At 70.6% G+C, this 57040-nt stretch carries 54 protein-coding genes (1 of these 54 cut by a window edge); 17 read left to right on the top strand and 37 right to left on the bottom strand.

Features of this window, described 5'->3' with window-relative positions:
• The 4 genes from eccE to rarD all read left to right on the top strand — a co-directional run.
• Positions 1 to 128 carry the end of a type VII secretion protein EccE gene (eccE, locus tag AB0A95_RS20945; protein WP_357557433.1) on the top strand. It extends 1819 nt beyond the left edge of the window, so only the last 128 of its 1947 coding nucleotides appear in the window; its start codon lies off the left edge, out of view; it ends in the stop codon at positions 126 to 128.
• Positions 129 to 189: 61 nt separating this feature from the next.
• On the top strand, positions 190 to 576 hold the full coding sequence (locus tag AB0A95_RS20940; RefSeq protein ID WP_357557432.1) for a phage holin family protein: 387 nt from the start codon (positions 190 to 192) through the stop codon (positions 574 to 576).
• Between the two features lie 115 nt (positions 577 to 691).
• The gene (locus AB0A95_RS20935; RefSeq protein WP_357557431.1) at positions 692 to 1189 is read left to right on the top strand and encodes a GNAT family N-acetyltransferase; all 498 of its coding nucleotides are present in this window, start codon (positions 692 to 694) and stop codon (positions 1187 to 1189) included.
• Complete coding sequence (gene rarD / locus AB0A95_RS20930; protein WP_357557430.1) at positions 1186 to 2193, top strand: EamA family transporter RarD; 1008 nt, start codon at positions 1186 to 1188, stop codon at positions 2191 to 2193. The genes AB0A95_RS20935 and rarD overlap by 4 nt, the downstream gene beginning before the upstream one ends.
• Here rarD and AB0A95_RS20925 read toward each other — a convergent pair.
• Both AB0A95_RS20925 and AB0A95_RS20920 read right to left on the bottom strand, forming a co-directional pair.
• On the bottom strand, positions 2178 to 2897 hold the full coding sequence (locus AB0A95_RS20925) for a zf-HC2 domain-containing protein (RefSeq protein WP_357557429.1): 720 nt from the start codon (positions 2895 to 2897) through the stop codon (positions 2178 to 2180). The two genes, rarD and AB0A95_RS20925, sit on opposite strands and share 16 nt — an antisense overlap.
• Entirely contained in the window at positions 2894 to 3409 is a 516-nt protein-coding gene (locus AB0A95_RS20920; RefSeq protein WP_357557469.1) for a sigma-70 family RNA polymerase sigma factor, read from the bottom strand. The genes AB0A95_RS20925 and AB0A95_RS20920 overlap by 4 nt, the downstream gene beginning before the upstream one ends.
• A 215-nt stretch (positions 3410 to 3624) precedes the next feature.
• On the opposite strand from AB0A95_RS20920, the gene AB0A95_RS20915 reads away from it, so the two are divergent.
• Complete coding sequence (locus AB0A95_RS20915) at positions 3625 to 5751, top strand: PhoX family phosphatase (protein ID WP_357557428.1); 2127 nt, start codon at positions 3625 to 3627, stop codon at positions 5749 to 5751.
• 115 nt (positions 5752 to 5866) lie between these two features.
• On the opposite strand, the gene AB0A95_RS20910 is transcribed toward AB0A95_RS20915, so the two are convergent.
• A complete protein-coding gene (locus AB0A95_RS20910) occupies positions 5867 to 6649 on the bottom strand; it encodes an IclR family transcriptional regulator C-terminal domain-containing protein (protein WP_357557427.1) in 783 nt (260 codons plus the stop codon).
• A 154-nt stretch (positions 6650 to 6803) separates the two neighbouring features.
• Here AB0A95_RS20910 and AB0A95_RS20905 point away from each other — a divergent pair, with 154 nt between their 5' ends.
• On the top strand, positions 6804 to 8018 hold the full coding sequence (locus AB0A95_RS20905; RefSeq protein WP_357557426.1) for an MFS transporter: 1215 nt from the start codon (positions 6804 to 6806) through the stop codon (positions 8016 to 8018).
• Positions 8019 to 8098: 80 nt separating this feature from the next.
• Here the strand turns inward: AB0A95_RS20905 and AB0A95_RS20900 are convergent, their stop codons facing one another.
• The 22 genes from AB0A95_RS20900 to AB0A95_RS20795 all read right to left on the bottom strand — a co-directional run bounded on the left by AB0A95_RS20900 (position 8099) and on the right by AB0A95_RS20795 (position 32722).
• Positions 8099 to 9184 carry a polyprenyl synthetase family protein gene (locus AB0A95_RS20900; protein WP_357557425.1) on the bottom strand — a complete coding sequence of 362 codons (1086 nt, stop codon included), beginning with the start codon at positions 9182 to 9184 and terminating at the stop codon, positions 8099 to 8101.
• A gap of 90 nt (positions 9185 to 9274) precedes the next feature.
• Positions 9275 to 10828, bottom strand: coding sequence for an NADH-quinone oxidoreductase subunit NuoN (gene nuoN, locus AB0A95_RS20895; protein WP_357557424.1), 1554 nt, complete (start codon positions 10826 to 10828; stop codon positions 9275 to 9277).
• The gene (locus tag AB0A95_RS20890; protein ID WP_357557423.1) at positions 10825 to 12357 is read right to left on the bottom strand and encodes an NADH-quinone oxidoreductase subunit M; all 1533 of its coding nucleotides are present in this window, start codon (positions 12355 to 12357) and stop codon (positions 10825 to 10827) included. Before AB0A95_RS20890 ends, nuoN begins: the two co-directional genes overlap by 4 nt.
• Before the next feature lie 64 nt (positions 12358 to 12421).
• On the bottom strand, positions 12422 to 14347 hold the full coding sequence (gene nuoL / locus AB0A95_RS20885) for an NADH-quinone oxidoreductase subunit L (protein ID WP_357557422.1): 1926 nt from the start codon (positions 14345 to 14347) through the stop codon (positions 12422 to 12424).
• 12 nt (positions 14348 to 14359) lie between these two features.
• Positions 14360 to 14677 (bottom strand): NADH-quinone oxidoreductase subunit NuoK, encoded by a 318-nt coding sequence (nuoK, locus tag AB0A95_RS20880; protein WP_357068620.1) that lies wholly within the window; start codon positions 14675 to 14677, stop codon positions 14360 to 14362.
• A complete protein-coding gene (locus AB0A95_RS20875) occupies positions 14677 to 15447 on the bottom strand; it encodes an NADH-quinone oxidoreductase subunit J (protein ID WP_357557421.1) in 771 nt (256 codons plus the stop codon). Before AB0A95_RS20875 ends, nuoK begins: the two co-directional genes overlap by 1 nt.
• On the bottom strand, positions 15444 to 16085 hold the full coding sequence (nuoI, locus tag AB0A95_RS20870) for an NADH-quinone oxidoreductase subunit NuoI (RefSeq protein ID WP_357557420.1): 642 nt from the start codon (positions 16083 to 16085) through the stop codon (positions 15444 to 15446). Before nuoI ends, AB0A95_RS20875 begins: the two co-directional genes overlap by 4 nt.
• A 1-nt stretch (position 16086) precedes the next feature.
• Positions 16087 to 17439, bottom strand: coding sequence for an NADH-quinone oxidoreductase subunit NuoH (nuoH, locus tag AB0A95_RS20865; RefSeq protein WP_357557419.1), 1353 nt, complete (start codon positions 17437 to 17439; stop codon positions 16087 to 16089).
• Complete coding sequence (locus AB0A95_RS20860) at positions 17436 to 19943, bottom strand: NADH-quinone oxidoreductase subunit G (RefSeq protein ID WP_357557418.1); 2508 nt, start codon at positions 19941 to 19943, stop codon at positions 17436 to 17438. Before AB0A95_RS20860 ends, nuoH begins: the two co-directional genes overlap by 4 nt.
• Positions 19943 to 21259, bottom strand: coding sequence for an NADH-quinone oxidoreductase subunit NuoF (nuoF, locus tag AB0A95_RS20855; protein WP_357557417.1), 1317 nt, complete (start codon positions 21257 to 21259; stop codon positions 19943 to 19945). The genes AB0A95_RS20860 and nuoF overlap by 1 nt, the downstream gene beginning before the upstream one ends.
• Positions 21256 to 22425, bottom strand: a complete 1170-nt coding sequence (gene nuoE, locus AB0A95_RS20850) for an NADH-quinone oxidoreductase subunit NuoE (RefSeq protein WP_357557416.1) — start codon at positions 22423 to 22425, stop codon at positions 21256 to 21258. The genes nuoF and nuoE overlap by 4 nt, the downstream gene beginning before the upstream one ends.
• On the bottom strand, positions 22422 to 23747 hold the full coding sequence (locus AB0A95_RS20845; RefSeq protein ID WP_357557415.1) for an NADH-quinone oxidoreductase subunit D: 1326 nt from the start codon (positions 23745 to 23747) through the stop codon (positions 22422 to 22424). Before AB0A95_RS20845 ends, nuoE begins: the two co-directional genes overlap by 4 nt.
• 37 nt (positions 23748 to 23784) lie before the next feature.
• Positions 23785 to 24522: an NADH-quinone oxidoreductase subunit C gene (locus AB0A95_RS20840; RefSeq protein ID WP_357557414.1), complete on the bottom strand. Its 738-nt coding sequence runs from the start codon at positions 24520 to 24522 to the stop codon at positions 23785 to 23787.
• Positions 24519 to 25196 carry an NADH-quinone oxidoreductase subunit B gene (locus AB0A95_RS20835; RefSeq protein ID WP_030486262.1) on the bottom strand — a complete coding sequence of 226 codons (678 nt, stop codon included), beginning with the start codon at positions 25194 to 25196 and terminating at the stop codon, positions 24519 to 24521. Before AB0A95_RS20835 ends, AB0A95_RS20840 begins: the two co-directional genes overlap by 4 nt.
• Positions 25197 to 25208: 12 nt before the next feature.
• Positions 25209 to 25574: an NADH-quinone oxidoreductase subunit A gene (locus tag AB0A95_RS20830; protein WP_110565037.1), complete on the bottom strand. Its 366-nt coding sequence runs from the start codon at positions 25572 to 25574 to the stop codon at positions 25209 to 25211.
• Positions 25575 to 25709: 135 nt separating this feature from the next.
• Entirely contained in the window at positions 25710 to 26987 is a 1278-nt protein-coding gene (locus tag AB0A95_RS20825; RefSeq protein WP_357557413.1) for a geranylgeranyl reductase family protein, read from the bottom strand.
• Between the two features lie 139 nt (positions 26988 to 27126).
• On the bottom strand, positions 27127 to 27351 hold the full coding sequence (locus AB0A95_RS20820) for a hypothetical protein (protein ID WP_357557412.1): 225 nt from the start codon (positions 27349 to 27351) through the stop codon (positions 27127 to 27129).
• A 79-nt stretch (positions 27352 to 27430) separates the two neighbouring features.
• Complete coding sequence (locus AB0A95_RS20815; RefSeq protein ID WP_357557411.1) at positions 27431 to 28141, bottom strand: demethylmenaquinone methyltransferase; 711 nt, start codon at positions 28139 to 28141, stop codon at positions 27431 to 27433.
• A gap of 153 nt (positions 28142 to 28294) precedes the next feature.
• Positions 28295 to 29593: an LPXTG cell wall anchor domain-containing protein gene (locus AB0A95_RS20810; RefSeq protein ID WP_357557410.1), complete on the bottom strand. Its 1299-nt coding sequence runs from the start codon at positions 29591 to 29593 to the stop codon at positions 28295 to 28297.
• A gap of 425 nt (positions 29594 to 30018) precedes the next feature.
• On the bottom strand, positions 30019 to 31209 hold the full coding sequence (gene mqnC, locus AB0A95_RS20805; protein ID WP_357557409.1) for a cyclic dehypoxanthinyl futalosine synthase: 1191 nt from the start codon (positions 31207 to 31209) through the stop codon (positions 30019 to 30021).
• Between the two features lie 454 nt (positions 31210 to 31663).
• Positions 31664 to 31867 carry a DUF397 domain-containing protein gene (locus AB0A95_RS20800; RefSeq protein ID WP_357557408.1) on the bottom strand — a complete coding sequence of 68 codons (204 nt, stop codon included), beginning with the start codon at positions 31865 to 31867 and terminating at the stop codon, positions 31664 to 31666.
• Positions 31868 to 31873: 6 nt separating this feature from the next.
• Entirely contained in the window at positions 31874 to 32722 is an 849-nt protein-coding gene (locus AB0A95_RS20795) for a helix-turn-helix transcriptional regulator (protein WP_357557407.1), read from the bottom strand.
• Positions 32723 to 32863: 141 nt separating this feature from the next.
• On the opposite strand from AB0A95_RS20795, the gene AB0A95_RS20790 reads away from it, so the two are divergent.
• Complete coding sequence (locus AB0A95_RS20790; RefSeq protein WP_357557406.1) at positions 32864 to 33235, top strand: hypothetical protein; 372 nt, start codon at positions 32864 to 32866, stop codon at positions 33233 to 33235.
• A gap of 34 nt (positions 33236 to 33269) precedes the next feature.
• On the opposite strand, the gene AB0A95_RS20785 is transcribed toward AB0A95_RS20790, so the two are convergent.
• From AB0A95_RS20785 to paaA, 6 genes are all read right to left on the bottom strand, one after another.
• On the bottom strand, positions 33270 to 33671 hold the full coding sequence (locus AB0A95_RS20785) for a hypothetical protein (RefSeq protein ID WP_357557405.1): 402 nt from the start codon (positions 33669 to 33671) through the stop codon (positions 33270 to 33272).
• A complete protein-coding gene (paaE, locus tag AB0A95_RS20780; protein ID WP_357557404.1) occupies positions 33668 to 34804 on the bottom strand; it encodes a 1,2-phenylacetyl-CoA epoxidase subunit PaaE in 1137 nt (378 codons plus the stop codon). The genes AB0A95_RS20785 and paaE overlap by 4 nt, the downstream gene beginning before the upstream one ends.
• Positions 34801 to 35274 (bottom strand): 1,2-phenylacetyl-CoA epoxidase subunit PaaD, encoded by a 474-nt coding sequence (paaD, locus tag AB0A95_RS20775; RefSeq protein ID WP_357557468.1) that lies wholly within the window; start codon positions 35272 to 35274, stop codon positions 34801 to 34803. Before paaD ends, paaE begins: the two co-directional genes overlap by 4 nt.
• 86 nt (positions 35275 to 35360) lie before the next feature.
• On the bottom strand, positions 35361 to 36086 hold the full coding sequence (paaC, locus tag AB0A95_RS20770) for a 1,2-phenylacetyl-CoA epoxidase subunit PaaC (protein WP_357557403.1): 726 nt from the start codon (positions 36084 to 36086) through the stop codon (positions 35361 to 35363).
• Positions 36083 to 36370: a 1,2-phenylacetyl-CoA epoxidase subunit PaaB gene (paaB, locus tag AB0A95_RS20765; protein WP_355027413.1), complete on the bottom strand. Its 288-nt coding sequence runs from the start codon at positions 36368 to 36370 to the stop codon at positions 36083 to 36085. Before paaB ends, paaC begins: the two co-directional genes overlap by 4 nt.
• Positions 36367 to 37455, bottom strand: a complete 1089-nt coding sequence (paaA, locus tag AB0A95_RS20760; RefSeq protein WP_357557402.1) for a 1,2-phenylacetyl-CoA epoxidase subunit PaaA — start codon at positions 37453 to 37455, stop codon at positions 36367 to 36369. The genes paaB and paaA overlap by 4 nt, the downstream gene beginning before the upstream one ends.
• Before the next feature lie 371 nt (positions 37456 to 37826).
• On the opposite strand from paaA, the gene AB0A95_RS20755 reads away from it, so the two are divergent.
• Together AB0A95_RS20755 and AB0A95_RS20750 are read left to right on the top strand one after the other, a co-directional pair.
• Positions 37827 to 38807: a hypothetical protein gene (locus AB0A95_RS20755; protein ID WP_357557401.1), complete on the top strand. Its 981-nt coding sequence runs from the start codon at positions 37827 to 37829 to the stop codon at positions 38805 to 38807.
• Entirely contained in the window at positions 38807 to 39766 is a 960-nt protein-coding gene (locus AB0A95_RS20750) for a hypothetical protein (protein WP_357557400.1), read from the top strand. Before AB0A95_RS20755 ends, AB0A95_RS20750 begins: the two co-directional genes overlap by 1 nt.
• A 202-nt stretch (positions 39767 to 39968) precedes the next feature.
• Here the strand turns inward: AB0A95_RS20750 and AB0A95_RS20745 are convergent, their stop codons facing one another.
• Positions 39969 to 40820 carry a menaquinone biosynthesis protein gene (locus AB0A95_RS20745; RefSeq protein WP_357557399.1) on the bottom strand — a complete coding sequence of 284 codons (852 nt, stop codon included), beginning with the start codon at positions 40818 to 40820 and terminating at the stop codon, positions 39969 to 39971.
• Positions 40821 to 41020: 200 nt separating this feature from the next.
• Here AB0A95_RS20745 and AB0A95_RS20740 point away from each other — a divergent pair, with 200 nt between their 5' ends.
• On the top strand, positions 41021 to 42271 hold the full coding sequence (locus AB0A95_RS20740; protein ID WP_357557398.1) for a DUF222 domain-containing protein: 1251 nt from the start codon (positions 41021 to 41023) through the stop codon (positions 42269 to 42271).
• A gap of 549 nt (positions 42272 to 42820) precedes the next feature.
• Entirely contained in the window at positions 42821 to 45109 is a 2289-nt protein-coding gene (locus AB0A95_RS20735; RefSeq protein ID WP_357557397.1) for an AAA family ATPase, read from the top strand.
• A gap of 123 nt (positions 45110 to 45232) precedes the next feature.
• Here AB0A95_RS20735 and AB0A95_RS20730 read toward each other — a convergent pair whose 3' ends face one another.
• Positions 45233 to 45844, bottom strand: a complete 612-nt coding sequence (locus AB0A95_RS20730; protein ID WP_357557396.1) for a hypothetical protein — start codon at positions 45842 to 45844, stop codon at positions 45233 to 45235.
• A gap of 281 nt (positions 45845 to 46125) precedes the next feature.
• Here AB0A95_RS20730 and AB0A95_RS20725 point away from each other — a divergent pair, with 281 nt between their 5' ends.
• From AB0A95_RS20725 to AB0A95_RS20705, 5 genes are all read left to right on the top strand, one after another.
• Complete coding sequence (locus AB0A95_RS20725; protein WP_357557395.1) at positions 46126 to 46764, top strand: transporter; 639 nt, start codon at positions 46126 to 46128, stop codon at positions 46762 to 46764.
• Positions 46761 to 47072, top strand: coding sequence for a transcriptional regulator (locus tag AB0A95_RS20720; RefSeq protein WP_357557394.1), 312 nt, complete (start codon positions 46761 to 46763; stop codon positions 47070 to 47072). The genes AB0A95_RS20725 and AB0A95_RS20720 overlap by 4 nt, the downstream gene beginning before the upstream one ends.
• The gene (locus tag AB0A95_RS20715) at positions 47069 to 48100 is read left to right on the top strand and encodes an ABC transporter ATP-binding protein (protein WP_357557393.1); all 1032 of its coding nucleotides are present in this window, start codon (positions 47069 to 47071) and stop codon (positions 48098 to 48100) included. Before AB0A95_RS20720 ends, AB0A95_RS20715 begins: the two co-directional genes overlap by 4 nt.
• A gap of 10 nt (positions 48101 to 48110) precedes the next feature.
• Positions 48111 to 48848 (top strand): ABC transporter permease, encoded by a 738-nt coding sequence (locus AB0A95_RS20710; protein WP_357557392.1) that lies wholly within the window; start codon positions 48111 to 48113, stop codon positions 48846 to 48848.
• A gap of 96 nt (positions 48849 to 48944) precedes the next feature.
• Positions 48945 to 49709, top strand: a complete 765-nt coding sequence (locus AB0A95_RS20705) for a VOC family protein (protein ID WP_357557391.1) — start codon at positions 48945 to 48947, stop codon at positions 49707 to 49709.
• A 490-nt stretch (positions 49710 to 50199) separates the two neighbouring features.
• On the opposite strand, the gene AB0A95_RS20700 is transcribed toward AB0A95_RS20705, so the two are convergent.
• From AB0A95_RS20700 to AB0A95_RS20685, 4 genes are all read right to left on the bottom strand, one after another.
• Positions 50200 to 51075, bottom strand: a complete 876-nt coding sequence (locus AB0A95_RS20700; RefSeq protein WP_357557390.1) for an ABC transporter ATP-binding protein — start codon at positions 51073 to 51075, stop codon at positions 50200 to 50202.
• Positions 51072 to 52100 carry an iron ABC transporter permease gene (locus AB0A95_RS20695; RefSeq protein WP_357557389.1) on the bottom strand — a complete coding sequence of 343 codons (1029 nt, stop codon included), beginning with the start codon at positions 52098 to 52100 and terminating at the stop codon, positions 51072 to 51074. Before AB0A95_RS20695 ends, AB0A95_RS20700 begins: the two co-directional genes overlap by 4 nt.
• Positions 52101 to 52182: 82 nt before the next feature.
• On the bottom strand, positions 52183 to 53112 hold the full coding sequence (locus AB0A95_RS20690; protein ID WP_357557388.1) for an ABC transporter substrate-binding protein: 930 nt from the start codon (positions 53110 to 53112) through the stop codon (positions 52183 to 52185).
• Between the two features lie 376 nt (positions 53113 to 53488).
• Positions 53489 to 55366: a M14 family zinc carboxypeptidase gene (locus tag AB0A95_RS20685; protein WP_357557387.1), complete on the bottom strand. Its 1878-nt coding sequence runs from the start codon at positions 55364 to 55366 to the stop codon at positions 53489 to 53491.
• Between the two features lie 211 nt (positions 55367 to 55577).
• Here AB0A95_RS20685 and AB0A95_RS20680 point away from each other — a divergent pair, with 211 nt between their 5' ends.
• Entirely contained in the window at positions 55578 to 56915 is a 1338-nt protein-coding gene (locus AB0A95_RS20680; RefSeq protein ID WP_357557386.1) for a C39 family peptidase, read from the top strand.
• Positions 56916 to 57040 lie beyond the last annotated feature (125 nt).

Below are 57040 nucleotides of genomic sequence, written 5' to 3'. Positions count from 1 at the left end.
CGGCCGAGTGGTTGACCCGGATCCGGGACGACATGGTCGCCGTGGTCAACCGGAGGGCGCTGCGCTGGGCGCTGCTCTCCCCCACACCGATCGAGGCGCAACTGATCGGGCCTCCGGCGCGCGGCTGATCCACAGCGATGGTCAACCGCCGGGTTACACCGGTACGAGGTCCGTGGCACGATCCCCGCCATGGATTTCCTGAAAGGTCTGCTGATTCGGCTGGCCAGCACAGCGCTGGCTTTCTGGCTGGCCACACTCCTCATCCCGGGCATCTCACTGGAGTCGGACTCCGCCGTCGAGACGGTCACCACGCTGCTCCTGGTGGCGGTGATCTTCGGCGTGGTCAACGCCGTCCTCCAGCCGGTCATCAAGACCGTCGGCTGCGGCTTCTACCTGCTGACCCTGGGTCTCATCGCGCTGGTGGTGAACGGGCTGCTGTTCCTGCTCACCAGTTGGATCGCCGACCAGGCCGGGCTGCCGTTCACGGTGGACGGTTTCTGGCCGGCCGCCGTGCTCGGTGCACTGTTCGTGAGCATCGTGACCTGGATCCTGGGCGCCGTCCTCGACCGGGACTGACGATCCACGGGCCAACACCGACCGGGCTGGCCGATGCGGCGACCACGGCCGGCCGATGACCAGAGTTTGAGAATTGGCCGGCCGGGTCGCCCACCGCTGCGGCTAGCGTCGCAGCGTGTTCTCGCTGACCCGCACCGACGGCCATCTGCTCAGCACCGACCCCGCCCGGCTCGACCTGGCCCTGGTTCATCTCTGGTTGTCCACCGACGCGTACTGGGCGCTCGGCCGGGACCGGGAGACCACAGCCCGGGCGTTCGCCGGCTCGCTGTCGTTCGGCGTCTACCGACCGGAGGACGACCGGCAGGTGGCGGTGGCCCGGGTGGTCACCGACGGCGCTACCTTCGCCTGGCTCTGCGACGTGTACGTCGACCGTGCCGCCCGGGGCCACGGGTTGGGCGGCTGGATGGTGGGCGCGATCCGCGACCACCTGGACCAGCTCGGCGTACGCCGGATCCTGCTGACCACGCTGGACGCCCACCAGGTGTACGCGCGAGTGGGCTTCACGCCGCTGGACGTGCCGGAGCGGTGGATGCAGCTCGACCGACGCGTACCGGTGACCCCGATCACGGGAAAGGAGCAAAGCGCCGTTACACCCCTTACACTGGAGGGGTGACGCCACTCCGCCTGGGATACCTCTACGGCTTCGGCGCGTACCTGATCTGGGGTTTCTTTCCGCTCTATCTCAGGCTCCTGCGACCCGCTGGTCCACTGGAGATCCTGGCCCACCGGATCGTCTGGTCGGTGGTCTTCGTGGCCCTGCTGCTGGCGGCGCTGCGCAACGTCGGCTTCCTGCGGGCGTTGCTGCGACGCCCCTGGGCGGTGGCGGGTGTCGTCGCCGCCGCCGCGCTGATCGCCGTCAACTGGGGCGCGTACATCTACGGGGTCAACTCCGACCGGGTGGTGGAGACCGCGCTCGGCTACTTCATCAATCCGCTGGTAGTGGTGCTGCTCGGGGTGACCGTGCTACGGGAGCGGCTACGCCCGGCACAGTGGGTGGCACTGGGGATCGGCGCGTCGGCGGTCGCGGTGCTCACCGTGGACTACGGTCGACTGCCCTGGCTGGCGTTGACCCTGGCGTTCAGTTTCGCCGGCTACGGCCTGGTCAAGAAGCGCCTCGGGCTGCCACCGGCGGAGGGCCTGTTCGTCGAGTCGGCGGTGCTGGCGCTGCCGGCGCTGGGTTACCTGGCGTGGCTCACGCGTCGTGCCGAGTCGACGTTCGGGCACGTCTCGGCCGGGCACACCGTGCTGCTGGTGCTGGCCGGTGCGGCCACGGCGATCCCGCTGCTCCTCTTCGCCGGGGCGACCAACCGACTGCCCCTGAGCGGCCTCGGCATGATCCAGTATCTGGCGCCCATCCTCCAGCTCGGCTGCGGGGTGTTGATCTTCCATGAGCCGATGCCACCGGCCCGCCTCGCCGGCTTCGCGCTGGTCTGGCTCGCCCTCATCGTCTTCACCGCCGACGCCGTCGGCAAGGCCCGCCAAAACCGCCGAACCCACCCCCACCCCCGCGATCTTGAAGTTCCTGTCGCCGAAATGTCTGCCATGCCCCCTCTTGGAAGAACAGAAAGTGCAGCATCGCCGAGGAGCAGCGGGGGCGTGGGTCAGGGGACCGCGTAGGTGAGGATTGGTGTGCCGTCGACGCGTTGGAGTTCCACGCTTACCAGCTCGGCGGCGGTGAACCTGGTGGCACCGTTGAGCTGGAGGGCGTCGCCCGGTGCCGCCAACCAGGACCCGATCTGTTCGCTGGCACCGTTCGGGCCGCGCGCCACCAGCCGAAACGGGTACGCCTTGCCGTAGCTCGACCGCGTGTCGTAGCCGCAGCGCATTGTCACCTCGGTGCCCCACCTGGTGCCGGTGAGCCCGATGTCGGCGTGCACCGGCCCGCTGCTGGCCACCGGCCGCATCGGGACCATCGACACCTGCGGGGCGGGCGTGCTGCCCTGCGCCACCGGCGGACCGGACGGGCCGGCGGGCCGGGGCAGCACCACGGCGGTGCCCACACCCACCAGCAGGGCCAGCCCGGCGGCGGCGAGCGTGGTCAACGCGTACCGTCGGCGGTCCGAGGCGCGTTCCCGACGCCGGCGGCGCCGGGCCTCCTCGAGCAGCGCGGGCGCCCGGGGCGGGGCCGGCGGCGGCAGGATCTGCTCCAACCCCGCCGGGTCGAGGCGCCCGAGCAACCCGGGCAGGACGGCGATCTCGGCGACCGCCTCCCGGCAGGAGGCGCAGCCGCCCAGGTGCCGCTCGTAGGCCGCCCGCTCAGCGGGGGCGAGAGCGCCGAGCACGTACGCGCCGTCGTCGTACGCGAACTCGCACTGCGTCATCCCGTCACCCCCATCTCGGCCAGCACCAACCGTAGAGACCGCAGCGCGTAATGGGTACGGGACTTCACTGTCCCCGGCGGCACGCCCAGGCGCGACGCCGCCTCGGCCACCGATCGTCCCTGGTAGAAGCACTCGACAAGCACCTCGCGGTGGGTCGGGCTGAGCCGGTTGAGTGCCTCGGCGACGGTCCACGCCTCCACTGCCCGTTCGGCCTCGTCGACAGCCTCGGGCGGTTCGGGAAGATCGTCGGTGAAGACCTCGCCGACCCGGGTGGAGCGCCGCCGCCAGGCGTCGATCGCCAGGTTGCGGGCGGTGGTGAACAGCCAGGACCGCACCGAACCGCGCTGCGGGTCGAGGGATTCCGGGTGCCGCCAGGCCCGCAGCAGCGTCTCCTGCACCAGGTCCTCGGCGCGCTGCCGGTCACCGTTGACCAGACGCAGGGCATGGGCGTACAGCGCCTCCGCGTGCTCGTCGTGCAGCGCGCGCAGCAGTTGGGCGTCGTGGTCGCTGATGGCGGTCTCCTCGCTTCCGGCGCGCGTCCGGCGGTGCGTTCGCTCGGGAATACGTGCGGTCACGCCGATCGGTTCAGACCGAGGTCAGACCGGTTGCGTCCACGAAGGTGTTCACGCCTGGTTCACATCGTGGCCGACGAGCGCTCACCACGCCCTCCTAGCGTCCGGCTGGTACGCCGCCTGTCGTGCCATCGACCTGTCTGGAGGCTTCCCCCATGAGCGACCGTCCCCGGCTGCTCCCCCTGCTGACCGGCTCCCGCCACGGCACCCGTGACGCGATGACCTGCCTGTACCGCTGCGGAAACGCCTGTGCCCACCCGGTGCCGAACACCTCCGACAACGCGTACTTCGGAGACGTGGTGAACGCGGAGGTCTCGCGGCGCGGCGTGGTCCGGGCCGGCGCGGTCGGCGCGCTGGTCCTCGGCTTCGGCGGCGCGGCTGCCGGTGCGCTCACCGGTGCGGCCCCGGCGATGGCGGCCCCGGCCACCCCGGACGTCCCGGAGTCCTTCGGTTTCGGCCGTCCCGGCACCGGCGTCGGCAACGGCGCGCTGGCCTTCAAGCCGATCCCACCGAACAAGCTGGACAGCCTCGTCGTCCCGAACGGCTACGACCACGCCGTGGTCATCAAGTGGGGTGACCCGGTGCTGCCTGGCGCGCCGGAGTTCGACCTGCACCACCAGAGCGCCGCGGCACAGTCCAGGCAGTTCGGTTACAACAACGACTTCGTGGGCGTGCTGCCGCTGGACAAGCAGGGCAGGCGGGCGCTGCTCGTGGTCAACCACGAGTACACGAACGAGGACCTGATGTTCCCGGGCTTCCCCGGCCTGGACGGGCTCTCCGTCGAGCAGCTGCGCACCGCCATGGCGGCCCACGGCATGTCGGTGGTGGAGTTGGAGCGGGTCGCGGGCACCGGGCAGTGGAAGCCCGTCACCAACGGTCGCCGGCCGTACAACCGGCGGGTCACCGCGCTCAGCACCAGGTTCGACCTGACCGGCCCGGCCGCCGGCTCGGCCTGGCTGAGGACCGCCGCCGATCCCAAGGGTCGTACGGTCGTCGGCACGCTGAACAACTGCGCCGGTGGCGTGACCCCGTGGGGCACTGTGCTCTCCGGTGAGGAGAACTTCAACCAGTACTTCGTGGGCGCCGACGCCGCCCCGGCCGAGCTGAAGCCGAAGCTGGACCGCTACGGCATCGGCACCGCGAGCCGCTACCCCAGCGGCAGCCGCAAGTGGGAGCGCGCCGACGAGCGTTTCGACCTGGCCAAGCACCCCAACGAGGCGCACCGGTTCGGTTGGGTCGTCGAGATCGACCCGTTCGACCCGGAGAGCCGCCCGCGCAAGCACACCGCGATGGGCCGGTTCAAGCACGAGGGCGCGAACGTGATCGTCGCGAAGGACGGTCACGTGGTCGCGTACATGGGCGACGACGAGCGCTTCGACTACCTCTACAAGTTCGTCTCGGACAAGAAGTTCCTGAAGGGCAACTCCTGGGCGGCCCGCAAGCACAACCTGACCCTGCTGGAGTCCGGCACGCTCTACGTGGCGAAGCTCGACGAGACGAGCGCCGCCGAGATCGACGGCTCGGGGCAACTCCCCACCGACGGCGCGTTCAACGGCCGGGGCCGCTGGATCAAGCTGGTCAGCGGCAACCGGTCGTTCGTCGACGGGATGACCGCCGCGGACGTGCTCACCTTCACCCGGATCGCCGGCGACAAGGTCGGCGCGACCAAGATGGACCGCCCCGAGGACGTCGAGCCGAGCCAGCTCACCGGCAAGGTGTACGTGGCGCTGACCAACAACACCGACCGCGGCAAGGCCGGCAAGGCCCCGGCCGACGAGGCCAACCCGCGCAACGCCAACAAGCACGGGCAGATCCTGGAGCTGGTCGAGGACCGCGACGACAACACGGCCGAGAGCTTCACCTGGTCGCTGCCGATCGTCTGCGGCGACCCGACCGACCCGTCGACCTACTTCGCCGGGTACGACAGGACCCGGGTCTCCCCCATCTCCTGCCCGGACAACGTCGCCTTCGACGCCAACGGCAACCTGTGGATCTCCACCGACGGCAACGCGCTGGGCAGCAACGACGGCCTCTTCGCCACCGCCGTGGAGGGCCCGGAGCGGGGTCACCTCAAGCAGTTCCTGACCGTGCCGCTCGGCGCGGAGACCTGCGGGCCGTTCATCACCGGCGACAACCGCTCGGTCTTCGTCGCCGTGCAGCACCCGGGTGAGATCACCGGCGCCTCGGTGGAGAACCCGGCCTCGAACTGGCCCGACGGCGACTACGCCAAGCCGGGCGTGGTGGTCACCTGGCGCCTCGACGGCGGCCCGGTGGGCAGCTGACGGTGCCACCACGGCCGGCAGGCTGCTGAACGTCACCTCACGGCGGGTCCGGCGCTGGACCGCCACGAGAGGCCCTCTCCCAGCCCGGGAGAGGGCCTCTCGGCGTCGGTGGGGGTCAGGAGTCGGCGGCGATGCCGTCAGCGACACTGCGGGCCACGGTGAGCAGCTTGGCGCGGACCACCCGGGCGGAGGTCATCATCTCGCTGGCCGGCAACGCGCAGGCCAGCACGACACGGCGTTCCATGTCCTTGTCGGGGGCGACGAGCACCGCCGCACAGGCCACTCCCTGACGGAACTGCCCCATCTCCAACTGCATGCCGCGCCGGTCGCCGGCGGCCAGGTCGGCCTCGAACGCCTCGGTGGTGGTCAGCGTGGCGCTGGTGAACGGGCGCATGCCGTACTCCCGCAGATAGCGGTAGCGCTGGTCGGCGGTGAGGGTGGCGAGCAGCGACTTGCCGAGAGCCGTCGCGTGCGCCCCCTCGTCGAAGCCGGGGACCAGATCCTCCAGGTAGGGCGAGCGGTGCCCCTCCGCGACCGCCGTGATGGCCACCTGACCGCCGACGAAGCGGCCCAGGTAGTGGCTGTAGCCGGTGTCCAGAGCGGCCCGCCGCAACGTCTCACCCACCACCGGCGGGCCCCGGAAGGCGGTCACCAACTCCCGGTAGCGGTCGGCCACCTCCAACCCCACGATGTACGTGCCGTCCTCGCGACGGATCACGTAACCCTCGTAGGCGAGCGTGCGGACCAGATGGTAGGTGGTGGCCACTGTCAGCTCACACCGCCGGGCGATCTGCTTGACGGTCAGGCCTTTCGGGGCACGACCGACCGACTCCAACACCCGCAGCGCTCGTGACACGCTGCGGATCAGATCCGAAGGTTCTGCCAAGGGGTCGCGCACAACCACCTCCGCCGCCGGGGACTTACACCATATGAAAAACAGGCCCACTGCGAAATGCCTGTTCGGGTGGAGGATGCCAGATCATCACCCACAGCGTGTACCCCCCCGGTCACCATGAGTGGTTCGAGCAGGGTTCACGTAGCTTTGCCGGACGATGACCAACACCGTCTCCTCCGCCGCCCCGATCAGCGCCCGACCCCGCCCGGTCCGGGCCAGTGCCGGCGCGGTCGTCACCACAGTGGCCTGCGTACTGCCCGTCTTCCTGCTCGGCGGTCTCGCCGTGCAGATGGGCACGGACCTCGGCTTCGACCCGGCCGGCCTCGGTCTGGCCGTGGCCGTCTACTTCGGGGTCAGCGCGCTCGCCTCGGTGCCCTCCGGCCGACTTGTCGAGCGGTACGGGCCAGCCCTGGCGGCCCGCTGCGGCATCGTGCTGGCCGCCGGGTCGACGCTGGCCGTGGCCGCCTTCGCCCGGTCGTACCCGATGCTCGTCGGCCTGCTGGCGCTCAGCGCCGCCGCGAACGCGCTCGGCCAGTTGGCCAGCAACGCGGCGCTGGCCCAGCACGTGCCGGCCCGCCGGCAGGGCCTCTCGTTCGGCGTCAAGCAGGCCGCCATCCCCGCCTCCACCCTGCTGGCCGGCCTGGCGGTGCCCACCTTCGCGCTCACCGTCGGCTGGCGCTGGGCGTTCGTGGCCGCCGCCGTGGCCGCGTTGACGGCGCTGCCCGCCGTACCCCGGCAGTTGCCCGGCCCGGCGCGGCGAGCCGGCGCTTCGCGCACCGGCCGGGCGACGGCGGCGCTCGTGGTGATCGGCGCGGCGGCGACGTTGGCCGCTGCGGCGGCGAACGCACTCGGCACCTTCCTGGTGGACTCCGCAGCGGCTCGGGGCCTCTCGCCCGGCCTCGCCGGCCTCACCCTGACCCTGGGCGGCGCGGTCTGCGTGACGGCCCGGGTGGGTGCGGGCTGGTTGGCCGACCGTCGCGACACCGGTCACATCGCCGTCATCGCCGCGATGCTCGTCGTCGGCGCGGCCGGGCTGGTCCTGCTCGCGCTGACCGGCTCGGTGCCGCTGGTGGCCGGCGTGGTGCTCGGCTTCGGCCTGGGTTGGGCCTGGCCGGGTCTGGTGAACTTCGCGGTGGTCCGACTCCACCCGCAGTCACCGGCCACCGCCACCTCGATCACCCAGACCGGGGTGTACGCGGGCGGCTGCCTCGGCCCGCTGAGCCTCGGCCCGCTCGCCGCCCACTTCGGCTACCCCGCCATGTGGACCACCGCTGCGGTGGCGATGCTGCTCGCCGCCGCCCTCATGCTCGCCGGCGGTCGCCTGCTGACCGCAACCCGCGCCACCCGCGTTGACCGCCCCGACTCCCGTTGATCATGAGGTTATTGCCGGATCCCACGGAGTGTCGTGGCAATAACCTCATGATCACCGCCCGAGGGGCGGGGGAGGGGGGGTTAGCTGGTTCGGTCGGCTATGTAGTCGCAGAGGGATTCGAGGGCCTGGCGGGACGGGCCCTGCGGGAGCGGGGCCAACCGCGCGCGGGCGTCCTCGGCGTAACTGCGGACGGTCTCCCGGGCCCGCTTGAGGGCCGGGCTCTCCCGCAGCAACCCCAACGCCTCCGTGTGCAGCGCGTCGTCGGTCAGTGGGCCGGTCGCCAGGATCTCCCGCAGACGCACCGAGGACGCGTCGGCGTCGTCCGCCGCGCGCGCGTAGAGCACCGGCAACGTCGGGACGCCCTCGCGCAGATCCGTACCGGGGGTCTTGCCCGACTGCCCCGACTCGGAGGCGATGTCCAACAGGTCGTCGGAGAGCTGGAAGGCGACGCCGATCGTCTCGCCGTACCCGGCGAGGGCGTCGACGTGCTCCGCCGGTGCGCCACCGAACATCCCGCCGAACCGGGCCGACGTCGCGATGAGCGAGCCGGTCTTCTCGGCGATCACGTGCAGGTAGTGGGCCACCGGGTCGTCGTCGGCGCGCGGACCGACGGTCTCCGCGATCTGACCGTGCACCAGCCGGGCGAAGGTGCGTGCCTGCAACCGGACCGCCTCGGGGCCCAGATCGGCGGCGATGTCCGCCGCCCGGGCGAAGAGGTAGTCGCCGACCAGGATGGCGACCGAGTTGGTCCAGCGGGAGTTGGCACTCGGCGCACCCCGGCGCACGGCGGCCTCGTCCATCACGTCGTCGTGGTAGAGCGTGGCGAGGTGAGTGAGCTCCATCACCACGGCGGCCGGGACCACCTGCGGGGCGTCGGGGTCACCGAACTGTGCGCCGAGCGCCACCAGCAGCGGCCGGAAACGCTTTCCGCCGGCTTCCAGGAGGTGCCGGGCAGCCTCGCTGACGAACGGGTCGGCACTTGACACACTGGCCCGCAGCTCGACCTCGACCGTGTCCAGCACGCCGAGCACGGAGGCCTCGACGCGGGGATCGGCGAGGTGCAGGCCGAGCGCACCGAACTGACTCGTGCTCGCCCGACCCCGCCGACCGCCGGAGCCGGAGGAACCTGAACGCTCGCCCGCCGGATTCACCACGCTATCAACCATGCCACACCCGTTCTACCTGCTCCGGGCCGGGGATACGCACCGGGGGCCGGCACGTGAACACGCGCCAACCCCCGGTAGTCGATCCCTCGGTCATCGAACGAATTCGGCAGCTCCGGTGGCCAGTTCGAGCAGCGGCGCCGGGGCGATGCCCAGCACCAGGGTCGCCAGCACACCGATCATCAGCGCCGCGGAGGTGAGCCCGCCGGGCACCGTGACCGTCGGGGTGGACTCGCCCGGCTCGGAGAGCCACATCATCACCACGACCCGCAGGTACGGGAACGCCAGCACCATGCTGGTCAGCACACCGGCGATCACCAGCCAGGTCTGCCCACCCTCCAGCGCCGGCCCGAAGACCGCGAACTTGCTCATGAAGCCGCTGGTCAGCGGGATACCGGCGAAGGCCAGCAGGATGAAGGTGAACAGGGCGGCGAAGAACGGCGAGCGGCGACCCAGCCCGGCCCAGCGGGACAGGTGGGTGGCCTCCCCGTCGGCGTCGCGCACCAGGGTCACCACCGCGAACGCGGCAAGCACCGAGAAGCCGTACGCGACCAGGTAGAACATCGTGCCGGCGAGCCCGTCGCGGCTCGGCGCCAGCACTCCGACGAGCAGGTAGCCGGCGTTGGCGATCGAGGAGTACGCGAGCAGCCGCTTGATGTCGGTCTGGGTGACCGCGAGCACCGCGCCGATCAGCATGGTCAGCACCGCCACCACGCCGAGGACCGGGGTGAAGTCCCAGGTGGCGTCGGCGAACGCGACGTGGAAGACACGCAGCAGGGCACCGAACGCGGCGACCTTGGTGCAGGCCGCCATGAAGCCGGTGACCGGGGTCGGCGCACCCTGGTAGACGTCCGGGGTCCACACGTGGAACGGTGCCGCCGCGGCCTTGAAGAGCAGGCCGATGGCGAGCAGCGCCATGCCGGCGAAGAGCAGCACCTGGCTGGCCGGAGACTCGCTCACCGCCGCGTTGATGGTGGCGAAGTCGACGCCGGCCACCCGGCCCGGCATCCCGGCGGTGAAGCCGTAGATCAGGGCCACGCCGAACAGGAAGAAGGCGGAGGCGTACGCGCCGAGCAGGAAGTACTTCATCGCCGCCTCCTGGCTCAGCAGGCGACGGCGACGGGCCAGCGCGCAGAGCAGGTAGAGCGGCAGGGAGAAGACTTCCAGCGCGATGAACATGGTCAGCAGGTCGTTCGCCGCCACGAAGATCAGCATGCCGCCGATGGCGAACGTGGTGAGCGGGTAGATCTCGGTGAGACCGTTGCGCCCCTCGGCCTGCCGCCGGTCGTCGGCCGACTCGGCGGTCACCGCGGCCTGGGCGACGAACGCCCCGCCCAGTTCGACAGAGCGGTCACCGATCAGCAGCAGCGCCATCGCGGCCAGCACCAGGATCGCGCCCTGGAGGAACAGCGTCGGACCGTCCACCGCGATGGCCTGCCCCGCGGTGATCATCCGCTCGTCGGCGTTGAGCACCACCATGGTCAACGCCGCGAGCACCGCCACCAGCGCGAGCGTCAACTGCACAACGTGCCGCGAGCGCCGGGGCACGAAGGCCTCGACCAGCACGCCGAGCAGAGCGGTGCCCAGCATGATCAGGATCGGGGAGAGTGCCGCGTAGTCGAGCGACGGCAGTTCGAAATCGGTCACTTTGCCGCCTCCTGGACGGTGCCCACCGACGGGGCCGGGTCGGTTCTGCCGATGTCGTCCATTGTCGCCTGGACGGCCGGGTTGATCACGTCAGTGACCGGCTTGGGGAAGAAGCCGAGCAGCACGATCAGTGCGATCAGTGGAGCGACGACGACCTTCTCGCGCAGGTTGAGGTCCCGGCGCATGCCGTCGACCTCGGTGAGCGTCGGGTTGAGGGTGCCCTGGGTGGTGCGCTGCACCATCCACAGCACGTACGCGGCGGCCAGGATGATGCCGAGCGTGGCGATGATCGCGACCGGCTTGTTCACCGTGAAGGTGCCGATCAGCACCAGGAACTCGGAGATGAACGGTGCCGTACCGGGCAGCGCGAGCGAGGCGAGACCGGCGAAGAAGAGCACCCCGGCGAGCACCGGGACCAGCTTGCCCGCACCGCCGAAGTCGCTGATCAGCGCCGAACCACGCCGGGAGATGAGCATGCCCACGACCAGGAACAGCAGTCCGGTCGCCAGACCGTGGTTGAGCATGTAGAGCACCGCGCCGGTGCCGGCCTGGGTGGTGAAGGCGAAGATGCCCACCCCGATGAAACCGAAGTGCGCGATCGAGGTGTACGACACCAGCCGCTTGAGGTCGTTCTGGCCGACCGCCAGCAGCGCGGCGTAGACGATGCCGATCACGCCCAGCGCCAGCGCCCACGGCGCGAACCACTTCGACGCCTCGGGGAACAGCGGCAGGCAGTAGCGCAGGATGCCGAACGTGCCGACCTTGTCCAGCACACCGACCAGCAGCGCCGCGGCACCCGCCGGGGCCGCGCCACCGGCGTCCGGCAACCAGGTGTGGAACGGGAAGAACGGCGCCTTGATGGCGAACGCGAGGAAGAAGCCGAGGAACAGCCACCGCTCGGTGCCGGTGCTGATGTCGACCTCCGACAGCGCCTGCCAGTCGAACGTCTTGCCACCGACCACCCACAGCCCGATCACGGCGGCCAGCATGAACAGACCACCGACGAGCGAGTAGAGGAAGAACTTCACCGCCGCGTACTGCCGCTGGTGGCCGCCGTAGCTGCCGATCAGGAAGTACATCGGAACCAGCATGACCTCGAAGAACACGTAGAACAGGAAGACGTCGGCGGCCGCGAAGACACCGATCATCGTGCACTCGAGGACCAGCAGCAGCGCGAAGTAGACGGGCACCGACCGCTTTGAGGACTCGGCGTCGTGCCAGGACGCCAGGATCACCAGCGGCACCAGCACCGCGATCAGCATCAGCATCACCAGCGCGATGCCGTCGGCGGCGAAGGTGAAGCTGACACCCCAGTCCGGGATCCACGAGTACGACTCGCGGAACTGGAACCGGTCACCGCCGGCCTTGAAGCTGACCCACATCACCACCGAGAGCACCAGCACCAGCAGCGACCAGACGAACGCCACCTGCTTGGCCAGCTCCGGCCGATGGCGCGGCAGGAAGGCCACCACCAGGGCGCCCACCAGTGGCGCCACGGTGAGCACCGAGAGGAACGGGAAGTTGGACATTATGCGGCCTTACCTCCGTCGTGGATGCGTGGTCCGCCGGCGGGGGCGGGCGTATTGCGGTCGATCACGCCAACCACCCCGCCTGCACCGCCAGGAACGCCGCCATCACCAGCAGCGCACCGGCGAGGATCGAGGTGGCGTACGAGCGGACGAAGCCGGTCTGCATCCGCCGGAGCCGACCCGAGCCACCGCCGACCGCGGCGGCGAGCCCGTTGACCAGCCCGTCGATGCCCCGGTTGTCGAGGTAGACGAGCGCCCGGGTGAGGAAGATGCCCGGCTTCTCGAAGATCGCCTCGTTGACCGCGTCCGCGTACAGGTTGCGCCGGGCGGCGGTGACCAGGACCCCGGCCGGCTGCGGCGCGGTGGCCGTGCCGGCCCGGAACAGGAACCAGGCCAGGCCCGCGCCGAGCACTGTCACCAGCAGCGAGAGCGTGGTGATCACGGCGTGCGAGAGGACCGCCTCGTGCTCCGCGTGCTCGCCACCGAGCCCGGCGGTCGCCGTCAACCAGTCGGGCACCGACGTGGAGAGCAGGAAACCGGCGCCGACGGAACCGGCCCCCAGCAGGATCAGCGGGATGGTCATCAGCCTCGGCGACTCGTGCGGGTGCTCGATGTCCTCGGTCCACCGCTTCGGCCCGTGGAAGGTGAGCACGAACAGCCGGGTCATGTAGAAGGCGGTGAGCCCCGCGCCGAGCAGCGCCGCCCCGCCGAAGAGCCAGGCGGTCCAGTCCTCCCGCTCGAAGGCGGCCACGATGATCGGCTCCTTGGAGAAGAAGCCGGAGAACGGAAACATGCCGATGATGGCCAGCCAGCCCATCATGAAGGTCAACCAGGTGACCTTCATGTACGTCGACAGCCCGCCGAAGCGGCGGATGTCGACCTGGTCCTTCATCCCGTGCATCACCGAACCGGCGCCCAGGAACATGTTGGCCTTGAAGAACCCGTGCGCGAGCAGGTGCACGATGGCCAGCGCGTACGCCCCGCCGCCGAGGCCGACGCCGAGGAACATGTAGCCGATCTGGCTCACCGTCGACCAGGCGAGCACCCGCTTGATGTCGTCCTTGGCCGCGCCGATGACGCAGCCCATCAGCAGGGTGAGCGCGCCGACGCTGACCACCACGAGCTGGAGCGTCGAGTTGGCGGAGAAGACCGGGTTGGAACGGGCGATCAGGTAGACGCCCGCGGTGACCATGGTCGCCGCGTGGATGAGCGCCGACACCGGGGTGGGGCCCTCCATCGCGTCCGGCAGCCACGCCTGGAGGGGGAACTGACCGGACTTGCCGGCCGCGCCGAGCAGCAGCAACAGACCGAGGACCAGCACTGTGGTGCCGGTCAGCGAACCGACACCGTTGAACACCTCGTCGTACTGGGTGGTGCCCAGGGTGGCGAACATGATGAAGATGCCGATGGCCAGGCCGGCGTCGCCGACCCGGTTCATCAGGAACGCCTTCTTGCCGGCGGTGGCCGCGCTCGGCCGCTCGGTCCAGAAGGAGATCAGCAGGTACGACGCCAGACCGACGCCCTCCCAGCCGAAGTACAGCATCACGTAGTTGTTGCCGAGCACCAGCAGCAGCATCGCCGCGACGAACAGGTTGAAGTACGCGAAGAACCGGCGACGACCCCCGTCGTGCGCCATGTACTCCACCGCGTACAGGTGGATCAGGAAGCCCACCCCGGTGATCAGCAGTACGAAGACCGCGGCCAGCGGGTCGAACAGCAGGCCGAAGTCGACGCGCAGGTCACCGACCGCGATGAAGTCCCAGAGGCTCAGCTCGACCGACTTGTTCTCCAGGCCACGCAGCTGGAAGAAGAAGCTCAGGCCGAGCACGAACGCGGCGCCGATGGCGGCGACGCCCAACCAGTGCCCCCAGCGGTCGGCCCGGCGGCCGAGCAGCAGCAGGATGGCCGCGCTGAGCAGCGGGATCGCCACCAGCAGCCAGACGCCCCCGAGCAGCCCCGTGGCCTGGGCGTATTCCACAGTCTCTTCCACCGGTGGACCCCTCTAGTACTTGAGCAGGTTGGCGTCGTCGACGCTCGCCGAGCGTCGCGTCCGGAAGATGGACATGATGATCGCGAGCCCGACCACGACCTCGGCCGCCGCCACCACCATCACGAAGAACGCCATGATCTGGCCGTTGAGGTCACCGTTGATCCGGCTGAAGGTGACCAGCGTCAGGTTGGCCGCGTTGAGCATCAGCTCCACGCACATGAACAGCACTATCGCGTTGCGCCGGATCAGCACCCCGGCGGCGCCGATGGTGAACAGCACCACGGCGAGCACGAGGTAGTAGGTCGGCTCGACCGAGAAGAACGATCCCATTACTTGTCCGTACCCTTCAGCGAGGTCTCCTCGGCGGTCAGCTCACGCTGCGGAAGGATCGCCGGGGTGCTGCGGTCGGTCAGGCGGCCGTCGGGCAACCGTGCCGGAGTGGCCACCGACGAGGAGGTCGCGAAGACGCCCGGCCCCGGCTTCGGACCGGGGTAGTTGCCCGGGGCGAAGCGTGCCTTCATTGTCGACACCTGGTCGACCTTGTCCTGCTTACGCCGCTCGACGTGGGCCAGCACCATGGCACCGACCGCCGCGGTGATCAGCAGGGCCGAGGTCAGCTCGAACGCGAAGACGTACTTGGTGAACAGCAGCCGGGCGATGCCCTGCACGTTGCCCTCGGTGTTGGCCTGCTCCAGGCCGACCGCGTTGGTCCGGTCCAGTGCCTGGTAGAGACCGGTGCCGACCAGGCCGGCGAAGCCCAGGCCGAGCACGATCGCGGCGACCCGCTGGCCGCGCAGCGTCTCGATCAGCGAGTCGGTGGAGTCGCGACCGACGAGCATCAGCACGAACAGGAAGAGCATCATGATCGCGCCGGTGTAGACGATGATCTGCACCATGCCGATGAACGGCCCGGCCTGGAGCACGTAGAACACGCCCAGACAGAGCATTGTCAGCACCAGCCACAGCGCCGAGTGCACGGCGTTGCGCGCGGCCACCATCCCGATCCCGCCGATCAGCGCGAGCGGGGCGAGGATCCAGAAGGTGACCGCCTCGCCGCCGGAGACCGAACCGGCGGCGGCGAGCACCGTAGACGTGGTCATTCTCCCTCTCCCTTGCCGGCCGCGACGCGCTGGGCGGCCTGCTCGGCGCCCGGGAACGTCACGCCGGGGTGCTCCTCGACCCGGTAGCGGCCGGGGCCCATCGGGGACGTCTCCGCACCGGCGGAGGTGCCCGGGTTGTCCAACGCGCCGACGTAGTAGTCCTTCTCGCTGTCACCCAGCCGCATCGGGTGCGGCGGCTGCTCCATGCCCTCAAGCAGTGGCGCGAGCAGCTGCTCCTTGGTGAAGATCAGGTCCTGCCGGTTGTCCCGGGCCAGCTCGTACTCGTTGCTCATGGTGAGCGACCGGGTCGGGCAGGCCTCGATGCACAGCCCGCAGAAGATGCACCGGGCGTAGTTGATCTGGTAGATGCTGGCGTACCGCTCACCCGGCGAGAAGCGCTGCTCGTCGGTGTTGTCGCCACCCTCGACGTAGATCGCGTCCGCCGGGCAGGCCCACGCGCACAGCTCGCAGCCGATGCACTTCTCCAGGCCGTCCGGGTGCCGGTTGAGGATGTGCCGCCCGTGGTAGCGCGGCGCCGACACCGGCGGCTTGAACGGGTAGTCGGTGGTGACGACCTTCCTGAACATGTGCGAGAAGGTGACACCGAATCCCTTGAACGTTCCGGTGATCGCGCCCACGTCACACCTCCCTGGAGTCCGAGCCGGCAACGATGTTGGCCGGCTCCCGCTCGGCGACCACGCGCGTGATGCGCGGGCTCGGTGGTACCTGAAGATCCATCGGCGGCAGCGGGAAGCTCCCGTACGGCCGGTTGTCGACCTGCTCCTGCGTCGTCGGCTTCACCTTCGGACGCCGGCTGGGCCAGAAGATCGTGACGAGCAGCAGGATGCCGGCCGGAACGCCGACGGCGATGACCTTGCCGCGCGAGTCCCAGTCCTCGATGGACCGCAGGCCCGACAGGACCAGGATCCAGACCAGGTTGATCGGCAGCAGCACCTTCCAACCGAGGCGCATGAACTGGTCGTAGCGCAGCCGGGGCAGCGTGCCGCGCAGCCACACGAAGACGAAGACCAGCGCGATCACCTTGCCGAAGAACCAGAGCATCGGCCACCAACCGGAGTTGGCGCCCTCCCACAACGTGATCGGCCACGGTGCGCGCCAACCGCCGAGGAACAGCGTGGTGGTGACCGCGGACATGGTCACCATGGCGACGTACTCGCTGAGCATGAAGAGCGCGAACTTCAGCGAGCTGTACTCCGTCATGAAGCCCGCGACCAGCTCGGACTCGGCCTCGGGCAGGTCGAACGGCGCCCGGTTGGTCTCACCGACCGTGGCGATGAAGAAGATGACGAAGCTGGGCAGCAGCAGGATCGCGTACCAGCCCGGTGCCGGGATCTCGGTGCCGAAGATGGTCAGCCGGGTGGCGTCGCCCTGAGCGGCGACGATCCCGCTGGTGCTCATCGTGCCGGCGGTCATGAAGACCGCCACGATGCTCAGGCCCATGGCGACCTCGTAGGAGATCATCTGGGCGCTCGACCGCAGACCGCCGAGGAGCGGGTACGTCGAGCCGGAGGCCCAACCACCCAGCACGATGCCGTAGACGCCCATCGACGAACAGGCCAGCAGCAGCAGCACCGCCACCGGCACGTCGGTGACCTGCAACGGCGTGTGGTGGCCGAAGATGCTCACCATCGGGCCGAACGGCACCACCGACAGGGCGGTGACCGCGCAGATCACCGAGATGGTCGGGGCGAAGAAGTAGACGACCTTGTCGGCCGCCTTCGGGAGGATGTCCTCCTTGAAGGCCATCTTCAGGCCGTCGGCGAGGGTCTGGAGCAGCCCGAACGGGCCGACCTGGTTGGGGCCGGGCCGCACCTGCATGTAGCCGACCACACGCCGCTCGAACCAGACGCCGAGCAGGGTGGCCAACAGACCGAAGGCGAACGCGAAGACGATCTTGCCGAGAACCAGCCACCACGGATCCCGACCGAAGTCGGCAAGCGTCGGATCCTGGGCCAGGATTGACGAAGTCACTGGTTACCCCCGGAGTTGAGGAGCGGACCCGGGAAACCGGTCTCGTCGGCCGCCGCGCGCCCGGCCGGGATGGCCGGACTCGCCGCGGGGACGGAGATCCGGACGACCGCGCCGGACGTCGCCCCGAGGCTGCGTCGCACTGTCGATCCCGGTGAGTTGGTCGGCAGCCAGACGACGCCGTCCGGCATTTCGGTGAGCTCGGCCGGCAGGGTCAGCGCCCCCCGGTCCGTGCCGACCGTGACCGCGTCGCCGTCGGCGACACCGAGTGCGTCGGCGGTGCCCTTGCCCAGCCGGACCACCGGCGGGCGAGCGGTGCCGGCGAGGTTCTCGTCACCCTCGGTCAGACTGCCGAGGTCCACAAGTTGGTGCCAGGTCGCCAACACGGCCTCCCCGGCGCCCGGGTGCGGCACCCGGCCCGGCTCAACAGACGGCGCGGACGGCCGAGTCGTCCGCGTCGCCGGCAGCCCGCCCAGCTCGCGACGCACGCTCGGCACGTCCGCGGTGCCGAGCCGCACGTCGAGCAGCGCGGCCAGCGCGTCGAGCACCCGACCATCGGTCATCGCGGCGGTGGTCAGCACCGCCTCGAACGGGCGCAGCCGACCCTCCCAGTCCAGGAAGCTACCGGCCTTCTCGGCCACCGGGGCGATCGGCAGCACCACGTTCGCCCGCCGGGTCACCGCGGTGGGGCGCAGCTCCAGGCTGACCAGGAACGGCACCGCGTCCAGGGCGGACTCGGCAAGTCGCGGGTCGGCCAGGTCGGCCGGGTCGACACCGCCGACGACCAGGGCGCCGAGCTGCCCGTTGGCAGCGGCGGTCAGGATGCCGTCGGTGTCGCGACCGGCCTGGCTCGGGATCACCCCGGCCGGGATGTCCCACGCCTCACCCAGCTCGGCCCGCGCGGCCGGCTCGGTGACCAGCCGGCCACCGGGGAGCAGGTTGGGCAGGCAGCCCGCGTCGACAGCGCCGCGGTCACCCGCGCGCCGCGGCACCCAGGCCAGCTTCGCGCCGGTACGCCGGGCCACGTCCGCCGCCGCGGAGAGCCCGCCCGGCACACTCGCCAACCGCTCGCCGACGATCAGGATCGCGCCGGGTGCGCTCAGCGCCTCGGCGACAGTGGCGTGCTCGGCGAGCACGCTGGCCTCCTCGCCCGGCACGACCCGGGCCAGCTTGGCGCCGAGCTTCTCCAGGCCGCGGGTGGCGAACGGCGCCAGCGCGTACACCGTCAGGGTCTTCTTCAGGTACGCCTTGCGCAGCCGCAGGAAGAGGATCGGGCACTCCTCCTCCGGCTCCAGGCCGACGAGCACCACCGCCGGCGCGTTCTCCACGTCGGTGTAGGTGACGTCGGTGACCCCGGCGACCGAGCTGGCCAGGAAGTCGGCCTCCTCGCGGGAGACCGGCCGGGCCCGGAAGTCGATGTCGTTGGTGTTCAACGCGACCCGGGCGAACTTCGCGTACGCGTACGCGTCCTCGACGGTCAGCCGACCACCGGTGAGCACCGCGGTGCCCTGCCCGCCCTCCCGAGCGGCGTGCAGCCCCTCGGCGGCCACGGTGAGCGCCTCGCTCCAGGACGCCTCGCGCAGCTCACCGGTGCGCTCGTCGCGCACCAGCGGAGTGGTCAGCCGGTCGGTGGCCCGGGTGTACTGGAAACCCCACCGGCCCTTGTCGCAGTTCCACTCCTCGTTGACCTGCGGCTCGTCGCCGGCCAGCCGGCGCAGCACCTTGCCGCGTCGCCAGTCGGTGCGCTGCCCGCAGCCGGCCGAGCAGTGCTCGCAGACGCTCGGGCTGGAGACCAGGTCGAACGGGCGGGCCCGGAACCGGTACTGCGCACCGGTCAGCGCACCCACCGGGCAGATCTGCACGGTGTTGCCGGAGAAGTAGGAGTTGAACGGCACGTCGCCGGCGTTGCCCTCCTCGCCGTACGCGTCGTCCCGGTAGATGTTGATCTCCTCGGCGGACGACCGGCCCATCAGGTCGATGAACTTGTCGCCGGCGATCTCCTCGGAGAACCGGGTGCACCGCTGACAGAGGACACAGCGCTCGCGGTCCAGCAGCACCTGGCTGCTGATCGCCATCGGCTTCTCGTACTCCCGCTTGTGCTCGTGGAAGCGCGAGTCGGTGCGGCCGGTGGACATCGCCTGGTTCTGGAGGGGGCACTCGCCGCCCTTGTCACACATCGGGCAGTCCAGTGGGTGGTTGAGCAGCAGCAGCTCCATCACCCCCTCCTGCGCCTTCTTGGCGACCGGCGAGGTGAGCTGGGTGCGGACCACCATGCCGTCGGCGACGGTCTGGGTGCAGGAGGCCACCGGCTTGCGCTGGCCCTCCACCTCGACCAGGCACTGCCGGCACGCGCCGGCCGGGGCCAGCAGCGGGTGGTCGCAGAACCGGGGGATCTCGGTGCCGATCTGCTCGGCGGCCCGGATCAGCAGCGTCCCCTTGGGGGCGGTGACCTCGACGCCGTCGATGGTGAGCGTGACGGTCTCGGTCTGCTTGGCTACGTCGGTCATTAGTGGGCTCCCACCAGCTGCTTGTCCGACAGCTTCGGCGCGGTACGTCCCTCGATGTAGTCGAGGTAGTCCTGCTTGAAATACTTCAGAGACGAGGTCACCGAGCTGGTCGCGCCGTCACCCAGACCGCAGAACGAGCGGCCCAGGATGTTGTCGCAGGTGTCCAGCAGGGTGTCCAGGTCCTCGTGGGTGCCCTGGCCGGCGAGGATCCGCCGGTAGACCCGGACCATCCAGTAGTTGCCCTCGCGGCACGGGGTGCACTTGCCGCACGACTCGTGGTGGTAGAACTCCAACCACCGGTACGTCGCGTAGACCGGGCAGTCCTGGTCGGAGAAGATCTGGGTGGCCGTGGTGCCGAGGATCGAGCCGGCCGCCGCCACCCCCTCGAAGTCCAGTGGCACGTCCAGGTGCTCGGCGGCGAGCAGCGGGGTCGACGAGCCGCCCGGGGTCCAGAACCGCAGGTTGTGGCCGGGCTGCATCCCGCCGGCCAGCTCCAGCAGCTCGCGCAGCGTGATGCCCATCGAGCACTCGTACTGGCCCGGGTTGACGATCCGACCGGACAGCGAGTAGATCATCGGCCCGGAGGACTTCTCGGTGCCCATGCTCTTCCACCAGTCGGCGCCACCGAGCACGATCGGCGGCACGCTGGCGATGGTGCCGACGTTGTTGACCACCGTCGGGCTGGCGTACAGGCCGTGGGTGGCCGGGAACGGCGGGCGCAGCCGAGGCTGGCCCCGGAACCCCTCCAGTGAGTCCAGTAGTGCCGTCTCCTCGCCGCAGATGTACGCCCCGGCGCCGGAGTGCACCACCAGCTCCAGGTCGTAGCCGCTGCGCAGGATGTTGCGGCCCAGGTAGCCCTTGTCGTACGCCTCCTGGACGGCGTTGCGCAGCCGACGTGCGGCGTGCACCGCCTCGCCCCGGATGTAGATGTAGGCGCGGCTGGCCCGGATCGCGTACGACGCGATGATCACGCCCTCGACCAGCGCGTGCGGGTCATGGGTCATCAGCGGCAGATCCTTGCAGGTGCCCGGCTCGCCCTCGTCGGCGTTGACCACCAGGTAGTGCGGCTTGCCGTCGCCCTGCGGGATGAAGCCCCACTTGAGACCGGTCGGGAAGCCCGCGCCACCCCGGCCCCGCAGCCCGGAGTCCTTGATCAACTGGATCAGGTCGTCCGGGTGGGCCTTCAGTGCCTTGCGCAGGGCGGCGTAACCGTCGAGCTGCTCGTACGTGCCGATGCGCCAGGCGTCCGGCGACAGCCAGCGCTTGGTCAGCACCGGCGTCAGCTTGGCCACGGTCTCCGGGCGGGGAGTTGTCACTTCTGGGCCCCCGTTTCGTTCGCGTCCGCCGGACCGACGCCGTCGGCGTCCGTACCAGCCTTCGCTTCGGTGAGGTTGCGCTCCTGCGCCCCGGCCTCGTCGCCGGCGGGCTTGCCGTCGCCGGCCGGCGCGTTGGCCGCCACGCCGACAGCCTCGGCCGACCGCGCGTCGCGCGGCTCGGCTGCGGTGCCGTCCGTCGGGACCCTGGTGCCCGGGGCGTCCGGCACCGCCGTGCCCGCGTCCGGCTGCCGGGTCTCGGCGGTACGCACCTGCGGCGACTTGTCGTCCGGTGCCTTGACGTCCGGTGCGGTGCTGCCGCTCGCGGCGGCGGCGGGAGCCGGCTCGCCGGCACCGGCGTTGCCCGGCGTCGGGGCGGACGCACCGTCGCCACCCTTGACCGGGGCCGCGCTGGCCTCGACGGGTGCCGGCTTGGCGGCCTCCGCCTTCGCCTTCGCCTCGGCGGCGGCCTTGTCCGCCTCCGCCTTGCTCCGGATCGGGGTGTTCGGGTCGAAGCCCGGCACCGAGACGCCGTGCTCCTGGGCCAGCCGCAGCCCGCGCAGGGTCGGCTCGCCCGGGTCGCCGTCGGCGACAGCGCCGTCGCGCTCGTCGGCGAAACCGGCGAGCTGCACCGCCATCTCCTTGAGCGTGCAGAGCCGGGCGCCCCGGGTCGGCATCGGCCGCCCACCCGCGCGCAGCTCGTCGACCACACCGACCGCCGTCGACGGATCCACGCCGTCGAAGAAGTCGTAGTTGACAGTCATCACCGGGCCGTAGTCGCACGCCGCCAGACACTCGGCGTGCTCCAGCGTGATCGTGCCGTCGCCGGTCGTCTCGTCGTGCCCGACGCCCAGGTGCTCGGACAGGGTGTCGTAGACCTCCTGGCCACCGAGCACGTTGCACATGGTGTTGGTGCAGACGCTGACCAGGAAGTCACCAGTCGGCTTGCGCTTGTACATCGTGTAGAAGGTGGCCACCGCACCGACCTGGGCCTTGTTCAGCCCCAACACCTCGGCACAGAACGCGACACCGGCCGGGGACACGTACCCCTCCTCGGCCTGCACCAGGTGCAGCAGCGGCAGCAACGCCGAGCGGGACCGGTCCGCCGGGTAACGGGCGATGATCTCGCGCGCCCGATCCCGGGTCTCGTCAGTGAAAGTCGTCGTCATCTGTCACACCCACCCATCACCGGGTCCAGAGAGGCACCGCCAGCGATCACGTCGGCGATCAGGCCGCCCTCGGCCATCGCCGGGAGGGCCTGGAGGTTGACGAAGCTCGGCTCCCGGTAGTGCACCCGGTACGGCCGGGTGCCACCGTCGGAGACCGCGTGCACGCCCAACTCGCCGCGGGGCGCCTCGATGGCGACGTACACCTGGCCGGGCGGAACCCGGAAGCCCTCGGTCACCAGCTTGAAGTGGTGGATCAGCGACTCCATCGACTGACCCATGATCTTCGCGACGTGCTCCAGCGAGTTGCCCATGCCGTCCACGCCGATGGCGAGCTGCGCCGGCCACGCGATCTTGCGGTCGGCGACCATGACCGGGCCCGGGCGGAGCCGGTCCAGGGCCTGCTCGACAAGCTTCATCGACTCGCGGATCTCGGCGAGCCGGACCTGGTAGCGGCCCCACACGTCACCGTCGGGGTGGGTCGGCACGTCGAACTCGTACGTCTCGTAACCGCAGTACGGCATGGTCTTGCGCAGGTCCCAGGCGAGGCCGGCGGAACGCAGCACCGGGCCGGTGATGCCGAGAGCCACGCAGCCGGTGACGTCCAGCACCGCGACGTTCTTCGTCCGCTCGGTCCAGATCGGCTGGCCGGAGAGCAGGTCCTCGTACTCCTTGAGCTTCTTCGGCATCATCTTGAGGAACTCGCGGATCTTGACGATCGCGTCGTCCGGCACGTCCTGCGCCACACCGCCCGGCCGCACGTACGCGTGGTTCATCCGCAGGCCGGTGATGGTCTCGAAGATGTCGAGGATGTACTCCCGCTCGCGGAAGCCGTACAGCATGATCGAGATCGCGCCCAGCTCCATCCCGGTGGTGGCCAGCCAGACCAGGTGCGACGAGATCCGGTTGAGCTCCATCATCAGCACGCGGATGGTGGTGGCCCGCTCGGTGATGTCGTCGGTGATGCCGAGCAGCTTCTCGACCGCGAGGGCGTACGCCGTCTCGTTGAAGATCGGGGCCAGGTAGTCCATCCGGGTCACGAACGTCGAGCCCTGGACCCAGTTGCGGTATTCGAGGTTCTTCTCGATGCCGGTGTGCAGGTAGCCGATGACGGACCGGGCCTCGCGGACCGTCTCGCCCTCCAGCTCCAGGATCAGCCGCAGCACCCCGTGCGTGGACGGGTGCTGCGGACCCATGTTGACGACGATCCGCTCGTCGTTGATCGGGTCGGTGCCCGAGACGATGGTGTCCCAGTCCCCGCCGGTGACGGTGAAGACCCGGCCCTCTTCGGTCTCGCGCTCGCTGGCGTAGTTCGACGTCGTCACAGTGCCGGCCCTCCGATCGCGACTGCACTCCTCGCGCTCACTGGTACGACCTCCGCTCGTTCGGCGGCTGGATCTCCGCGCCCTTGTACTCGACGGGGACACCGCCGAGCGGGTAGTCCTTGCGCTGCGGGTGGCCCTCCCAGTCGTCCGGCATGAGGATCCGGGTCAGGTTGGGGTGACCGTCGAAGACGATGCCGAACATGTCGTACGCCTCCCGCTCCTGCCAGTCCGCGGTCGGGTAGACGGCCGTCACGCTGGGCAGGTGCGGGGCCGCCACGGAGACCGCGGCCTCCAGCCGGACCCGCCGCCGGTACGTCATCGAGGTGAGCAGGTAGACCACGTGCAGCCGGCGCTCGTCGGCGCCCAGGTAGTCCACGCCGGACACCGAGGAACACAGCTCGAACCGCAGCGCCAGGTCGTCCCGCAGCACCTGGCAGACCTCGGCGATCCGCTCCGGCCGGACGTGCAGGGTCAGCTCGCCCCGGTCGACAACGACCTTCTCGATCGCGTCACCGAAGGCCGGGTACGCCTCCTCCAGCGCGTCGCGGACCTCGTCGAAGTAGCCCCCGTACGGCCGGGAAGCATCCTCGATGGGCTGGCGCTGGCGGACCAGGCCGCCGTAGCCGGACACGTCGCCGGTGCCGTGGTTGCCGAACATCCCGCGCCCGGCCGGGCTGGACGGCGGCAACTCGGCGGGGGCACCGCTCGTGGCGCCGGCCGGCACCACCGGCAGCGGTACGCCGCCGTCGTTGGGCTTGTCCGTGGGTGACGTCATTTGGGGCCTGCCTGCGGGTGGAGGTGGTTCTGAGCGTTCATCCAGTTCTCGATGCGCAGCTGCTCCTCGCGGCCCTCGCGGACCGCCCGGGTCCACTCGGCACGCCGGGCCTTGTCGCTGCGGTACGACGAGGGCATGGAGCCGTAGGGCACGACCGGAACGTCGCCGCGCTCCTGACGAGCCGCCAGCATCTTGCGGCCGTTCGGGCCCAGCGGCTCATACATGATCTTCTCGCGGAGCTTGAGGATCGCGTCGATGAGCATCTCCGGCCGGGGCGGGCAGCCGGGCAGGTACATGTCGACAGGCACCACGTGGTCGACGCCCTGCACGATCGCGTAGTTGTTGAACATGCCGCCGCTGCTGGCGCAGACGCCCATGGAGAGCACCCAGCGGGGCTCGGCCATCTGGTCGTAGATCTGGCGCAGCACCGGAGCCATCTTCTGGCTCACCCGGCCGGCCACGATCATCAGGTCGGCCTGCCGGGGGGACGCCCGGAAGACCTCCATGCCCCAACGGCCCATGTCGTAGTGCGGACCACCGGCGGCCATCATCTCGATGGCGCAGCAGGCCAGGCCGAAGGTCGCGCCCCACACGGACGACTTCCGGGACCAGTTGACCAGCTTCTCCACCGAGGTGAGCAGGACGCCGGCGGGGAGCTTCTCCTCGATGCCCATGACGTTCCTTCCTCAGTCCCAGTCCAGGCCGCCGCGCCGCCACACGTAGGCGTACGCAACGAAGACCGCGACGATGAACAGGACCATCTCCACGAAGCCGAAGATCGGCAGAGCGTCGAACGTGACCGCCCAGGGGTAGAGGAAGATGATCTCGATGTCGAAGACGATGAAGAGCATCGCCGTCAGGTAGAACTTGATCGGGAACCGGCCGCCGCCGACCGGCTGCGGGCTGGGCTCGATGCCGCACTCGTAAGCCTCGAGTTTGGCCTTGTTGTAGCGACGGGGCCCGGCGAAGCGGGCGGCGCCGACGGAAAACAGCGAGAACGCCGCGGCGAGGGCGAACAGCCCGATGATCGGTGCGTAAGGCGAGAGCGACATCGTTTTCTCCTGCTCGTCCTTCCCTGCCCTCGGTGCTTGACAAAAATCACACTATTCACGTCCCTCGCAGAGGCAGTCGGCGGGGGTCGATCTTTGTCAGCATCGGGGCTGTGACCAGCACCGATGCCGTCCTACTCAGACAGCTGGCGCGGCCTTCGTCATCGCGTTGATGACCCGGTCCATCGCATCCCCACCACGTGGGTCGGTCAGGTTGGCCAACAGCTTGAGCACGAAACGCATCAGCGTCGGGTGCGGCATGCCGTGTTTGGTGGCGATCCGCATGATCTCGGGGCGGCCGATCAGTTTCACGAAGATGCCGCCCAACCGGTAGTAGCCGCCGAGCCGGGCCTTCAACTCGTTCGGGTACGCCAGCAGCGCGCGCTCCCGCTCCGGGCCGGCGGGCCGGGCGAGCGCCTGGACCGCGACCTCTGCGGCCAGCTCACCGGACTCCATCGCGTACGCGATGCCCTCGCCGTTGAACGGGTTGACCATGCCGCCCGAGTCGCCGACCAGCAGCACACCACGGGTGTAGTGGGGCACCCGGTTGAAGCCCATCGGCAGCGCGGCCCCGAGGATCGGACCGTCGGCGTTGGCCTCGTCGGTCATCCCCCAGTCTTCCGGGGTGTTGGCGAGCCAGTCGGTGAGCAGCCGGCGGTAGTTGGTCTTGCCGAACGCCGAGGACGAGTTGAGCACGCCGAGGCCGACGTTGACCCGCCCGTCGCCGAGGCCGAAGATCCAGCCGTACCCGGGCAGCAGGTTGTCGCCGCTGTCCTTGCTGCGCAACTCCAGCCAGGACTCCAGGTAGTTGTCCTCGTGCTTGGCCGGCGAGCGGTAGTAGCGGCGGACGGCCACGCCGATCGGCCGGTCCTCCCGCTTGGCCAGCCCGAGCGCGAGCGGGAACCGGCCGGAGACGCCGTCGGCCGCGACGACGAGCGGGGCGTGGAAGGTGGTCGGCTCCTTACCCGGGCCGACCTCCGCCTCGACGCCGGTGACCCGGCCGTCACCGTCGAGCACCGGGCCCAACACGTTGACGTTGGTGCGCAGCTTGGCGCCGGCGGCCACCGCCCGCTGCGCCAGCAGGTCGTCGAAGTCCAGCCGCGTGCGGACCAGACCGTAGTTGGGGAAGCTGGCCAGCTCGGGCCAGTCCAACTCCAGGCGGACGCCGCCGCCGATGACCCGCAGGCCCCGGTTGTGCAGCCAGCCGGCCTCGGGCGAGGTGTCCACACCCATCCGGATGAGCTGGCGCACCGCACGTGGGGTCAACCCGTCGCCGCAGACCTTCTCCCGGGGGAACTCGGTCTTCTCCAACAACAGCACTCGTACGCCGTGCCGGGCCAGGTGGTACGCGGTCGCTGACCCACCGGGACCGGCGCCCACGACAATGACGTCGGCGTCGTGTTCCACCGCGGTCATTCGCGCCTCCTCCCGCACGCTCGTGAAATGCTTCACAAGCCAGACGGGACGAGTGTATGACCGGCGTCATACCTGCGCAGGATCAGGGGTACCTAACTCGCCGATGTGACAGCCGCTGACCGTCCACAGCGGTCGAGTGTCAGGCCGGGCTGGGTGCGTCCAGGCCCGCATCGACCCGGATGGTCTCCGGCAGATGTTCCCGGAGCGCCCCACCCGCCGCCCGGTCCAGCGCCGCCAACACCTCGGCGACCACCTGCCGGACCTCCACCGGATCGGCTCCCGCCAACGCGCGCAACTGCGCGATGAGTTCGGCCGCGTCGTCGTCGGTGGCGGCCACCGGGTCCGCCGGGTCTACTCCGGTCATGCGAACGAGCGTACGGCGCAAAGTGGACTAAAAACCCATATTCACGAAACCTGAGCAATGTCCGCGTCGGTTGCTCCGACTACTCGCGGATCCCCCGGTGCAGAGCCACCACACCACCTGTCAGGTTGCGCCACGCGACCCGGCCCCACCCGGCCGCCGCGACCCGTCCGGCCAGCGCCTCCTGCGCCGGCCAGGCCCGAACCGACTCGGCCAGGTACACATAGGCGTCGGGGTTGCTCGACACCGTGCGGGCGACCACCGGCAGCGACCGCATCAGGTACGACAGGTAGACCGTCCGGAAGACCGGGTTGACCGGGGTGCTGAACTCGCACACCACGAGCCGTCCGCCCGGCCGGGTCACCCGCGCCAACTCCCGCAGTGCCGCGTCGGTGTCGCTGACGTTGCGCAGCGCGAAGGAGATGGTCACCGCGTCGAAGCTGGCGTCGGCGAACGGCAGCCGCAACGCGTCGCCGGCCAGCAGCGGCACCTCGGGACGGACCCGCTTGCCCGCGTACAGCATGCCCAGCGACAGGTCAGCACCCACCGCGTACGCCCCGGACTGCGCCAACTCCCGGGTCGAGACGCCGGTGCCCGCGCCCACGTCCAGCACCCGCTCGCCCGGCCGCAGCCCGAGCGCCGACCGGGTGGCCCGACGCCAGGACCGGTCCTGGCCGAAGGAGATCACGGTGTTGGTCAGGTCGTAGCGCTCCGCCACGCCATCGAACATCGCGGCGACCTCGTGCGGCTGCTTGTCCAGACTGGCGCGCTGGCCCTGCGGGGAACGGCTCACCCCTCCACTCTGCCAGCCGCCCGCCAACCGGCCCTCATGGGGTACGCGAACGGGCGGGGTGGTCACCCACCCCGCCCGTCCGTCGTACCTGCGTCCGCACACCGGCCGTCGGCGCGCGCCAGTTGTCGCGACGCCTCGTCAGCGTGTCACCTGTCAGTCGGTCGGCTTCTCGTCGCTCGGGGCGACCAGGACGACCTTGCGCCGCCGGGACAGCACCAGCAGCGCACCGCCGACCAGCAGGATGAGACCACCGATGCCGCCGATCAGGCCGACCTGCACACCGGTGACCGGCAGACCGCCACCACCGGAGCCGCCAGCACCGGCAGTCGGCGACGTGGTCGTACCCGGCGTCGCCGTGCCGCCCGGGGTGGGCGTGCCGCCCGGCGTCGGGGTGGCCGTCCCGCCCGGGGTCGGCGTGGCCGTGGCCGTGGGCGTCGGGGTGACGGTGGGGCTCGGGGTCGGCTGGGCAGTCAGGTCGACGAAGACGTCGAAGATCGCCTGGTTGTCACCCTCGTCGACCTCGGTGAAGGCCTTCCGCTGGGCGCTGCTCGCCACCTCGGGCCGCTCCTCGGGCTGACCCGTCGCGGCGTCGAGACCCTGCGCGACGAGTTCGCCGACCCGCAGCACCGGCTCGGTGACGTTCGTGCCGACCGTCACCTTGACGTCCGCCGTGTAGTACTCACCGGGCTTGATCACCGCGCCGTCGTCCTGGCAGAGCGCCTGGGCGACGTCGGCGAAGGTCTGCGCCACGCAGGTGTCCGGCAGCGTGGCGAAGGTGACCCCGACCGGGAGCGTGAGCACGTAGGACAGGCCGGTGGCCTTGCGGCTGCCGTCGTTGTAGACCGCCCAGTCCAGCGGCACCGTCTCGCCGCGCTTGACCGGCCGCAGGTCGGGGTCGTCGCCCTGGACGCCGTTCACCACGACGTTCGCGTAGACGTCCTGCACCCAGCTGGTCAGGTCGTAGCCGGGCTTGCCGACGGTGATGTCGTGCTCGACCCTGTTGTCCTTCTTCTTGGGGTCGGCGGTGGCCGAGGTGATGGTGACCACGAGCGTGCCGGCCTCGCCGCGCGCGCCCGTGGAGAACAGCGGAATGCCGAAGTCCTCGCTGGTGCCGGCCGGCACGTCGCCGAGCGGGCAGCTGAACGTCTTGCCCTTCACCTGGCAGCCGTCGGGCACGACGACCCCGACCACGCTGTTCAGCAACCTGCTGCTGTCCACGGTGTAGCTGACGCCCTTGGCGGCGACAGTGCTCCGGGTGTTGTCGACGAGGAACTTGAACGGCTTGGCCTTGGCCGCCTTGACGCCCTTGGCCAGCTCCGAGCTGAGCGGCACCAGGGCCAGGTCGGCCTTGTCGGCGGCCTGCGCCGGGGCGGCCACGGTGGCCAGGCCACCGGCCGCGAGCACTGCCACAACGCCGGCGCGGGCCAGGGCCGAGCGGTGGAACGCTGTCATCGGTCCCCCGGGGGGTAGGGAAAGAAAGAGTGGTTGCGGAACGAGCGGACGCTATCGAAGGTCGATCACGCACGCCAGCACGCGGGACCCTTTTCATCCGTCCGGCCCGGGGTCCGCAGACGGTACGGGCGGGATGGTCACCCATCCCGCCCGTACCGCCGTGCGTTATATGAACGACCCGCAACGGGCCGATGGAGGACAGCCCACGAACGACCATCAGACCACCCGCCACCAGCACGATCGCGCTGAATCACCGGTCGCCGGCGATGACGGATATGAGCCGGGACGCTAGCCGCCGACGATCATCTCCACCACCCCTGCGGCGGACAGCCTGACGCTGCGGCGGACGGGACCACCCGTACCGCCGGGGTCAGCCGGCAGGAGCATGAGCCTCGATCAGCCGAACGGCCGGGCGTCGAGCCGCGTCAGTTGAGCTCGACAAGTGGCAGGGACCGGCCCGCGCCACCGCCGGGGAGCGCGATCGAGGAGAAGTGTGAGACCACCCGCTCGTCGGTCGGGTCGTCGGCCGGCGTGTGGTGCACGGCGAGCCGGTTGTAGAGGGTGTCACGCTGCGCGGGAATCCGGTCCGCCGAGCGGATCATGCCGATCAGCTCGTGCAGGTTGGAGCGGTGCCGCGCACCGGCCGAGGAGATCACGTTCTCCTCCAGCATGATCGAGCCGAGGTCGTCCACGCCCATGTGCAGCGCGAGCTGACCGACGTCCTTGCCGGTCGTCAGCCAGGACGCCTGGAGGTGCGGCACGGTCTCGAAGAAGAGCCGGGCCACCGCGACGAGACGCAGGTATTCCAGCGTGGTCGCCTGGGTGCGGCCCTTGAGGTGGTTGTTCTCCGGCTGGTACGTCCACGGGATGAAGGACCGGAACCCGCGGGTGCGGTCCTGCACGTCCCGGATCATGCGCAGGTGCTCGATCCGCTCGGCGTGCGTCTCGCCGGTGCCCATCATCATGGTGGCGGTCGACTCGATGCCCTGCCGGTGCGCCAGCTCCATGACCTCCAGCCAGCGCTCGCCCGACTCCTTGAGAGGCGCGATGGCCTTCCGCGGCCGCTCCGGCAGCATCTCCGCGCCGGCGCCCGCGATCGAGTCCAGACCAGCGATCTTGATCCGGGCGATGGCCTCGTCCAGGCTCACGCCGGAGACCTTCGCCATGTGCAGGATCTCGCTGGGGCCGATCGAGTGGATGACCAACTGCGGGTACGCCTGCTTGACCGAGGAGAACAGCTCCTCGTAGTACTCGACGCCGTAGTCCGGGTGGTGGCCACCCTGGAGCATCACCTGGGTGGCGCCCAGCTCGACCGCCTCACCGCACCGGCGCAGGATCTCCTCGGTCGGGTGGGTCCACCCTTCCTGGTGCTTGGGCGCCCGGTAGAACGCACAGAACTTGCACGCCGTCACACAGACGTTCGTGTAGTTGATGTTGCGATCGATCAGGTACGTGACGACGTTGTCCGGGTAGCGCCGCCGACGCACCGCGTCCGCCGCCTCACCCAACGCGTGGAAGGGCGCCTCGGTGTAGAGCAGCAACGCCTCCTCGGGCGTGATCCGCCCGCCGTCCGCGCCCCGCTGTAGGATGTCGTCGATCTCCCGGCTCACCGTCACGCCCCGAGCGTACGTCGGCGTCAACTCGTCGCGCGGACCTGGGGACGCTGATGTGACCCCCAACGGCGTTCCCCATATATTTTCAAGATCAAAATAATAGGCGTCTGCTCTTCGAGCAGGTGAGAAAGTCGGGGACGTCTGGCAACCTGCGTTACGACCAACTGAGAGCCCACGAGGAGTGCCTGCCGGCCATTCCCGACGCAGTGGCCTGGTGCTGGGCCAGGGGCGGACGCTGGAAGACGTCCGTGCAGCGCGTCGTCAGCGAGACGCGGCAGGTCCGCGCAGGTCCGGGAAACGCGAGACCCGGCTCACCCACCGTCCGGAAGGCTGCCGGGTCCACTTCCAAGGAGCTACTGCCCCTGGCACTTGCCAGGCGACCTCCGCCCGTCGCTTACGGACAAGGAATTCGGGCGCTCCGACTCCCGCGCCCCATCCGGCCCTCCGACGCGTCCGTTCATCCGGAGGAGCGCTCCGACGGCATCCGACCGACAAACCGGGACCAAGCGGCCCGGTCGAAGGCCAGCACCGGCCCGGCCGGGTCCTTCGAGTCGCGTACGGCGATCACGTGGGTCAGCTCGGCGACCTCGACACAGTTGGCGTTCGAGCCGCTGCGGCTGGACTTGCGCCAGGTCGCGCCGGACAGCTCCGCAGTGATCATCGGGGCTCACTCTCGCTCGTGCTCCGTTGCGACCCGCGCAACGAACTCCACCGAATCGACGGGGCTCAGCGCCACCTCGGCCAGCCTATCGGCCTCCCGTCGGAAGTGCGCCACCTGCGGCGCCTCCTCCAGGAACAGCCCGGCCAGCTTGTGGTCCAGATAGACCACGGACCGGTTGCGGGGAAAGTCGAAGAGCGCGAACGACCCGTCCAGCCCGGTGTGCCCACCCACTGCCAGCGGCACCACCTGCAACGTCACGTTCGGCCGCTCCGCGGCCTCGATCAGGTGCCGGAGCTGACGGGCCATGACCCGGTGGCCACCGAGCACCCGGCGCAACACCATCTCGTCGAGCAGCGCGTGCAGCGTCGGCGGCGTGGCCCGGCTCAGGATCGCCTGCCGGCCCAGCCGGGCGGCGACACGCCCCTCCGCCTCGTCCGCCGGCACTCCGCAGCCGACCATCACCGCCTGGGTGTAATCCGGGATCTGCAACAGGCCCGGCACCAGCAGCGGCTCCCAGTTCACGATGCTCGTCGCCTCGGCCTCCAGCCGGATCAGCGTCCGGGACTCGTCGGACAGCCCACCGATCGCCTCCCACCAACCGGTCTCGGCCGACCGCTCGGCCATCCCGAGCAGCCGCTTACGTTCGTCCCCCGTGACGCCGTAGATCACCAGCAGCGAGGCGACATCCGCGGCCAGGATGCCCTGGATGCCGGTCTCCATCCGGGATAATTTGGACGGCTGCCAGCCCAGCCGGATAGCCACCCGGCGCAGCGGCAGTTTGCGCGACTCCCGCAGGTCGCGCAGCTCGCCGCCGAGCCCACGACCGACGACTGTGGGTTGACTGGCCTTCGGCATCCTGATCCTCCGCGTCGATTCCCGGCACGCCGTCACGCTGACGGCATGGACTCGTCGCGTTGAGTATTGACTTGATCTCAGCAACCCGCAACCATGTCAAGCAACGTTGCTGAATCTTGTTTCCCGTACCCGGAGGTTGCGATGCCCGTCCGGACCCACCAGCCCGCCTGGCTGCGACCGTACGATCCCGCCGATTCACCCGGACCGATCCCGTCGGTGATCGCCCGCTTCCGGCGGCATGGACGGCAGGACGAGCCCACCCCAACGGAGGCGGAGCGAGAGGCGAGCCGATACACAGTGGTGCTGGTGCCGCCCGAAGCCGCAGTGGCGCTCGGCGACGACCGGGGCGAGGTCGGCCTGCAACTCTTCCGCGACACCGACTGGGATCACTACCCGGCCCACCTCGACGAGGCGGTCAAGCTGATCGAAGAGGCGTGCGGCGAACGGGTAGCCCTGGTCGAGCACCGCTCCGACCTCACCTACTGGACCGCCCACGTCCGCCCCAACGACTGACGTCGGGCTTACTCAGCTCTCGCGTACCTCGACCTCAGCTCTCGCGTACCTCGACACTGATGCCGTAGCTGTCCCGCAGCTCCGCCGCGAGTACCGGCCCCACGAACGCCGGCACGTGCGCCTCCCACCACTGCCGCTCGGCCGGCCCCGGCATCGGCTGCTCGGACAGCAGCGCGCGGAACCGCTCGTCCGCCGCCCCGATCCGCTCCCGGACCCAGCCCATCTGCGGAAAGTCGCGCAACCGCTCATCGGTCAGCACGGTCTCGATCGCGTGCCGGACGCTCAGGTCGAACCAGTACTCGTCGAGGACGTCGTCGTAGCCGTCCTCGCAGAAGCCGACGAACTGCTCCCACCCCTCCACATAGCCGGTCGGCCGTCGCCCGCCGGTGACCTCGGCGAACCGCTCGACGAACTCCCTGTCGTTCGGCGCGCTCATGCGTCGTAGTCGACAGTGAGCCGGTCGGTGGTCGGGCTGGACTGACAGGTCAGGACGTAACCGGCGGCCAGCTCGTCGGGCTCCAGGGCGTAGTTGCGGGCCATCGTGACCGCCCCGTCGACGACCTTCGCCTTGCAGGTCGAGCAGACACCGCCCTTGCAGGCGTACGGCAACTCGCCGCGCACCTTGAGCGCGGCGTCCAGCACCCGCTCCTCGCGACCCATCGTGAAGCTCGACGACCGGCCGTCAAGCACGATGGTGACCTCGGCCCCGGCACCCGCCTGGTCCACGGCGCGGCGCACCGGCTCGGGCGGCGCGTCGACGTGGAACAACTCGGTGTGCACCGCCGACTCGGGCAGGCCGCGTGCGGTGAGCACGTCCCGCACATCGGTCACCATCCCGTACGGGCCGCAGAGGAACCATTCCTCGATCACGTCGCCCGGCACGATGGTGCCCAGCAGCCGGCCCAGCCGCTCGGCGTCGATCCGCCCGGAGAGCAGCGCCGACTCGCCCTGCTCGCGGGAGAGCACGTGCACCAGGTGCAGCCGGGTGGGATAGCGGTCCTTCAGATCGGCCAACTCCTCGGCGAACATCACAGTGTTGGCCGTGCGGTTGCCGTACACCAGGGTGAAGGTGCTGGCCGGCTCGACGGCCAGGGCGGTCGCGACAAGCGCGAGCACCGGGGTGATCCCGGAGCCGGCGACGACCGCGCCGTAGTGCCGCACCCGGTCCGGCACGAACGCCGTCGTGAAGGTGCCCAACGGCGGCAGCACCTCGACAGTGTCGCCACCACGCAGCGCCCCGCACGCGAACGCCGAGAACGCGCCGCCCGGGATCTCCCGCACCCCGATCCGCAACCGGCCGTGCCGGGCCAGGTCGTCGGGGGTGGAGCAGATGGAGTACGACCGGCGCACGTCCGTGCCATCCGCACCAGCGGAGCTGGTGGCCCCGGCTCCGCCGGGAAGACGCACGGTGAGGTGCTGGCCCGCGCGGAACGCGAAGGTCTCCCGCAGATCCTCGGGTACGGCGAAGGTCACCGCGACAGCATCGTCGGTGAGCCGGTCGACCGCGGCGACCGACAACGGGTGGAAGACCGGCCGGCGGCGGACCGGGCGGGTGATGGTGACAGTCACAGCGCCTTCAGGTGGTCGAAGGGTTCGGAGCAGGACCGGCACCGCCACAGCGCCTTACACGCGGTGGAGCCGAACCGGCTGACCTGCTCAGTCTCCGGTGAGCCGCACTGCGGGCAACGGACCGCGAGGGTCAACGGGACGACACCGGCGGCGGGCACCGGGGACGGCGGGGCGATCCCGGCGGCGGCGAGCTTGGCCCGCCCAGCCGCGGAGATCCAGTCGGTGCTCCACGGTGGGCTGTAGACGGTGCGGACCTCGGCGTCGGCGTGACCGGCGACCGCCAGCGCGCGGCGGATGTCGGTGCGGATCACGTCCATCGCCGGGCAACCGGTGTAGGTCGGCGTGATGGTGACGGTGACCCGACCGCTGGCCGGGTCCTCCTCGACCGCCCGCAGGATGCCCAGCTCGTCGATGGTGATCACCCGGATCTCCGGGTCCACGACGCCGGCCGCGGCCTCCCGCGCGCTCACCGTGCCGCCGGTCACGACAGGCGGGCTCGCGGTCCGCGCGCTCACCGTGCCGCCGGTCACGACAGGCGGGCTCGCGGTCCGCGCGCTCACCACTGCGCTCCGGGATGGGCGCGGTGCAGCACCTGCATCTCGGCGAGCAGGTAGGCCAGGTGCTCGGTGTGCACGCCGTCCCGCCCGCCGGCCGGAGCCCAACCGCTCTCCGGCAGGGTGAGCGTCGCCTCGGCCACCACCGCGCGGACGGTCTCGTCGAACGCCGGCCGCAGGACCGCCGGGTCGACCGGCGCCGCCGGGTCCGCGGCGAACAACTCGTGGGTGTACGGCCACACCTCGTCGACAGCCGCCTGCATGCGACGGTGCGACTCCTCGGTGCCGTCGCCGAGCCGCTTCACCCACAGCGCGCCGTGGTCCAGGTGGTACGCCGACTCCTTGCGCGCCTTCGCGCCGATCGCGGCCAACCGCTCGTCCGCACAACCGGCCAGCGCGGTGTACAGCGGTAGCTGGTACGCCGCCAGAAAGAACAGCTTCGCCATGGTCACCGCGAAGTCGCCGTTGGGCAGCTCGACCAGGAGCGCGTTGCGGAACTCACGGTCGTCGCGCAGGTACGCCAACGCGTCCTCGTCGCGGCCGGCGCCCTCCAGCTCACCCGCGTACGACAGCAGCAGGCGCGCCGCGCCGAGCTGGTCGAGGGCGATGTTGGCAAGTGCGATGTCCTCTTCCATCTCGGGCGCGCGGGTCGTCCACTCGGCCAGTCGTTGCGCCGCGATCAGCGCGTCGTCGCCGAGGGCGAGAGTGAAGTCATAGGGCCCGTTCACAGGTGGGCCACCCCGTCCGGCACCTCGTAGAAGGTGGGGTGGCGGTAGACCTTGTCGGCCGCCGGGTCGAAGAAGGCGTCCTTCTCGTCCGGGCTGGACGCGGTGATCGCGCCGGCCGGCACCACCCAGATCGACACGCCCTCCTGGCGGCGGGTGTACAGGTCGCGGGCGTTGCGCAGGGCCAGCTCGGCATCGGGGGCGTGCAGGCTGCCGACGTGGGTGTGCGACAGCCCACGTCGCGCCCGCACGAAGACCTCCCAGAGCGGCGAGTGTTCGGTCGTCACGCGGCCACCTTCTCCTTCTGTTGCGCCCGCTTCGCGGCGTACGCCGCGGCGGCCTCGCGTACCCATGCGCCGTCGGCGTGCGCGGCCCGCCGGTGGGCCATCCGCTCCCGGTTGCACGGCCCGTTGCCCTTGATGACCTGCATCAGCTCGTCGTAGTCCGGCTGGGTGTAGTCGTACGACTGCCGCTCCTCGTTCCAGCGCAGGTCGGCGTCGGGGATGCGCAGCCCGAGGATCTCGGCCTGCTGGACGCACATGTCGACGAACCGCTGCCGCAGATCGTCGTTCGAGAAACGCTTGATCTTCCAGGACATCGACTGGGCGGAGTGCGTGGAGTCGCCGTCCGGCGGGCCGAACATCGCCAGCGACGGGTACCACCAGCGGTCCACCGCGTCCTGGGCCATCGCCTGCTGCGCCGGGGTGCCGTGCGCGAGGGTGTGCAGGATCTCGTAGCCCTGCCGCTGGTGGAACGACTCCTCCTTGCAGACCCGGATCATCGCTCGGGCGTACGGGCCGTACGAGCAGCGGCACAGCGGCACCTGGTTGACGATCGCCGCGCCGTCCACCAGCCAGCCGATCGCGCCCACGTCGGCCCAGCTCAGAGTGGGGTAGTTGAAGATCGAGCTGTACTTCTGCCGCCCGTCGAGCAGCAGCCGGACCAACTCGTCGCGGCTGATGCCGAGGGTCTCGGCGGCGGCATAGAGATAGAGGCCGTGGCCCGCCTCGTCCTGCACCTTGGCCAGCAGGATCGCCTTGCGCTTGAGCGAGGGCGCCCGGCTGATCCAGTTGCCCTCCGGCTGCATGCCGATGATCTCGGAGTGGGCGTGCTGGGCGATCTGCCGGATCAGCGTCCGGCGGTACGCGTCGGGCATCCAGTCGCGCGGCTCGATCTTCTGCTCGGCGTCGACCACCTCGGCGAAGTACACCGCAAGGTCCTCGTCGGGCGCGGGACCGCCACGCCGCCCGCGCGCCGCCGCCGCGCGCAGCTCCGCCTCGGCGGCCTCGACCTCGCCCAGCAGGCCGCCGGGCGCCTCGTCCGGGGCGCCGTCCAGAGCGCCGTCAGGGGCGGAGAAGTCGTTGCCATACATGATGCCAAGTGTTACAGCTTGCGACGCGTTGCACCAGAGGGGTGTAACAGGAATCCGCGCATCCGATCTGTAGTTGAATGAGCGCTTTGCGCTACCTGATCGGTGCCACCTCGCCGTGACTTAGGCCACGAAACAAAGGTGAAACACAGCAAAAACCTCATAGCGGCCCCATATCCCGCCGTCATCGCCGGTTGCCTGGTGTCGAAACCTGCCAGGTCAGCCAACCGGACGTAGACTTTCGCCGGCACACCGATCGGCTTCAGATGATTGCCACAGTGACAGCGGCCAACTCCCCCGGCCCTGGCGATCCGTCGATCCGTCCGGACAACAAGCCGGCCCCCCGGCCCTGACACCTGGGAGCTCACCCACTCATGCGATCCCGCGTGACCCTGGTGCTCGTCGTCACGACGGTCCTGCTGAGCGGCGTCCTGCTGGGCTCCGCCGCGTACGCACGGATCGCCAGTGACGACAGCGGCGTAGGCGGTGCCTCCAGCGTCGCCACGCCCGCACCCACCCCACCACCGCCGCCCACACTCGCGGCCGGTCCGGTGTCGGTGAACTTCCAGGGTGACTTCTTTTCCTGGGCGCTGCTGGATCGACAGACCGGCAAGATCTCGGGATCGCCGAACATGGCCGCGACCAGCTCCACCGAATCGATGATCAAGGCCTGGATCGTCGCCGACTACCTGCGGCAGTTCGGTAAGAAGGAGCCGCCGGCTGAGATGAAGGAGTTGGCTCGGATCGCCATCGTCGACAGCAGCGACGGGGCAACCGACAAGCTCTTCTTCGCTGCGGGTGGCTCGTACCGGTCGCCGCCGAAGGGGTCGGTCGGGCCGGTCATCCAGCGGGCCATCAAGATCTGCGGGCTGACCGACACCAAGCGCGGCACCGTGCCGAAGCGCGAGGGTTGGTGGAGCTACACCCAGATGTCCCCCCGTGACGCGGTCCGGATCGGCGACTGCATCGCCGACGGGAAGGCCGCCGGCCCGAAATGGACCGGGTGGGTGTTGGACCAGATGAGCAACGTCACGGGCACCACCGCGGCCACGGACCAGCGGCCCACCTCCGGCGGTGGCCGGTGGGGCATCATCGACGGCCTACCGAAGTCGATCATCGAACAAGGCCCGGTCAGCATCAAGAACGGGTGGACCAGGATCAGTTACGACGGCAGCTGGCACGTCAACTGCCTCGCCGTCAACGGCAAATGGAGTCTCGCGGTGATGCTGCGCTATCCAGTCAAGAGCGGTTTGGACTACGGCGCGAAGGTCTGCGCCAGTGTGGCCACCCAGTTGGTCACCCCGCAGCCCGGCGCCGTACTCAAGGTGCCGCAGCAGCCGGTGGGGAAGCTCTGATGGCCGGCAACCGCCGGGCCGACCGACGTGGCGGCGGTGAGGCGTCCCCGCTGCGGCTGGTCGCCATCGCCGTCATCCTGATCGGGTTGGTGCTGGTCTCGCTGCGACTGATGCCCGGGTCACCGTTCGAGTCGGCTGCCGCCGCCAAGTGGGGTGACGCCACGGGAGGCGGCGACCGGTCCACGGGTGCGGCCACCAACCGCAGCGCCCGCCAGCCGGCCTCGCCGTCGCCGAGCCCCACCCCGACGCTGGAGCCGCTGCCGTTCGTCGCCAAGGACCTCAACCTGAACATCGAGGGCTGGTACTCCTGGAGCGTGTTGGATCGTCGCACCGGGGAGATCATCGGTTCCAAGAACATGGGCGAGACCAGCACGACCGCTTCGATGATCAAGGCCTGGGTCGTCGCCGACTACCTGCGTCGCGCGGCCGACGCCGGCCAGACCCCGAGCAACGCGAAGCTCGCCGACGCGACACTGATCATCCGGGACAGCGACAACACCAGGGCTCAGCAGTTCTACAACCAGGTCGGCGGGGCCGCCTCGATCAAGCGCCTGATCTCCATGTGCAAGCTGACCGACAGCAAGGTCGCCCCCGACCGCGGCTGGAGCGAGACGGCGCTCTCCCCCCGCGACGCCGCCCGCATGGGCAACTGCATCGCCACCGGCACGGCCGCCGGGCCGAAATGGACAAAGTGGCTGCTCAACGAGATGAAGCTGGTGCGTGGCGCCGGCGACTTCGGCATCCGCAAGGCCTTCCCGGCCGCCCAGCGGAAGCAGATCGCCATCAAGAACGGGTGGATCGACCGGATCGAGGTGCAGGAGATGCACATCAACTGCATGGCTATCGCTGACACCTGGACGATGGGCGTGATGCTCAAGTACCCGATCAACCTGGGCTACGACTACGGCATGGACAACTGCGAGAAGGTCACCAAGGCACTCCTGCGCCCCGGCGTCTGAGCCGGCTGCTCCGGCTCCGCCGCAGTTCAGACGCAGCGGCTGGGCGCGCTCTCTGCGGCCGCGACCGGGACCGCCGGTCAGCAACCCCTGGGCGTTCTCCGCGCTGCGGCTTGGGCCCGCCGGTTGGCCCGCAGCGGCCGGGGCCGCCTCTCAGCCGCAGCGGCCGGAGCTGCACGGTTGACCAGCGGCCGGGGCCCGCCGGTCAGCCGGCGAAGAACTCGGGACCGCCGTCCGGCAGCTCCGGGGCCTCGCCGATCGCCGCCGCTCGCCGGGCCCACTCACGCAGCCCGGCGACCTGCCGGTCGCCGAGCGAAAAGTCCAGGGTCCGGAAGTACGTGGCCAGCGTCTCGGCGTCGAACGTCTCCCAGCGAGCCGCAGCCTCGGCGACCTGGTCCAGCTCGGCCAGGCAGAGGTCCCGCGAGCGCAGGAACGCCTCGTGCACCTCCTTGACCAGCCCCGGGTGGGCGGCGGCAAAGTCGCGGCGCACCGCCCAGACGGCGAAGACCATCGGCAGACCGGTCCACTCCCGCCACGCCTGCCCGAGGTCGGTGACGATGAGCCCGCGCTGCGGCGCCTCGTAGTAGGCCCGCAACGCCACGTCCCCGATCAGCACCCCGGCGTCGGCTTCGAGGAGCATCTGCGTCAGGTCGGGTGGGCAACGGAAGTACTCGGGCCGCACGTTGTACTGCTCTCTGAGCAGCAACTGGGCCAGCATCACCCCGGTCCGCGAGGTCGAGCCAAGCGCTACCCGGGCACCGTCCAACTCGGCGAGGGGCCGGGTGGAGACCATGTTGACCGAGAGCACCGGTCCGTCGCTGCCCACCGCCAGGTCCGGCAGGAGGAGCAGTTCGTCGGCGTGCTTCAGGTACTCCAGGAGGGTGATCGGGCCGATGTCGAGATCGCCGGCAACCAGAGCCGCGCTCAACCGGTCCGGCGAATCCTTCTGTAGGTCGACGTCGAGCAGTGCCCCGGAGCGCATCAGACCCCAGTAGATCGGCAGGCAGTTCAGGAACTGGATGTGCCCGACCCGCGGGCGTGCGATGCGCTCAGCCATGACCCGACCGTATCCCCGGCTTTCCGAACCGGCCCGGCGGGTCGACCCGGAGTGGCCAACCCCGCACCCACCCCGTCGCCTACCTCGTTCCCCGCAAGACTCGACCCGACCGGCCGCGTCATACCGCCCGGGTGTGAACGCCTCCTATCCATTGATCAACACCAACGAAAAGTGTCGTACGTCAGTTCTATTCTGTTGTCATGTTGAGGGCGTTGACGCAGGCAGGCGGTGCGGTCGACGACTGTGCCGACGCCGCGCTGTGGGGGCTCTCCGACGACGAGTTGCTCGCCTCCCTCGACGCGGCTCAGGTGCTGACGCAGCGGCTGGCCGCCGTTCAGCTCGGGCTGGTCCGCGAGTTGGACAGCCGTGGCCTGGCGGTCGCCCAGGGTGCCTCGTCCACCGCCGTCTGGCTGCGGGAGCGGCTCCGGCTCTCCGGTCGCTCCGCGCGCCAACTGGTCCAGCTCGCCGCCACCGTCGACGCCGCGCCAGCAGCGGTGCGTGACGCGCTGCTCAGCGGCGCCATCACCGTGGAGCAGGGCCGGGTCGTGGCCGAGACGGTCGCCGCCCTCCCTGTCGAGGCCGGTCCAGAGGTGGCCGACAAGGCCACCCAACTGCTGGTCGCCTGGGCCGACCGGTTCGACCCGACCATTCTGAGCCGGCTCGGGGAGCGCGTTCTCACGCACGTCGCACCGGATCTGGCCGACCAGGCCGAGCTGAAGGCACTTCAACGGGCCACCGAGCGGGCCGAGGCTCGCCGGCACGTCACGCTCTCCGAGCAGCAAGACGGTCAGGTACGCCTCAGCGGAAACCTCGACACCGAAACCGCGAGCCTGCTCCGTGAGGCGATCGACCCCCTCTGCGCCCCAGCCGGTGAGCACGACGATCGCAGTCCTGGTCAACGCCGTGCCGACGCGTTGGGCGAGATCTGTCGGCTGGCGCTGCGCACAGGTCAGCTGCCCGACAGCGGCGGAGACCGACCTCAGCTCGTGGTGACCGTCTCGCTCGACGACCTGGTCAACGGCGTACGCGCCGGCACACTGGAGACCGGAGCGCGCCTCACACCGGGTGCGGTCCGCCGGCTCGCCTGCGACGCCAGCCTGCTGCCGGCCGTGCTGGGCGGCAACAGCCAGGTCCTGGACGTCGGCCGCCAGCGGAGGCTCTTCACCGGCCCGCTGAGGCGCGCACTGGTGCTGCGAGACGGCGGGTGCGCCTTCCCTGGCTGTGACCGACCGCCGAGATGGTGCGACGGACACCATGTCCGACACTGGGCCGACGGTGGGGCCACAGCGCTGGGCAATGCGGTGCTGCTCTGTGGCTACCACCACCGGTTCGTCCACCGCGGCGACTGGACAGTCCGCATCGCGGCGGACGGCCGGCCCGAGTTCCTTCCGCCCCGCTGGCTCGACCCACGACGCACACCGCGTCGCAACCTCTACCACCGGCGCTGCTGAGCCGCCGGGCACGCCGAGCACACCGACACCACGCGAGGCCGCGACCAGGCAGGCGGTGCCACCAGACCGCCGCGCCACCGCGCCGCCGCGCCACCGCACCACCGCACCACCGCACCACCAGACCACCGCACCACCGCGCCACCACACCACCGCGCCACCGCGCCACCGCACCACCAGACCACCGCACCACCAGACCACCGCACCACCAGGCCTACCGAGTCGCCAGGCCTACCGAGTGGCCAGGTGACCGCGTGGGGATCAAGTCGCCAGCCCGCTGGGCCGTCCGGAGACGCCCTCCAGATGGCCAGGTCGTTCTGTCGCGTCTCGCGGCTCGCTCCTCGGGTGAGACGCCCCGTCCGGCAACACGCCGTCTCCGACAGGTGGCCCCCTGGGTAATTCGGTAGTGGTGACTGAGAGAAGAGCGTAAGGTTGCAGGCCGCTTGACGGCCGAGGTGACCTGCACCGGCACGGACGTCTTCGCGCCGGGCGGCCGGCCATCCGCCCCCGGACACGCGAGCGCGCAGCAGATGTGAACGATGGGACGTCAGCATGCCCGCACTCGATATCGACACCCACCTCGACACGGATCTGTCCGCCGAACGCGCACACCTGGCAGCCTCACGGGCCGCACTGCGGAGGATGCGGGAGCGCGCCGAAGCCCTCTTCGCCACCGGTGACCAGGTGGCCGGCGACGCGTACGCGGCGGAGACGCTTGGCCGCACCCTGGCCCGGCGGGTGACCGAGTTGGCCGACGACCCGACCACGCCACTCTTCTTCGGCCGCCTCGACTTCGCCGGATCCACAGACCCGGACGCCACGGACCCGGACGCCTTGAATCCCGGCGCCACCGCGCACGCCAGCACCGAGCACGACCGTGCCGAGCACGCCAGCACCCCCCACAGCAGCACCACGCACGACAACGCCACGCACAACACCACCACGCACGGCAGCACCGACACCGGCAGCACCACACACCGCAGCACCGACACCGGCAGCAGCGAGGGCAGGTCCGGCGGGGAGCCCGGCGCGGGTGCGAGCAGCTTCGGTCTTGACGGTCGGCGGTATCACGTGGGGCGGCGGCACGTCGCCGACGAGCGCGGCGAGCCGTTGGTGCTGGACTGGCGGGCACCCGTCTCCCGGTCGTTCTACCAGGCCAGTGCTCGGGATCCGCAGGGAGTGGCGGTCCGGCGACGGTTCGGGTTCAGCAACGGGGTGCTGACCAGCTTCGAGGATGAGCGTCTCGATCGGGGTGAAGAGCTCGGCACGACGAGCCGGATCCTCACCGCCGAGATCGAGCGACCGCGCGTCGGGCCGATGCGGGACATCGTCGCCACGATCCAGCCGGAGCAGGACGAGCTGGTCAGAGCTGACCTTGCCGACTCGATCTGCGTGCAGGGCGCACCGGGCACCGGAAAGACGGCGGTCGGCCTGCATCGGGCCGCGTACCTGCTCTATCTGCACCGGGAACGGCTGCGGCGGGCGGGTGTGTTGATCGTCGGGCCGAACCGGGCGTTCCTGTCGTACATCGCGGCGGTGTTGCCGGCGCTCGGTGAGGTGGAGGTCGAGCAGGCCACTGTGGAGGACCTGATTTCCGGGGTGCCGGTTCGGGCGGTCGACGCGCCGGCGGTGGCGGTGCTCAAGCACGACGTACGGATGGCGCGGGTGTTGCAGCGTGCGGTGCAGGCACAGATCGGCTCGCCTACCGACTCGATCATCGTGTCGGACGGGTCGTTCCGGTGGCGGATCGGGCTGGAGCCGTTGCACCGGATCGTCGAGGAGACCCGCCGGGAAGGGCTGCCGTACGGCACGGGCCGGGAACGCGTCCGGGCGCGGGTGGTGAGCCTGCTGCAACGGCAGGCCGAGGCGCGTCGGGCCGAGTCGCCAAGCGATGCCTGGTTACGTCGGATGGGCCGCTGCCGTCCGGTGCTCGATTTTCTGGACGCGGTCTGGCCGGCGCTCACCCCGGAGGGGCTGGTCCACGGCCTGCTCGCCGACCCGGTCCGGCTCGCCGCAGCGGCGGACGGGCTGCTCAGCGACACCGAGCAGGCGCTGCTCAGCTGGGTGAAGCCGGCTCGCACCGCGAAGGCGACCCGCTGGACCGCCGCCGACGTGGTGTTGATCGACGAGGCGGCCGGGTTGCTGGAACGGCCCTCGGGGTTCGGGCACGTGGTCGTGGACGAGGCGCAGGACCTGTCCCCGATGCAGTGTCGGGCCATTGCCCGGCGCAGCGAACACGGCTCGGTCACCCTCCTCGGTGACCTCGCACAGGGCACCGCGCCGTGGGCGGCGACGGACTGGCGGGAGTCCCTCGCCCACCTGGGCAAGCCGGACGCCGTGGTGGTCCCGCTGACTGTTGGTTTCCGGGTGCCCGCGGCGGTGGTGGCGTTCGCGAATCTGCTGCTACCGGCACTGGCGGTGGACGTGCCGCCGGCCGAGTCGCTGCGCCACGACGGCGGGCTCGATGTGCGTACCGTGACCGATCTCGTCGCGGAGACGGTGGCCGAGGTGCGCGCGGCGCTCGACTACGACGGCTCGGTCGGTGTGATCGCCGCGGACGACGCGGTCGACGGGCTGCGCGCGGCGCTGGCCGCCGCCGGTGTCGAGACCGCGACCGCCGACGACGTGGCCGCCGCGGAGCGGGTCACCGTGGTGCCCGCGACGCTGGTCAAGGGCCTGGAGTACGACCATGTGGTGGTGGTCGAGCCGGCCGCGATCGTCGCGGCCGAGCCACGCGGGCTGCACCGGCTGTACGTGGTGCTCACCCGGGCGGTGTCCCGACTGACGGTGCTGCACAACGAGCCGCTGCCCGCACCGCTCGACGGCGGCTCAGTCGCCTGACACCCGCCACGGCCCGCACGCCCGGCGACGGCTCAGCCGGCTGACACCCGCCGCGACCTGCACGCACGGCCTCGGCCCAAAAGGCTGAACGGCCCCGCCACGGCCCGCACGCCCGGCGACAGCTCAGCCGGCTGACACTGCCGCCGCGACGTCCCGCAGGGGGCGGGCGGAGTCCGCCAGCGGCACGTGGAACGACAGCCACGAACCGTCGGCGAGGTCGATCCGCAGCCGTTTCCAGTTCAACCGGTAGCGGCCGAGCCGGGCGGCGACGGTCGTGCGCGGCACCGACCCGAGCAGCTCGACGTCGGCCTGCGCGCGTTCGTCCGCCGCCGAGCTGGACAGCAGCCCGACCGGTGCTGTCGCGCCGAACAGCAACCGCCTGTCGGTGACCCCCAGCACGATGTCCCGGAGGCCGGCCCCCTTCGTCGCCACAGTCAGGGCGTGGTGCAGCAGAGACGCCTGCGAACCCGGTGCGCCTCGACCTCCGACACCGAAGAAGAGCCAGTCGACGACGTTGTCCGCCGGGCCGAAGGTGATGGTGGGTGAGAGCACGTTGAGCAGGACGCCCAGGATGCCCGGACCACCGGGCGCGGGTGGCGCCGCCGGCTGCGGAGGTGCCGCAGGGATCAGACCCGCGCCGGCTCGGACCCGGGCCACCGCGCGCACCCGCTCTCCGGCCGGCAGCAGTCGGGTGATCCCCTCGACGTGGCGTGCGTGACGCCCGTCGAGCGTCATCGGTGCCCCCCGTGGCCGCCGGGTCGGTGCGGGTTGTGCCGGGGCGCGGGCCCGTCGTTCAAGGAGCGGTGAAAACTCGCCCGCCGGCCTCGGGGCGTCACGGCGAACGCCGTCAGGACCTCCGGCTCGCTGTTCGGGCTCGACACGGACCCTCCCCTGTGCCCGGTGCGACAGGTCAGCCGCCACAGTCCCCACCATAGGCACTCCCCGATGCCGCCGGTGGCCCCGTACGCGACGTCGGGGGACACCAGGCTTTGACTTTGTGTCGTAAAGTTCTTTGCGTGAACCACGACGACGACCTGCCGCCCGCCGACGCCGCGGCGGCGCTCCGGCTGATCGAAGAGCAGCGTTCCGCGACGGTACGCGGACTCGACCCCGACGCCCGGCTGCTCTACTGGCCCTGGGGAGTCGCCTGGCTGGTCGGCTTCGGGCTGTTCTTCCTGCGGTTTTCCCCCGGCGAGCGGTCGCTGGTCCCGCTGCCGGGCTGGCTGCCACTGATCGCCCTCTTCGCACTGCTACTGGTCGCGGCGGCGATCCAGGCGATGGCAAGCGCGCGCGCCTACGGGCAGGTGACAGGCGACTCCGCCCGGCGCGGGCACTGGTACCTCTGGGCCTGGGGTTTGGGGCCGGTGAGCGTCTACGCGGCGCTCGGCCGGATCTCCGAGCACCTGCCGCACGACCTGGCCGCGCTGCTCTGGTCGGCGACCGCCGTCGGGCTGACCGGCGCGCTGCACATGGCCGGCGGAGCGATCTGGCTGGACCGGGACCTGTTCCGGCTGGGTGTCTGGGTCAGCGTGGTCAACCTGGCCGGTGTCTTTGCCGGGCCGGGCTGGCACGCGCTGATCGTGGCGGTGGCCGGTGGTGGCGGCATGCTTGTCGCCGGCGCGATCGCCCGACGGCGGCAGCGGCACCGGGCATGACCGAACTCGACCCGGTCATCCACGCGCAGGCCCGGCTGCGGGTGGTCGCCAGCCTCTCCACTCTCGGCGACGGCGACCGGATCGCGTTTCCCCGGTTGCAGGAACTGCTCGCCATGACCGCCGGCAACCTCTCCGTGCACCTGCGCAAACTCGAGGACGCCGGCTACGTGGAGATCAGCAAGACCCACCGTGGACGCACCCCGGCAACCCTGGTCCGGCTCAGCCGTCGGGGCCGGCGGGCGTTCGAGGAGTACACCGAGACGATTCGCGCCCTGCTCGACCCCACCCCGCCCAAGGAGCAGTCATGATCCTCGCTCGCGCCGACCAGGCCAGCCGCCGGTACGGCGACGTCCTCGCCCTCGACCGCGTCGACCTGGAAGTCCGGGCCGGTGAACTGGTCGGTCTCCTCGGGCCGAACGGCGCCGGCAAGAGCACCCTGATGAACCTGCTGGTGGGTCTGCGCCGTCCCACCTCGGGGCGGGTCGAGCTGAACGGCGGCGACCCCCGCGACCCGGCGAGCCGTCGCCAGATCGGGGTGACCCCCCAGGAGACCGGCCTGCCGGGCACGCTGCGCGTCGGTGAGGTCGTCGACTTCGTCTCGGCGCACTACCCGGACCCGGTCCCCCGTGGTGAGCTGCTCGACCAGTTCGGTCTGGGCGATCTCGCCCGACGGCAGACCGGTGGGCTCTCCGGCGGGCAGCGCCGTCGGTTGGCGGTGGCGCTGGCGTTCGTCGGCCGGCCCCGGCTGGTGCTGCTGGACGAACCGACCACCGGCCTGGACGTGGCCGCCCGGCACACCCTGTGGGACGCGATCCGCGCGTTCCACAGCGACGGCGGCACAGTGCTGTTGAGCAGCCACTACCTGGAGGAGGTGGAGGCGCTGGCCCACCGGGTGGTCGTCATCGGGCAGGGCCGGGTGCTCGCCGACGACACAGTGGACGCGGTGCGCGGCATCGTCGGCGTACGCCGGGTCAGCCTGGTCGCCGACCAACTGCCCGACCTGCCCGGGGTCGTCCGCAGCGAACGGATCGACGGGCGGCTGCACCTGCTCACCACCGATGCCGACGAACTGGTCCGCGCGTTGGTCACGGCCCGGACCCCGTTCAGCGACCTGGAGGTACGGCCGACCTCGCTGGAGGAGGCGTTCCTCGCCATCACCAGCGGGGACGCGCCCGCCGGGGACCAACCCGCCAGCCCGAGCCAACCCACCACCGCCGCTGCCGGCGGCCAACCCACCACCACCGCCGCTGCCGGCGGCCAACCCACCACCACCGCCGCTGCCGGCGGCCAACCCACCACCACCGCCGCTGCCGGCGGCCAACCCACCACTGTCTGAGGAGGCCACCGTGCAGCTCGTCCTGGTCCACGCCCGCTACCAACTCCTGGAGATCATCCGGATCCCGGTGGCCGTCGTCGGCAGCGCCTTCTTCCCGGCCGCCGCCATGATCTTCTTCGTGGTGCCATTCGCCCGCGACGACGCCGTCGGCGCCACCTTCGCCACCGCCTCGATGATCACCTTCTCGGTCATGAGCGCCAACGTCTTTCAGTACGGTGTCGGCGTCGCCGAGGACCGCGACCAGCCGTGGAACCCGTACACCCGAACTTTGCCGGCCGGGCCTGCCCCCCGCTTCGCGGGCCGGGTGCTGGCCGGCCTGGCGCTGACGTACCTTTCGCTGCTCCCGGTCGTGATCATCGGCGCGACGCTGACCGCGGCCCGGGTCACCCCGGCGGCGTTCCTGCTGACCGCCGTCACGGTGGCCGTCATCTCGGTGCCGTTCACGCTGCTGGGGCTCGCCATCGGCTACTCGCTGCCGAGCAAGGCAGCGATCGTGGTGGCCCAGGTGGTCTTCCTCCCGCTCGCCTTCGGCGGCGGGCTGCTCTCCGCGCCGGGCGACGCGCCCGGTTTCATCGAGACGATCGCGCCGTTCCTGCCCACCCGGGGGGCTGCCGAACTGATGTGGTCGGCGGTCGGTGACTACACCGTCGACCCGCTGGCAATGATCATGCTCGGCGTCTGGGTGGTGCTGCTCGCCGCGCTCGCCGCCTGGGCGTACCGACGGGACGAGGGTCGCCGGTTCAGCTGACGATTCGTCCGTTTCCGCCCCGCGTCGCGGCGGGACGGTGCCAGGATTCCGGCAGGGGGTCGCCGTGGCCGCCCGGGTCGAGAGGGGTCTTCGACAGTGAGCACCGTCCCGCCGGGCACACCCTGCTGGGCCGACCTGGCCACCCCGGACCTGACCGACGCGCGGCGCTTCTACCCCGAGCTGTTCGGATGGACCGGCCGGATCACACCGGAGCCTGAGGCGGGCGGCTACACGGTCTTCCTGCTCGACGGCAGGCCGGTGGCCGGGGCCGGGCCGCCAGCGATCCCGGACCAGGTGCCCATCTGGTCGACGTACCTCGCCACCGACGACGCCGAGCTTGTCGCCGGCCGGGTCGAACGAGCCGGTGGGCAGGTGGTCGTGCCGCCGTTCGAGGTCTTCGACCGAGGCTGGATGGCGGTCTTCGCCGACCCGGCGGGCGCCACGTTCAGCGTCTGGCAGCCGCTGGCGATGGCCGGTGCCGAGGTGTTCAGCGTGCCGGGCGCGATGAGCTGGAACGAGTTGGTCACCCCCGACCCCGAGGGCGCGAAGGTCTTCTACGAGCTGGTGTTCGGCTGGCAGCCCGACGACCAGGCGGTGGGCCCGATGACGTACACCGGGTGGCGGCTCGGAACGCAGATCGTGGCCGGGATGATGCCGCCGCTGGCCGACGACTTCCCGGCCGACCTGCCGGCGTACTGGACCGTGTACTTCGCGGTCACCGACGCGGACGCCGCAGCGGCCCGCGCCGCCGAGTTGGGCGGAACGATCCTGGTCCCACCCCGCGACATTCCGGCGGGCCGCTTCGCGGCGCTCCGCGACCCGCAGGGCGCCCTCTTCTCCGTCATCGACCTGGGCCCCTGACCCGCCCGGCCCACCCGCCACGGCCCCGCCCACCCCCGGCCTGCCCACCCCGGCCTGCCCACCCCGGCCTGCCCACCCCGGCCTGCCCACCCCGGACTGCCCACCCCGGACTTCGCGCGCAAGATCGCGCTCGATCCCGGATGCAGGGGCCTCCCAGCGTTGTGATCCCACTCTTTCCATGTCAACGCCGTTGCGTTAGGTGGAACGGCTGTTCGTCGACCAGCACTGCCTCGTCGATCATGGAGTTGTGGTGGGTAACAGAACGACCGTAAAACCCCCAAAGTCGGCACCACAACTCCATGATCGCCAAGCCGGACCCCACCCGCTCCCCGATCGGGCACTTCCTGTCCCGGGTTGACCCGCCGGCTACAGCCCTAACGCAACGGTGTTGCTTTCCATGTTCGAGCGATCTGGCGCGGGGCGGCGCGGCGCGGGGCGGGGCGGGGCGGAGTCAGGGGCGGGGCGGGGCGGAGTCAGGGGCGGGGCGGAGTCAGGGGCGGGTGGGGCGGACCGGGACCACCAGGGGGCCGTGGGTGCCGGGGACGACCCGGACGCTGGCCCGGTAGTGGGTGGCGAGCAGGTGCTCGGTCAGCACCTCGGCCGGGGTCCCGGCGGCCACCACCTGACCGCCGGCCAGCATGACCATCCGGTCGGCGTACTCGCCGGCAAGGGAGAGGTCGTGCATGGTGGCGAGGACGGTCAGACCGTGCTCGTGGCGTAACTGGTCGACGAGTTCGAGCACCTCCTGCTGGTGACCGATGTCGAGCGCGCTCGTCGGCTCGTCGAGCAACAGCAGCGTCGCGCCCTGGGCGAGCGCGCGGGCGAGGAACACCCGTTGCCGTTCGCCCCCGGAGAGGGTGGCCAGTTCGCGGCGCTGGAAGCCGGTGAGGTGCAACCGCCTCAGCACGTCGTACGCGGCGTCGACGTCGGCCGTCGACTCCCGGCCCAGCGCCGGGATGTACGGGGTGCGCCCGAGCAGCACGTAGTCCAGCACCGACATGCCGGGCGGCACCACCGGGGACTGCGCCACAGTGGCCACCACCCGGGCGCGGTCCCGGCGGCGCAGCGCGGCGCTCGCCGTACCGAACAGGGTGATCGCACCCGGCGCGGGCAGCAGGCCGCCGACGGCGCGCAACAGTGTCGACTTGCCGGCGCCGTTCGGACCGATCACGGTGACCCACTCGCCGACGGCGACGGTGAGGTCGACGCCGGTCAGGATCGGCGTGCCGTCCAGGCTCACGTGCAGCCCGCGCACCTCGACGGCCGGCACGACGCCGTCGACCGGCCGAGCGCCGTCGACCGGCCGAGCGCCGTCGACCGGGCGAGCGCCGTCGACCGACCGGCCAGCGGTGGGTTCGGGGCTCATGTGAGCACCCGCCGGGCGGTTCGTAACACGAGCACGAAGAACGGGCCGCCCAGCAGAGCTGTCACCACTCCGATCGGCACCTCGGAGGGCGCGGCGGCGGTGCGGGCGACCACGTCGGTCAGCGCCAGGAACGCGCCGCCGAACAGCAGCGACATCGGCAGGATCACCCGGTAGCTCGATCCGGCGAGCAGCCGGACGGTGTGCGGCACGATGATGCCGACGAAGCCGATCAGCCCGGTCGCGGAGACCGCCGCCGCAGTGCCCAGGGAGGCGGCGGCGATCAGCAGGTACCTGGTGCGTTGCGGGTGCAGGCCCAGACTCCTCGCCTCGTCGTCGCCGACGGCGAGGACGTCCAGCTCGCGGCGGTGCAGCAGCACCACCACAGTGGTCAGCGCGGCGTACGGCAACACCAGCAGCACGTCGTGCCACCCGGCGGTGGCCAGCCGACCGAGCAGCCAGGAGTAGACCGGCTGGATGCTGTCGGAGTGTCGTTGCAGCAGGTACGTCTGCCCGGCGGAGAGGAACGCGGAGACCGCCACCCCGGCCAGGATCAGCATCGCCGGCGAGCCGCCCCGCCCGCCGGCCGCACCGAGCACGTAGGTCATCGTGACGGCCAGCAGCGACCCGGCGAAAGCGGCCAGCGGGATGGTCATCGGCAGCCCGGAGATCGCACCCTGCCGGCCGGCGCCGCCGAGGGCGATCGCCGCGGTGACCGCGAGGCCGGCGCCCGCGGCCACACCGAGCAGGTACGGGTCGGCCAGCGGGTTGCGGAACACGCCCTGGTAGCACCCGCCGGCCATGGCGAGCAGACCGCCGACGAGCAGGCCCAGCACCACCCGGGGCAGCCGCAGCTCGGTGACGATCGCGATCTCCCGCTCGGTCAGGCCGCTGTCGAGGCGCACCCCCGGGATCAGGTTGAGCAGCTCGGCGGCGACGCTGCCCGGGGGCAGACTCACCGGGCCGAGCGACACCCCGACGACGAGCGCGACGAGCACCGCGAACACCCCGGTGGCCAGCCATCGCATTCGCAGCCCGGCAGGCCGAGCCGCGGGCAGCGGCCCGGCAGGCCGAGCCGCGGGCAGCGGCCCGGTCACCGACGGACGACTGTCACGCGGGCACCTTGGCGACCGCGTCGATGATGATCCGGAGCAGGTCCACGACGCGCGGACCCCAGCGGGAGGCGATGTCGTCGTCCAGCGCGATCACCTGGTTGTTCTTGACCGCGGTGAGCCCGGCCCAGCCGCTGCGCGCCTTCACCGTGTCGGCGTTCTGCTGGCAGCACTTGGAGTCGGCCAGGAAGACGAAGTCCGGGTCGGCCTTGACGATGAACTCCTGGGACAGCTGCGGGTAGCCGGCGTTCTTGCCGTCCGCGTCGGCCGGGTCGGCGATGTTGGTCAGGCCGACCTGGCTGTAGATCGAGCCGATGAAGGTGTTGCTCGTCGCGCTGTACAGCTCCGGGCCCAGCTCGTGGAAGTAGGTGAGCTTCTCGGCACGCTGCGGCAGGTCCTTGACCAGCTTGGCGATGTCGTTCTTCATCCGGGTGGCGACGTCGGCGGCCTGGTCGGCGTGCCCGGTCAGCATGCCCAGCTCGGTGATCTGTCGGTAGGAGTCGTCGAGCCTGGTCGCCGCCGGCGTCAGGTAGACCGGGATCTTCAGCTTGGCGAGCTGGTCGACGATCTTGTTGCGGTCGTCGGAGAGCACCACGAGGTCCGGGTTCTTACCGGCGATCGCCTCGGCGTTCGGCTGGAAGGCGGAGAGGTCGGTCTTTGGCGCGTCGGCCGGGTAGTTCGACTGGTCGTCGACGGCTGTCACCTGCGGGCCGGCACCGATCGCGAAGAGCATCTCGGTGGCGGTGGGCGACAGCGCGACGATCTTCTCGGGACGCTTGTCGAGAGTGAGCGCGCCGACCGTGACCGGGTAGGTGGCGGCCGCGGTGCCGGCACTGGGCTTGTCGTCGGCCTTCTCGGCGCAGGCGCCGAGGGCGAGCGCGGCGACCGCGAGGGTCGCGGCGAAGAGCCGAGGGGTACGTCTGAACATGGGGGCCTCCTGTCGGTCGAGGAGTGTGGTGCTTCGCCGACAGGGACTTTCGTACGCCCGCCCACGAGGCGCCCTTCCTCGAGAGCGCGTATCGCGACCGATCCGTAGGCGACCTGGCTCGTCCCCACCGGTCGGGTGGGGCATCACAGTTGCGGGACAGCGCCGGGTTTCGTACCGGCTTCGCTGCGGACTGGTCGCTAAGACGGTAGCGCACCGCCGGGACGTGCCGGATCGATCAAGGATCGGTCGACGCCTGTCGATCCGGATGGCAATCGACGGGGGGCACCCTGGCAGGCACAGGGAGGCATATGTCCGAGATCTGGAGGCTCGGGAGCGGGTGGTGGGGCCCCGTCGGGCGGGACGGGGCCCCACCCGATCAGGAGGACGTGATGGTGACGTTGTCCACAGCAACCTCCACCAGGCTGGCTCCGGAGGCGTCCGCAGCCTCGACGAGCACGCGCACCGACTGGCCGGCGTACGGGGTGAGGTTGAGGTTGGCCACCGCCCAGCTGCCGTTGCGGTTACTGGCCGCGCCGGCCTGGGTGAGCAGCGCGGTGGTGCCGCCGTTGTGCACCACGCTCACCCGCAGGTAGTCCGCCGAGGAGGCGTTCGACCCGTGGGCCAGGTACCAGGCCAACGAGAGGGTCAGCGTGCCCGACGACGGCAGGGTCACCGCCGGGGACCTGGCGCTCGTCACACCACCGTCGAGGTCGTAGTCACCGGCCGCCGAGCCGGCGAGCCGGCCGGTGACCAGGTCGTTGGAGCCGGCGTACGGGGTGAGCTGCTTGGCGCCGGAGGACGTGGTCGTCTGGGCGGCACCCCGTTCGAACGCGCCGAGGGTGGCGGTGTCGGTGCCGGACGGGTTGATGGTCCAGCCGGTGGCGGTCTCGAAGGTGTCCGACCAGACAGTGGTGCCGCCACCGCCGCCGCAGTACTGCGTCTGCTTGCCGATGGCCCGGTACGGGCAGTCGGCGTACTCGCTGAGCAGCAGCACCGCCTCGCGGTTGCGGGTGGTCTGGGCGGTGATGACCTCGTCGGGCGGGTAGAAGCCGCCGCCGCCGGACGAGCCGGGGTACATCTCGAAGGTGTACGCCCAGATGTTGTGGGTGGCCCACATCCAGTCGAGGCTGTCCCCGTCGGTGATGTAGAGGTCGCTGGACTGCTCCGGGGTGTAGTTGTTGGTGGCCGCCATCTGCTGACCGATGGTGGCGAAGGTGTTGTACTGGTCCGCACTCATCCCGGTCGCGGTGTTCGCAGTGGTGTAGCCGTACGGCCAGAGCACAAGCTCCGAGTACGTGTGGAAGTCGATGTTGGCCTTGATCTGCTGCACGCCGCCGACGACCCGGCCGTTGACGAAGTTGCGCAGCGCCTGCGTCTCGGGTGCGGAGAACGCCGAGGGCCCCCGGTAGGTCTCCGACGAGGTGCTGCCGGACGAGCCGCCGCAGCAACCCCAGTTGTAGCCCCAGTTGCGGTTCAGGTCGGTGCCGACGTTCGACGAACCGCTGTTGGGCTGCCGGTTCTTGCGCCAGGACCGGTACGACCCGGTGGCGATGTCGTACTCGCTGCCGTCCGGGTTGACCGTCGGCACGATCCAGATCTCGCGGCTGTTGACGATGTTGGTGATCCGGGAGTCGCCGCCGTAGTTGTCGGTGAAGAGGTTGAGCAGATAGATCGCCATCTCGACGGTCAGGTGCTCGCGGGCGTGCTGCTGGGAGTTGAACAGGATCTCCGGTTCGCTCTCGTCGGTGCCGACGTTGTCGGAGATCTTCACCGCCATCAGGTCGCGACCCTCGTACGACGAACCGATGCTGATCTTGCGGGCGATCGCCGGATGGTCCGCGACGACCTGGTTCACGACGGCGGTCAGTTCCGCGTAGTCGTGGTAGTTGGAGTCGGCGGGCGGGAACGCCAGCGTGCCGATCTCGCCGGCGCCGCGCTCGGCGTTGGGCGGCGGGGCGAGCGGTTCGAGCCGGAAGCCGAGCTTGCCGATCGCGGCGGCCTCACCAGCGGTCGCCGAGATGTGCAGGACCCCGTGCTCGGAGTAGTCGATGGCGGCTCCGGTGCGGGCCACCGCGTTGCGGTCGGCGAGGGTGCGAGGTCCGAGCACCCGGTAGCCGGCGGCGGCCGGCTCGGCGGTGCGGTCCGGTGCCGGGCGGGCGGCGACCGGGCCCGCGGCGACGGTGACGATGCCCAGCCCGGTGACGACGGCGAGCACCAGGACGCGGCGGAGAGGGATGGGCGTGCGGAGGGCCATGGACTACCTCCTCGATGGGCGGGAGATCCCGCTCGGTGAAGGACACTTCACCACCTGTCACATGGTCATATCAATATCGATCGTTACCTTGGCCATCCCAGGCGGATCATCGCGGCGGCAATGATTTTCCATCCATGAACATATGGCGAAACTTCCTTCCAGGCGGAAAGCTGACAGTCGACGATGCCCCTCTCGACACCGCGGAGCACTCATGGCCAGATCCCGCTTGCGCGCGGGCGCCCTCGCCGGCGTCACCGCGTTCACCCTGCTCGCCACCACCGCACCAGCGTTGGCCGGCGGCCCGCCGACCACCGGTCACGACGAGCAGATCACCTTCCAGGACTGGTCCGGGCCCGCCGACTGGCACCGGGGCAGCCGGGCCGGCACGCGCGTGGTGCCCGGCGCCCGAGCGGGCCTCACCCTGGCCCGCCCCGCCGGCACCACCGAGTACGCCGACCCGCACACCGGCGTCACCCGCACCTGGGAGTACGGCACCTGGACCTCGCCGGTGACCCGGATCGGGTTCGACGCCACCGAGTTGATCGCCTCGTGGAACGCGGAGACCCCGGCCGGCACCTGGATCCAGGTGGAGATGCAGGGCAGCTACACCAGCGGCGACCAGACCCCGTGGTACGTCATGGGTCGTTGGGCGTCCGGCGACACCGACATCAGGCGGACCAGCGTCGACAAGCAGGGTGACCCCTGGTCGACGATCTGGACCGACACCTTCAGCATCGACGACGCCGCCGTCGGGGTGCTGCTGCGGTCGTACCAGCTACGGCTGACCCTCTACCGGGCACCCGGGCAGACCGCCGCGCCGGTGGTCCGGATGCTCGGCGCGATGAGCTCCACCGTGCCGGACCGCTTCACCGTTCCGCCGAGCGCCGGGCACATCGCCTGGGGCGTCGAGTTGCCGGTGCCGCGCTACTCGCAGAACGTGCACGCCGGGCACTACCCCGAGTACGACGGCGGCGGCGAGGCGTGGTGCTCGCCCACCTCCACCGAGATGGTCGTCGAGTACTGGGGACGCAAGCCGTCGCCGGCCGACACCTCCTGGGTGGACCCGGCCTACCCCGACCCGACCGTCAACCACGCGGCCCGGATGACCTTCGACTACGCGTACGACGGGGCCGGCAACTGGCCCTTCAACACCGCGTACGCGGCCAGCTTCCCCGGACTGGAGGGTCGGGTGACCCGCCTGCACTCACTGGATGAGCTGGAGCGTTTCATCGCCGCCGGCATCCCCGTCGTGACCAGCCAGTCCTTCCTCGCCAGTGAGCTGGACGGGGCGAACTACGGCACCTCCGGGCACCTGTTCGTGGTGGTCGGCTTCACCGCCGACGGCGACGTGATCGTCAACGACCCCGCCTCGTCCAGCAACGACGTGGTGCGCAACGTCTACAAGCGTGCGCAGTTCGAGCAGATCTGGCTGCGGACCAAGCGCACCAACGCCAGCGGCGGCGTCTCCGGCGGCTCCGGCGGCATCGCGTACCTGATCAAGCCACTCGCAAAGCCCTGGCCCAAGGCCCCCAACTCCACCAACTGGTAACCGCCCCCCAGCCCAGCCCAACCCAACCCGCCCCGCCCCGTTGATCATGGAGTTATTGCCCGACCGCCCGGCGTGCCGGTTCGATGTGCCGGTGCTCGCGGTGGTGATGGCCACCCCGCTGGAGG

This window comes from Micromonospora sp. NPDC049230 (genome assembly GCF_040647875.1).
Lineage (GTDB): Bacteria > Actinomycetota > Actinomycetes > Mycobacteriales > Micromonosporaceae > Micromonospora.
Note: the sequence above shows the minus strand (reverse complement) of the source record. Positions and strands in the feature narration are given on the sequence as shown.

Excerpts from the sequence above, each read along its gene's own strand:
- AB0A95_RS20940 (WP_357557432.1), top strand. The coding sequence starts at position 190 with ATGGATTTCCTGAAAGGTCTGCTGATTCGGCTGGCCAGCACAGCGCTG.
- AB0A95_RS20925 (WP_357557429.1), bottom strand. The coding sequence starts at position 2,897 with ATGACGCAGTGCGAGTTCGCGTACGACGACGGCGCGTACGTGCTCGGC.
- AB0A95_RS20915 (WP_357557428.1), top strand. The coding sequence starts at position 3,625 with ATGAGCGACCGTCCCCGGCTGCTCCCCCTGCTGACCGGCTCCCGCCAC.
- AB0A95_RS20905 (WP_357557426.1), top strand. The coding sequence starts at position 6,804 with ATGACCAACACCGTCTCCTCCGCCGCCCCGATCAGCGCCCGACCCCGC.
- AB0A95_RS20900 (WP_357557425.1), bottom strand. The coding sequence starts at position 9,184 with ATGGTTGATAGCGTGGTGAATCCGGCGGGCGAGCGTTCAGGTTCCTCC.
- AB0A95_RS20890 (WP_357557423.1), bottom strand. The coding sequence starts at position 12,357 with ATGTCCAACTTCCCGTTCCTCTCGGTGCTCACCGTGGCGCCACTGGTG.
- nuoK (WP_357068620.1), bottom strand. The coding sequence starts at position 14,677 with ATGGGATCGTTCTTCTCGGTCGAGCCGACCTACTACCTCGTGCTCGCC.
- AB0A95_RS20875 (WP_357557421.1), bottom strand. The coding sequence starts at position 15,447 with ATGACCACGTCTACGGTGCTCGCCGCCGCCGGTTCGGTCTCCGGCGGC.
- AB0A95_RS20860 (WP_357557418.1), bottom strand. The coding sequence starts at position 19,943 with ATGACCGACGTAGCCAAGCAGACCGAGACCGTCACGCTCACCATCGAC.
- nuoE (WP_357557416.1), bottom strand. The coding sequence starts at position 22,425 with ATGACGACGACTTTCACTGACGAGACCCGGGATCGGGCGCGCGAGATC.
- AB0A95_RS20840 (WP_357557414.1), bottom strand. The coding sequence starts at position 24,522 with ATGACGTCACCCACGGACAAGCCCAACGACGGCGGCGTACCGCTGCCG.
- AB0A95_RS20835 (WP_030486262.1), bottom strand. The coding sequence starts at position 25,196 with ATGGGCATCGAGGAGAAGCTCCCCGCCGGCGTCCTGCTCACCTCGGTG.
- AB0A95_RS20830 (WP_110565037.1), bottom strand. The coding sequence starts at position 25,574 with ATGTCGCTCTCGCCTTACGCACCGATCATCGGGCTGTTCGCCCTCGCC.
- AB0A95_RS20825 (WP_357557413.1), bottom strand. The coding sequence starts at position 26,987 with ATGACCGCGGTGGAACACGACGCCGACGTCATTGTCGTGGGCGCCGGT.
- AB0A95_RS20820 (WP_357557412.1), bottom strand. The coding sequence starts at position 27,351 with ATGACCGGAGTAGACCCGGCGGACCCGGTGGCCGCCACCGACGACGAC.
- AB0A95_RS20810 (WP_357557410.1), bottom strand. The coding sequence starts at position 29,593 with ATGACAGCGTTCCACCGCTCGGCCCTGGCCCGCGCCGGCGTTGTGGCA.
- AB0A95_RS20800 (WP_357557408.1), bottom strand. The coding sequence starts at position 31,867 with ATGATCACTGCGGAGCTGTCCGGCGCGACCTGGCGCAAGTCCAGCCGC.
- AB0A95_RS20795 (WP_357557407.1), bottom strand. The coding sequence starts at position 32,722 with ATGCCGAAGGCCAGTCAACCCACAGTCGTCGGTCGTGGGCTCGGCGGC.
- AB0A95_RS20790 (WP_357557406.1), top strand. The coding sequence starts at position 32,864 with ATGCCCGTCCGGACCCACCAGCCCGCCTGGCTGCGACCGTACGATCCC.
- AB0A95_RS20785 (WP_357557405.1), bottom strand. The coding sequence starts at position 33,671 with ATGAGCGCGCCGAACGACAGGGAGTTCGTCGAGCGGTTCGCCGAGGTC.
- paaA (WP_357557402.1), bottom strand. The coding sequence starts at position 37,455 with ATGTATGGCAACGACTTCTCCGCCCCTGACGGCGCTCTGGACGGCGCC.
- AB0A95_RS20755 (WP_357557401.1), top strand. The coding sequence starts at position 37,827 with ATGCGATCCCGCGTGACCCTGGTGCTCGTCGTCACGACGGTCCTGCTG.
- AB0A95_RS20750 (WP_357557400.1), top strand. The coding sequence starts at position 38,807 with ATGGCCGGCAACCGCCGGGCCGACCGACGTGGCGGCGGTGAGGCGTCC.
- AB0A95_RS20745 (WP_357557399.1), bottom strand. The coding sequence starts at position 40,820 with ATGGCTGAGCGCATCGCACGCCCGCGGGTCGGGCACATCCAGTTCCTG.
- AB0A95_RS20740 (WP_357557398.1), top strand. The coding sequence starts at position 41,021 with ATGTTGAGGGCGTTGACGCAGGCAGGCGGTGCGGTCGACGACTGTGCC.
- AB0A95_RS20735 (WP_357557397.1), top strand. The coding sequence starts at position 42,821 with ATGCCCGCACTCGATATCGACACCCACCTCGACACGGATCTGTCCGCC.
- AB0A95_RS20730 (WP_357557396.1), bottom strand. The coding sequence starts at position 45,844 with ATGACGCTCGACGGGCGTCACGCACGCCACGTCGAGGGGATCACCCGA.
- AB0A95_RS20720 (WP_357557394.1), top strand. The coding sequence starts at position 46,761 with ATGACCGAACTCGACCCGGTCATCCACGCGCAGGCCCGGCTGCGGGTG.
- AB0A95_RS20715 (WP_357557393.1), top strand. The coding sequence starts at position 47,069 with ATGATCCTCGCTCGCGCCGACCAGGCCAGCCGCCGGTACGGCGACGTC.
- AB0A95_RS20700 (WP_357557390.1), bottom strand. The coding sequence starts at position 51,075 with ATGAGCCCCGAACCCACCGCTGGCCGGTCGGTCGACGGCGCTCGCCCG.
- AB0A95_RS20695 (WP_357557389.1), bottom strand. The coding sequence starts at position 52,100 with ATGCGATGGCTGGCCACCGGGGTGTTCGCGGTGCTCGTCGCGCTCGTC.
- AB0A95_RS20690 (WP_357557388.1), bottom strand. The coding sequence starts at position 53,112 with ATGTTCAGACGTACCCCTCGGCTCTTCGCCGCGACCCTCGCGGTCGCC.
- AB0A95_RS20685 (WP_357557387.1), bottom strand. The coding sequence starts at position 55,366 with ATGGCCCTCCGCACGCCCATCCCTCTCCGCCGCGTCCTGGTGCTCGCC.
- AB0A95_RS20680 (WP_357557386.1), top strand. The coding sequence starts at position 55,578 with ATGGCCAGATCCCGCTTGCGCGCGGGCGCCCTCGCCGGCGTCACCGCG.